Annotated in this window: 59 protein-coding genes, 1 tRNA gene and 1 other RNA gene (2 of these 61 cut by a window edge); 28 read left to right on the top strand and 33 right to left on the bottom strand. The window is 69.2% G+C overall.

What is annotated here, in order from left to right; genetic code table 11:
• Together leuC and AC1MGR_RS22765 are read left to right on the top strand one after the other, a co-directional pair.
• Positions 1 to 1,155 carry the 3' portion of a 3-isopropylmalate dehydratase large subunit gene (leuC, locus tag AC1MGR_RS22770; protein ID WP_480233043.1) on the top strand. It extends 261 nt beyond the left edge of the window, so the window shows 1,155 of its 1,416 coding nt (coding positions 262-1,416); its start codon lies off the left edge, out of view; it ends in the stop codon at positions 1,153 to 1,155.
• A gap of 106 nt (positions 1,156 to 1,261) precedes the next feature.
• Positions 1,262 to 1,346, top strand: a tRNA-Leu gene (locus AC1MGR_RS22765).
• Positions 1,347 to 1,985: 639 nt separating this feature from the next.
• Here the strand turns inward: AC1MGR_RS22765 and AC1MGR_RS22760 are convergent.
• The 3 genes from AC1MGR_RS22760 to AC1MGR_RS22750 form a co-directional block, all read right to left on the bottom strand.
• Complete coding sequence (locus AC1MGR_RS22760) at positions 1,986 to 2,465, bottom strand: NUDIX domain-containing protein (RefSeq protein ID WP_480233042.1); 480 nt, start codon at positions 2,463 to 2,465, stop codon at positions 1,986 to 1,988.
• A 250-nt stretch (positions 2,466 to 2,715) separates the two neighbouring features.
• Positions 2,716 to 3,498, bottom strand: a complete 783-nt coding sequence (locus tag AC1MGR_RS22755; RefSeq protein ID WP_480233041.1) for an Abi-alpha family protein — start codon at positions 3,496 to 3,498, stop codon at positions 2,716 to 2,718.
• 418 nt (positions 3,499 to 3,916) lie between these two features.
• On the bottom strand, positions 3,917 to 4,219 hold the full coding sequence (locus tag AC1MGR_RS22750) for a hypothetical protein (RefSeq protein WP_480233040.1): 303 nt from the start codon (positions 4,217 to 4,219) through the stop codon (positions 3,917 to 3,919).
• 52 nt (positions 4,220 to 4,271) lie between these two features.
• On the opposite strand from AC1MGR_RS22750, the gene AC1MGR_RS22745 reads away from it, so the two are divergent.
• Positions 4,272 to 4,403 (top strand): hypothetical protein, encoded by a 132-nt coding sequence (locus AC1MGR_RS22745; RefSeq protein ID WP_480233039.1) that lies wholly within the window; start codon positions 4,272 to 4,274, stop codon positions 4,401 to 4,403.
• 146 nt (positions 4,404 to 4,549) lie between these two features.
• On the opposite strand, the gene AC1MGR_RS22740 is transcribed toward AC1MGR_RS22745, so the two are convergent.
• On the bottom strand, positions 4,550 to 4,708 hold the full coding sequence (locus tag AC1MGR_RS22740) for a hypothetical protein (protein ID WP_480233038.1): 159 nt from the start codon (positions 4,706 to 4,708) through the stop codon (positions 4,550 to 4,552).
• A gap of 95 nt (positions 4,709 to 4,803) precedes the next feature.
• Here AC1MGR_RS22740 and AC1MGR_RS22735 point away from each other — a divergent pair.
• Positions 4,804 to 5,573 (top strand): IS5 family transposase gene (locus AC1MGR_RS22735; protein WP_480233037.1). Its coding sequence is split into 2 segments (ribosomal slippage): positions 4,804 to 5,119 and positions 5,119 to 5,573, totalling 771 coding nucleotides; the frame shifts between segments, so codons are not numbered across the junction.
• Positions 5,574 to 5,579: 6 nt separating this feature from the next.
• Here the strand turns inward: AC1MGR_RS22735 and AC1MGR_RS22730 are convergent.
• Genes AC1MGR_RS22730 through AC1MGR_RS22720 form a run of 3 tightly spaced genes read right to left on the bottom strand, consistent with a single transcriptional unit; the run spans position 5,580 to position 7,554 of the window.
• Entirely contained in the window at positions 5,580 to 6,656 is a 1,077-nt protein-coding gene (locus AC1MGR_RS22730) for an acetate and sugar kinases/Hsc70/actin family protein (protein ID WP_108038455.1), read from the bottom strand.
• 55 nt (positions 6,657 to 6,711) lie between these two features.
• On the bottom strand, positions 6,712 to 7,074 hold the full coding sequence (locus AC1MGR_RS22725; RefSeq protein ID WP_480233036.1) for a photosystem reaction center subunit H: 363 nt from the start codon (positions 7,072 to 7,074) through the stop codon (positions 6,712 to 6,714).
• 51 nt (positions 7,075 to 7,125) lie between these two features.
• Complete coding sequence (locus AC1MGR_RS22720; protein ID WP_108038459.1) at positions 7,126 to 7,554, bottom strand: response regulator; 429 nt, start codon at positions 7,552 to 7,554, stop codon at positions 7,126 to 7,128.
• A gap of 165 nt (positions 7,555 to 7,719) precedes the next feature.
• On the opposite strand from AC1MGR_RS22720, the gene AC1MGR_RS22715 reads away from it, so the two are divergent.
• The 5 genes from AC1MGR_RS22715 (at position 7,720) to AC1MGR_RS22695 (ending at position 11,664) form a co-directional block, all read left to right on the top strand.
• The gene (locus AC1MGR_RS22715; protein WP_108038461.1) at positions 7,720 to 8,391 is read left to right on the top strand and encodes a YoaK family protein; all 672 of its coding nucleotides are present in this window, start codon (positions 7,720 to 7,722) and stop codon (positions 8,389 to 8,391) included.
• 33 nt (positions 8,392 to 8,424) lie between these two features.
• Positions 8,425 to 9,426: a WD40 domain-containing protein gene (locus AC1MGR_RS22710; protein WP_108038462.1), complete on the top strand. Its 1,002-nt coding sequence runs from the start codon at positions 8,425 to 8,427 to the stop codon at positions 9,424 to 9,426.
• 5 nt (positions 9,427 to 9,431) lie between these two features.
• The gene (locus AC1MGR_RS22705) at positions 9,432 to 9,719 is read left to right on the top strand and encodes a hypothetical protein (protein WP_108038465.1); all 288 of its coding nucleotides are present in this window, start codon (positions 9,432 to 9,434) and stop codon (positions 9,717 to 9,719) included.
• Positions 9,720 to 9,786: 67 nt separating this feature from the next.
• Positions 9,787 to 10,314 carry a DUF2937 family protein gene (locus AC1MGR_RS22700; RefSeq protein ID WP_480233035.1) on the top strand — a complete coding sequence of 176 codons (528 nt, stop codon included), beginning with the start codon at positions 9,787 to 9,789 and terminating at the stop codon, positions 10,312 to 10,314.
• 111 nt (positions 10,315 to 10,425) lie between these two features.
• The gene (locus AC1MGR_RS22695; RefSeq protein ID WP_108038469.1) at positions 10,426 to 11,664 is read left to right on the top strand and encodes a peptide ABC transporter permease; all 1,239 of its coding nucleotides are present in this window, start codon (positions 10,426 to 10,428) and stop codon (positions 11,662 to 11,664) included.
• A 4-nt stretch (positions 11,665 to 11,668) separates the two neighbouring features.
• Here AC1MGR_RS22695 and AC1MGR_RS22690 read toward each other — a convergent pair whose 3' ends face one another.
• Positions 11,669 to 12,088: a metallopeptidase family protein gene (locus tag AC1MGR_RS22690; RefSeq protein ID WP_108038471.1), complete on the bottom strand. Its 420-nt coding sequence runs from the start codon at positions 12,086 to 12,088 to the stop codon at positions 11,669 to 11,671.
• Positions 12,085 to 12,813 (bottom strand): pyrimidine 5'-nucleotidase, encoded by a 729-nt coding sequence (locus tag AC1MGR_RS22685; RefSeq protein WP_108038473.1) that lies wholly within the window; start codon positions 12,811 to 12,813, stop codon positions 12,085 to 12,087. Before AC1MGR_RS22685 ends, AC1MGR_RS22690 begins: the two co-directional genes overlap by 4 nt.
• Positions 12,814 to 13,221: 408 nt before the next feature.
• Between AC1MGR_RS22685 and AC1MGR_RS22680 the strand changes: the two genes are divergently transcribed.
• The 4 genes from AC1MGR_RS22680 to AC1MGR_RS22665 are packed head-to-tail and all read left to right on the top strand — an operon-like array spanning position 13,222 to position 16,755.
• Positions 13,222 to 13,776 (top strand): SiaB family protein kinase, encoded by a 555-nt coding sequence (locus AC1MGR_RS22680; RefSeq protein ID WP_108038475.1) that lies wholly within the window; start codon positions 13,222 to 13,224, stop codon positions 13,774 to 13,776.
• A 14-nt stretch (positions 13,777 to 13,790) separates the two neighbouring features.
• Complete coding sequence (locus AC1MGR_RS22675) at positions 13,791 to 14,177, top strand: DUF1987 domain-containing protein (RefSeq protein ID WP_108038477.1); 387 nt, start codon at positions 13,791 to 13,793, stop codon at positions 14,175 to 14,177.
• Positions 14,174 to 15,037: a GGDEF domain-containing protein gene (locus tag AC1MGR_RS22670; RefSeq protein WP_480233034.1), complete on the top strand. Its 864-nt coding sequence runs from the start codon at positions 14,174 to 14,176 to the stop codon at positions 15,035 to 15,037. The genes AC1MGR_RS22675 and AC1MGR_RS22670 overlap by 4 nt, the downstream gene beginning before the upstream one ends.
• A complete protein-coding gene (locus AC1MGR_RS22665; protein ID WP_480233033.1) occupies positions 15,034 to 16,755 on the top strand; it encodes a SpoIIE family protein phosphatase in 1,722 nt (573 codons plus the stop codon). Before AC1MGR_RS22670 ends, AC1MGR_RS22665 begins: the two co-directional genes overlap by 4 nt.
• A gap of 22 nt (positions 16,756 to 16,777) precedes the next feature.
• Here AC1MGR_RS22665 and argB read toward each other — a convergent pair whose 3' ends face one another.
• Complete coding sequence (argB, locus tag AC1MGR_RS22660) at positions 16,778 to 17,674, bottom strand: acetylglutamate kinase (RefSeq protein ID WP_108038482.1); 897 nt, start codon at positions 17,672 to 17,674, stop codon at positions 16,778 to 16,780.
• A 260-nt stretch (positions 17,675 to 17,934) separates the two neighbouring features.
• Here argB and AC1MGR_RS22655 point away from each other — a divergent pair, with 260 nt between their 5' ends.
• Both AC1MGR_RS22655 and AC1MGR_RS22650 read left to right on the top strand, forming a co-directional pair.
• The gene (locus tag AC1MGR_RS22655) at positions 17,935 to 18,144 is read left to right on the top strand and encodes a hypothetical protein (RefSeq protein ID WP_108038484.1); all 210 of its coding nucleotides are present in this window, start codon (positions 17,935 to 17,937) and stop codon (positions 18,142 to 18,144) included.
• A gap of 198 nt (positions 18,145 to 18,342) precedes the next feature.
• The gene (locus AC1MGR_RS22650) at positions 18,343 to 18,618 is read left to right on the top strand and encodes a hypothetical protein (protein WP_108038486.1); all 276 of its coding nucleotides are present in this window, start codon (positions 18,343 to 18,345) and stop codon (positions 18,616 to 18,618) included.
• Here the strand turns inward: AC1MGR_RS22650 and AC1MGR_RS22645 are convergent.
• A complete protein-coding gene (locus tag AC1MGR_RS22645) occupies positions 18,615 to 19,391 on the bottom strand; it encodes an MOSC domain-containing protein (protein WP_480233032.1) in 777 nt (258 codons plus the stop codon). The genes AC1MGR_RS22650 and AC1MGR_RS22645 overlap by 4 nt on opposite strands.
• Positions 19,392 to 19,621: 230 nt before the next feature.
• On the opposite strand from AC1MGR_RS22645, the gene clpB reads away from it, so the two are divergent.
• Positions 19,622 to 22,252, top strand: coding sequence for an ATP-dependent chaperone ClpB (gene clpB / locus AC1MGR_RS22640; RefSeq protein ID WP_108038490.1), 2,631 nt, complete (start codon positions 19,622 to 19,624; stop codon positions 22,250 to 22,252).
• A gap of 72 nt (positions 22,253 to 22,324) precedes the next feature.
• Here the strand turns inward: clpB and AC1MGR_RS22635 are convergent, their stop codons facing one another.
• Positions 22,325 to 22,708 carry a hypothetical protein gene (locus AC1MGR_RS22635; protein WP_108038492.1) on the bottom strand — a complete coding sequence of 128 codons (384 nt, stop codon included), beginning with the start codon at positions 22,706 to 22,708 and terminating at the stop codon, positions 22,325 to 22,327.
• Positions 22,709 to 22,871: 163 nt separating this feature from the next.
• On the opposite strand from AC1MGR_RS22635, the gene AC1MGR_RS22630 reads away from it, so the two are divergent.
• On the top strand, positions 22,872 to 24,317 hold the full coding sequence (locus AC1MGR_RS22630; protein ID WP_108038494.1) for a TIGR00366 family protein: 1,446 nt from the start codon (positions 22,872 to 22,874) through the stop codon (positions 24,315 to 24,317).
• Positions 24,318 to 24,352: 35 nt separating this feature from the next.
• Positions 24,353 to 24,976 (top strand): carboxymuconolactone decarboxylase family protein, encoded by a 624-nt coding sequence (locus AC1MGR_RS22625; RefSeq protein ID WP_480233031.1) that lies wholly within the window; start codon positions 24,353 to 24,355, stop codon positions 24,974 to 24,976.
• 103 nt (positions 24,977 to 25,079) lie between these two features.
• Here the strand turns inward: AC1MGR_RS22625 and AC1MGR_RS22620 are convergent, their stop codons facing one another.
• The 5 genes from AC1MGR_RS22620 to rpmH form a co-directional block, all read right to left on the bottom strand.
• Positions 25,080 to 25,454: a DUF423 domain-containing protein gene (locus tag AC1MGR_RS22620; RefSeq protein WP_480233030.1), complete on the bottom strand. Its 375-nt coding sequence runs from the start codon at positions 25,452 to 25,454 to the stop codon at positions 25,080 to 25,082.
• Positions 25,451 to 26,101 carry a ribosome biogenesis GTP-binding protein YihA/YsxC gene (gene yihA, locus AC1MGR_RS22615; protein WP_108038500.1) on the bottom strand — a complete coding sequence of 217 codons (651 nt, stop codon included), beginning with the start codon at positions 26,099 to 26,101 and terminating at the stop codon, positions 25,451 to 25,453. The genes AC1MGR_RS22620 and yihA overlap by 4 nt, the downstream gene beginning before the upstream one ends.
• Before the next feature lie 158 nt (positions 26,102 to 26,259).
• Positions 26,260 to 28,113: a membrane protein insertase YidC gene (gene yidC / locus AC1MGR_RS22610; protein ID WP_480233029.1), complete on the bottom strand. Its 1,854-nt coding sequence runs from the start codon at positions 28,111 to 28,113 to the stop codon at positions 26,260 to 26,262.
• Positions 28,106 to 28,690: a ribonuclease P protein component gene (gene rnpA, locus AC1MGR_RS22605; RefSeq protein WP_480233028.1), complete on the bottom strand. Its 585-nt coding sequence runs from the start codon at positions 28,688 to 28,690 to the stop codon at positions 28,106 to 28,108. The genes yidC and rnpA overlap by 8 nt, the downstream gene beginning before the upstream one ends.
• Positions 28,691 to 28,790: 100 nt before the next feature.
• Entirely contained in the window at positions 28,791 to 28,925 is a 135-nt protein-coding gene (gene rpmH, locus AC1MGR_RS22600) for a 50S ribosomal protein L34 (RefSeq protein WP_055947927.1), read from the bottom strand.
• 643 nt (positions 28,926 to 29,568) lie between these two features.
• Here rpmH and rcdA point away from each other — a divergent pair.
• Positions 29,569 to 30,099: a protease adaptor protein RcdA gene (rcdA, locus tag AC1MGR_RS22595; RefSeq protein ID WP_108038504.1), complete on the top strand. Its 531-nt coding sequence runs from the start codon at positions 29,569 to 29,571 to the stop codon at positions 30,097 to 30,099.
• 139 nt (positions 30,100 to 30,238) lie between these two features.
• Here the strand turns inward: rcdA and rpmE are convergent, their stop codons facing one another.
• Positions 30,239 to 30,493 (bottom strand): 50S ribosomal protein L31, encoded by a 255-nt coding sequence (gene rpmE, locus AC1MGR_RS22590; protein WP_055948879.1) that lies wholly within the window; start codon positions 30,491 to 30,493, stop codon positions 30,239 to 30,241.
• Positions 30,494 to 30,671: 178 nt separating this feature from the next.
• On the opposite strand from rpmE, the gene AC1MGR_RS22585 reads away from it, so the two are divergent.
• Positions 30,672 to 32,519: an ABC transporter transmembrane domain-containing protein gene (locus AC1MGR_RS22585; protein WP_480233027.1), complete on the top strand. Its 1,848-nt coding sequence runs from the start codon at positions 30,672 to 30,674 to the stop codon at positions 32,517 to 32,519.
• Positions 32,520 to 32,550: 31 nt separating this feature from the next.
• Here the strand turns inward: AC1MGR_RS22585 and AC1MGR_RS22580 are convergent, their stop codons facing one another.
• Complete coding sequence (locus AC1MGR_RS22580; protein ID WP_480233026.1) at positions 32,551 to 33,333, bottom strand: HesA/MoeB/ThiF family protein; 783 nt, start codon at positions 33,331 to 33,333, stop codon at positions 32,551 to 32,553.
• A 112-nt stretch (positions 33,334 to 33,445) separates the two neighbouring features.
• On the opposite strand from AC1MGR_RS22580, the gene dapE reads away from it, so the two are divergent.
• Positions 33,446 to 34,639: a succinyl-diaminopimelate desuccinylase gene (dapE, locus tag AC1MGR_RS22575; RefSeq protein WP_480233025.1), complete on the top strand. Its 1,194-nt coding sequence runs from the start codon at positions 33,446 to 33,448 to the stop codon at positions 34,637 to 34,639.
• On the opposite strand, the gene truA is transcribed toward dapE, so the two are convergent.
• The 4 genes from truA to recR all read right to left on the bottom strand — a co-directional run bounded on the left by truA (position 34,636) and on the right by recR (position 37,652).
• The gene (gene truA / locus AC1MGR_RS22570) at positions 34,636 to 35,451 is read right to left on the bottom strand and encodes a tRNA pseudouridine(38-40) synthase TruA (RefSeq protein WP_480233024.1); all 816 of its coding nucleotides are present in this window, start codon (positions 35,449 to 35,451) and stop codon (positions 34,636 to 34,638) included. The genes dapE and truA overlap by 4 nt on opposite strands.
• 19 nt (positions 35,452 to 35,470) lie before the next feature.
• On the bottom strand, positions 35,471 to 36,400 hold the full coding sequence (gene fmt / locus AC1MGR_RS22565; RefSeq protein ID WP_480233023.1) for a methionyl-tRNA formyltransferase: 930 nt from the start codon (positions 36,398 to 36,400) through the stop codon (positions 35,471 to 35,473).
• 24 nt (positions 36,401 to 36,424) lie between these two features.
• Positions 36,425 to 36,940 carry a peptide deformylase gene (locus tag AC1MGR_RS22560; RefSeq protein WP_480233022.1) on the bottom strand — a complete coding sequence of 172 codons (516 nt, stop codon included), beginning with the start codon at positions 36,938 to 36,940 and terminating at the stop codon, positions 36,425 to 36,427.
• A 106-nt stretch (positions 36,941 to 37,046) separates the two neighbouring features.
• Positions 37,047 to 37,652 carry a recombination mediator RecR gene (gene recR, locus AC1MGR_RS22555; RefSeq protein WP_108038518.1) on the bottom strand — a complete coding sequence of 202 codons (606 nt, stop codon included), beginning with the start codon at positions 37,650 to 37,652 and terminating at the stop codon, positions 37,047 to 37,049.
• 416 nt (positions 37,653 to 38,068) lie between these two features.
• On the opposite strand from recR, the gene AC1MGR_RS22550 reads away from it, so the two are divergent.
• A complete protein-coding gene (locus tag AC1MGR_RS22550; RefSeq protein WP_108038576.1) occupies positions 38,069 to 39,685 on the top strand; it encodes a phosphoenolpyruvate carboxykinase in 1,617 nt (538 codons plus the stop codon).
• A 64-nt stretch (positions 39,686 to 39,749) separates the two neighbouring features.
• On the opposite strand, the gene AC1MGR_RS22545 is transcribed toward AC1MGR_RS22550, so the two are convergent.
• From AC1MGR_RS22545 to ffs, 5 genes are all read right to left on the bottom strand, one after another.
• Entirely contained in the window at positions 39,750 to 40,097 is a 348-nt protein-coding gene (locus tag AC1MGR_RS22545; protein WP_480233021.1) for a hypothetical protein, read from the bottom strand.
• 154 nt (positions 40,098 to 40,251) lie between these two features.
• Entirely contained in the window at positions 40,252 to 42,096 is a 1,845-nt protein-coding gene (locus AC1MGR_RS22540; protein WP_480233020.1) for a CHASE3 domain-containing protein, read from the bottom strand.
• A gap of 176 nt (positions 42,097 to 42,272) precedes the next feature.
• Complete coding sequence (locus AC1MGR_RS22535) at positions 42,273 to 42,593, bottom strand: YbaB/EbfC family nucleoid-associated protein (protein WP_480233019.1); 321 nt, start codon at positions 42,591 to 42,593, stop codon at positions 42,273 to 42,275.
• Positions 42,594 to 42,660: 67 nt separating this feature from the next.
• Entirely contained in the window at positions 42,661 to 44,541 is a 1,881-nt protein-coding gene (locus AC1MGR_RS22530; protein WP_480233018.1) for a DNA polymerase III subunit gamma/tau, read from the bottom strand.
• A gap of 68 nt (positions 44,542 to 44,609) precedes the next feature.
• An RNA gene (gene ffs / locus AC1MGR_RS22525) (signal recognition particle sRNA small type) lies at positions 44,610 to 44,706 on the bottom strand.
• Positions 44,707 to 44,947: 241 nt separating this feature from the next.
• Here ffs and AC1MGR_RS22520 point away from each other — a divergent pair.
• Entirely contained in the window at positions 44,948 to 45,415 is a 468-nt protein-coding gene (locus AC1MGR_RS22520; protein WP_480233017.1) for a DUF5991 domain-containing protein, read from the top strand.
• Between the two features lie 46 nt (positions 45,416 to 45,461).
• Here AC1MGR_RS22520 and AC1MGR_RS22515 read toward each other — a convergent pair whose 3' ends face one another.
• Positions 45,462 to 45,725, bottom strand: coding sequence for a PepSY domain-containing protein (locus tag AC1MGR_RS22515; RefSeq protein ID WP_108038528.1), 264 nt, complete (start codon positions 45,723 to 45,725; stop codon positions 45,462 to 45,464).
• A gap of 163 nt (positions 45,726 to 45,888) precedes the next feature.
• Between AC1MGR_RS22515 and AC1MGR_RS22510 the strand changes: the two genes are divergently transcribed.
• Positions 45,889 to 47,424, top strand: a complete 1,536-nt coding sequence (locus AC1MGR_RS22510; protein WP_480233016.1) for a YifB family Mg chelatase-like AAA ATPase — start codon at positions 45,889 to 45,891, stop codon at positions 47,422 to 47,424.
• A 91-nt stretch (positions 47,425 to 47,515) separates the two neighbouring features.
• Here AC1MGR_RS22510 and scpA read toward each other — a convergent pair whose 3' ends face one another.
• Both scpA and AC1MGR_RS22500 read right to left on the bottom strand, forming a co-directional pair.
• Positions 47,516 to 49,681, bottom strand: coding sequence for a methylmalonyl-CoA mutase (gene scpA, locus AC1MGR_RS22505; protein ID WP_480233015.1), 2,166 nt, complete (start codon positions 49,679 to 49,681; stop codon positions 47,516 to 47,518).
• Between the two features lie 167 nt (positions 49,682 to 49,848).
• Positions 49,849 to 50,757 (bottom strand): N-formylglutamate amidohydrolase, encoded by a 909-nt coding sequence (locus tag AC1MGR_RS22500; protein ID WP_108038534.1) that lies wholly within the window; start codon positions 50,755 to 50,757, stop codon positions 49,849 to 49,851.
• A 207-nt stretch (positions 50,758 to 50,964) separates the two neighbouring features.
• Here AC1MGR_RS22500 and cpdR point away from each other — a divergent pair, with 207 nt between their 5' ends.
• The 4 genes from cpdR (at position 50,965) to AC1MGR_RS22480 (ending at position 53,052) form a co-directional block, all read left to right on the top strand.
• On the top strand, positions 50,965 to 51,321 hold the full coding sequence (gene cpdR, locus AC1MGR_RS22495; protein ID WP_003603128.1) for a cell cycle two-component system response regulator CpdR: 357 nt from the start codon (positions 50,965 to 50,967) through the stop codon (positions 51,319 to 51,321).
• A gap of 94 nt (positions 51,322 to 51,415) precedes the next feature.
• Entirely contained in the window at positions 51,416 to 51,673 is a 258-nt protein-coding gene (grxC, locus tag AC1MGR_RS22490; protein WP_480233014.1) for a glutaredoxin 3, read from the top strand.
• On the top strand, positions 51,670 to 52,536 hold the full coding sequence (locus AC1MGR_RS22485; RefSeq protein ID WP_480233013.1) for a carbon-nitrogen hydrolase family protein: 867 nt from the start codon (positions 51,670 to 51,672) through the stop codon (positions 52,534 to 52,536). Before grxC ends, AC1MGR_RS22485 begins: the two co-directional genes overlap by 4 nt.
• A 36-nt stretch (positions 52,537 to 52,572) precedes the next feature.
• Positions 52,573 to 53,052, top strand: a complete 480-nt coding sequence (locus AC1MGR_RS22480; protein WP_480233012.1) for a DUF1178 family protein — start codon at positions 52,573 to 52,575, stop codon at positions 53,050 to 53,052.
• A 3-nt stretch (positions 53,053 to 53,055) separates the two neighbouring features.
• Here AC1MGR_RS22480 and AC1MGR_RS22475 read toward each other — a convergent pair whose 3' ends face one another.
• Together AC1MGR_RS22475 and AC1MGR_RS22470 are read right to left on the bottom strand one after the other, a co-directional pair.
• Positions 53,056 to 53,544, bottom strand: coding sequence for a disulfide bond formation protein B (locus tag AC1MGR_RS22475; protein WP_108038542.1), 489 nt, complete (start codon positions 53,542 to 53,544; stop codon positions 53,056 to 53,058).
• A gap of 18 nt (positions 53,545 to 53,562) precedes the next feature.
• Positions 53,563 to 53,673, bottom strand: partial view of a YqaA family protein gene (locus tag AC1MGR_RS22470; RefSeq protein WP_056215313.1) — the final stretch only. Its footprint extends 471 nt past the window's final position; 111 of the gene's 582 nt are visible here — the last part of the coding sequence; its start codon lies beyond the right edge, outside the window; it ends in the stop codon at positions 53,563 to 53,565.

The following is a 53,673-nucleotide window of genomic DNA, read 5'->3' as shown; positions in this document are numbered from 1 at the left end:
CTGGCCGAGAACGTGCGCGACTTCGGCATCGAGTTCTACGACGCCCTCGACCGGCGCCAGGGCATCGTCCACGTGATCGGACCGGAGCAGGGCTTCACCCTGCCGGGCCAGACCATCGTCTGCGGCGACAGCCACACCTCGACCCACGGCGCCTTCGGGGCGCTGGCCCACGGCATCGGCACCTCGGAGGTGGAGCACGTGCTCGCCACCCAGACGCTGCTGCAGAAGAAGGCCAAGAACATGCGCGTCAGCGTCGACGGCACCCTGCCGCCGGGCGTGACGGCCAAGGACATCATCCTGGCGATCATCGGCGAGATCGGCACCGCCGGCGGCACCGGCTACGTCATCGAGTATGCCGGCTCGGCGATCCGCGCCCTCTCGATGGAGGGCCGGATGACGATCTGCAACATGTCGATCGAGGGCGGCGCCCGCGCGGGCCTGGTGGCGCCGGACGCCACCACCTACGCCTATGTCGAGGGCCGGCCGAAGGCACCCCAGGGCGAGGCCTTCGCCCGCGCCAGGGCCTACTGGGAGAGCCTCGTCACCGACGAGGGCGCCCATTTCGACCGCGAGGTCCGCCTGGACGCCGCCAACCTGCCGCCCATCGTCAGCTGGGGCACCAGCCCCGAGGACGTGGTCTCGATCTCCGGCGCCGTGCCCGACCCGTCGCGGATCGCGGACGAGAACAAGCGCCAGTCGAAGGAGAAGGCCCTGAGCTACATGGGCCTGACCCCCGGCACCAAGATCACCGACATCACCCTCGACCGCGTCTTCATCGGCTCCTGCACCAACGGGCGCATCGAGGACCTGCGGGCGGTGGCCCAGATGGTCGAGGGCCGGAAGGTCCACGCCAACGTCTCCGCCATGGTGGTGCCGGGCTCCGGCCTGGTGAAGCAGCAGGCCGAGGCCGAGGGGCTCGACCGGATCCTCAAGGCGGCCGGCTTCGACTGGCGCGAGCCGGGCTGCTCCATGTGCCTCGGCATGAACGCCGACCGCCTCAGCCCGAACGAGCGCTGCGCCTCGACCTCGAACCGCAACTTCGAGGGCCGCCAGGGCCATCGCGGTCGCACCCACCTCGTCTCCCCCGCCATGGCGGCGGCGGCGGCCGTGGCCGGCCGCTTCGTCGACATCCGCGAGTGGCGCCGCGAGGCCTGAGCCACAATCGACGGGCCGGCCGAAAAATCCGCTGCGATCCGGATTGACGGCCGGCCCCACCCCGCCTAAACGAAACCCCGTCGGCGCCGCAAAGCGGCCCCGGCGAGCCCAGGTGGCGGAATTGGTAGACGCGCTGGTTTCAGGTACCAGTCTTGCAAGAGGTGAAGGTTCGAGTCCTTTCCTGGGCACCAATTTTCTGAGAAGCGTCTACCCCTCAGAAACATAAGCCGGATCAGGTAGTTGAGACAGGCAGGCCGTGCCACAACGGTGTGCCACATGCTCCTCAGGCTCCCTCGTCCGGCGAAGCGGTCAGACTCCTCCGTCCAGCAGTTCAAGCAACGCATTCCCGCTGACGTTCGGCCCGTCGCTGTCGGCCGCGTCCTCTCTGTGCGTTTGGGTTCTGATACCAGCCACATCACCATCACGCCGGGCATGGCGATGGTCCGCTTCTCGCTCAAGACCCGCGATCCCAGCGAGGCGAAAGTTCGGCACGGGCAGGCTGCCTCTGCCACCGAACAACTCTACGCCACCCTTCGCAACTCCCGTCCGGTCACGCTCAGTCACAAACAGGCCACAGTGCTGGCCCGAGACCTCTACCGGGCATGGGCGGACGGCGGCAGGGACTGCACTATCGCCGTAACCCATGCGCCTGCCGGCTGGGTCCGCGACCGAAGCATGCGTTGGCCGAGCCGGTGTCGAGGATTTTGATGAGTTTCCTAAGAAATCCTGCCGGGATTGCGTGACAGCCAATTTAATATCTCCGACCAGTCTCAAGGGACCTGAAAATACGGATTCATAAAAATTTTAGATCAACTTTGAATTATAGAAATTCATATATCAATTTTTGTAAGTATTATGTCTTCGAGATATGATGACAAGTGAGGAATGAGATTTAATTTATGGGTTTTGCTTGGCGAGAACCAGCTTGCTTCAATGATTTCGCGGTTGTCAATTTTTATATATGGCCTTGATTTCGGGTGCCATTCGAACAAGCTTACTCTGTCTTTGCGATACCGAAAGTTATACTCTATATCTCGAATGAATAATAGATCGGTCCGATCGATTTTAAGTTCGATTTCTTCCCTGCATTCTCTAATGGCTGCTTCAATCGAGCTTTCAGATGCTTCGATTGCCCCTCCTGGCGCCGACCAACACGGCTGGTAGGAGTTGCGCACTAACAAAACTTGACCTTGAAACCAAATCATCACGAGGACTCCATGATGATTTGGTCGACGGATAAACCACCAAATGCGCAGATTCAGAAAAACAAAACTTAGTGCGATTTGATAGCATCGATCCAGAAGGGTCATTAACAATTGGACTCTCATGTCTACATTATGTTTTTATAAATATTAAGACTTTGCAATTTGGCAGAACCAGCCTAGCTGTAATCAGCATGCAAAGGGGAGCAACCCACTTTGTGCGGGATCGCGCACTTCGCACGCCGATCTGCGTCTGATTCGCCTTCTGGATCATGTCCTCGGGCATGCAGATCCAGATCAACGTTCAGTTTGAAGCGGTCTCGGTTTCATCAAAACTATCGATCGTTGGGTCGGATATTTATTCCTGCGCCACGTCGAGGGTTTTGACGACCTGTGGCGCGCAGGCTTCCATGAGTTCGATGCCGAGTGCCGTGAGATGGCAAAACGATAGTTGGCCCTGGAACCGGTCGTCGTTGAGATCGAAGGACAACGGCACCCGAACGAGTTTCATCAGACCGAGACTCTCGCAGATCGCGATGTCCCGTTCGATGACGTCGAAGTCCGGAATGCGCAAGTCATACCGTTCCGTCTGGTAGCTGAACACGGAGCTGGCGAGAAACAGGGCGCCCGGACGCTCGAACGAAAAAACGAAGGCTTCGATCATGCTTTCGGGACTCGCATCATCGTCGCAGAGAACACTGTCGATGATCGCCTCAATCTGGATCGATCCAAGCTCGACGGCAGACTCCCGAAGCACCTGTCGGGGATCCTTGAACATTTCGAAACCGTTCAGGGTGGCGCGCTCAAGCAATGCCACCTGTTGGTTCTCTAGTTCAGAGATGATCTGTACGAGCCTCGGGGGAAGACCTCCGGGCGATGCCGCTCTGGCGAGGAGACTCGCCCATCGCTGGACCATCTCACCCTCCGGCACCTCGAGCGAGGCTTTCTCGATAAGGGGCACCAAGACCTTGGGCGCGACCGGCTGAATCGGGATCCGGTCCGCTTCGAGTTGCCTGCGCGCCGTTTCAGCAATCGTGATGGCCACATCTGCTTGATGTAGCCTGATCTGATCCCACCGGAGGCCGTGCGCTCCACTGAAGTGACGAAAGCTGTCCACAACGTAATCGACCAGGCGCCGCATTGGACTCGACGGTTTCGCAGGCTGGGGGCCCTTCGCTGCTTCGGTCTCTAAGTCACCTGCGACTGGAAGGGGGGCTTGTGTGTTGGATCGCTCATCGAGGGCCCGTGGGACTTGTTTCTAAATTGTATCTACCAATCTGCGCTCGCGCACTGAGACGGAAGTCTCTGTAATGCGATAGAACTTGCGTTGTATACAACGCAAACGATTGCCGATTTGTTACGGTCGTAGGCTGTGTCTTTCGTGCAATACAGCCATATTTACGTGTTGCTGTGCACAAAAATGAAAATATCATTTGGTAGGTTTGGTTCACAATATAAGGATGTCCGGCGTCGCGCGAGGTTGCGGCAGATGCGCCGCTTCTGGCGACGCGAAATCGCTCCCAGAAAGCACCCGATCCTCCTGACTACTCATGGTGCCGCTAGGCTGGAGCCGGACGGCCTAACTGGGGTTGGCCACCGACGGGCGCCTCGAGACGCTGATCGCCGCCCTTGAGAATGCGTTCCTGGCCTTCCAGGTCGTGCCGCGCGAGGTGCTTTAAGACAACGTGCGTACCGTCGTTGTGCAACGGAACGCCTACGGTCGCGGGCGTCACCGTTTCCAGGCCGGCTTCCTGAACTTTGCCCGCTATTCCGGCTTCCGGCCCCGGCTGTGCCAACTCAGTCGTGCCCCGATGAAGGGCAAGGTCGAGCACTTCATCCGTTCCCTGCGCGGCGGCTTCCATGTGCAACTGACCAACCGGCTGGGCCAAGAGGGGCTGGTGTTCGACGGGGGAGGTGGCCAACCTGGTGGTGGATCGCGACCTGCGCACGGTCACCAACCAGCAGGTACATGCAACGACGCGTGCGGTGCCGGCCGAGTGCCTGGAAGTGGATCAGGCGCACCTGCAGCCGGTGTCGCCACGCTAAGGTGGCCGTTCGGTCCGCCAGATCCAGGCCTGATCCATCACGTTACCAGCTTCGGCGCTCTACATGCCGAGCTTCGGCAACGTTGCCCGCGGGCGACGGCGCGCGGTGATCGATCGCCGCGGGGCGCGGAGTCGTCGCTCGACAAATCAGGAGATGGCGCCGCCATCCACGGGACAAGGCCGCGTGTCGGTGGCAACCAGGGGCCGCCATCCGGCGTGCGGCGCCTCCAGCCGGTCCTGGACCTGCTTGAGGACCGTCAGGATGAAGCCGTGGTGGAGTTCGATCCGGTAGGACGCGTCGCCCAACAGGCTCGCGGTCCTATGGACGAGGTCTAGGGCCTGTCGTCGCCTGAACGGATTGGGGTCGCTGGCGTTTTCCTCTCTCTGATGCAGGAGGGGTGATGCTGAGCGACGCGCAATGGTCTGAACTGGAGCCCCTGGTCGAGGCCTGCCGGCCCAAGGCCAAGACGCCCCCGCAGGATCTGCAGCGTACGCTCTCGGCGATCCTCTGGCGGCATCAGAACGGGGCCAAACGGCGGGCCATTCCGGAGGAGTTGGGTCCGTGGTGGCGGGCAGCGCAGATCTTCATCCGCTGGTCCCGTGCCGGCGTCTGGGAGCGGCTGCTCGGCCTCGTGCAGGACCGGGGCGTCCAACTCGGAATGGTGTTCCTCGACGGTACGAACATACGCGCGCACCAGAAGGCAGCCGGTGCCGCTCAAAGGGGGGATCTGGGGCCGAGCGAGACGCTCGTGAAGCTCTTGGCCGCTCGCGTGGCGGCTATGGCACCAAGGCGTGCGTGATCGCCGACGGGCAGGGCCGCGCCATCGCCTTCCAGCTGGCACCGGGGCAGGCCCATGAACTGCCCCATGCGGTTCCGCTCCTCGATCAGCTGCCCGGCGTGCCCAAGTGGGTCGTCGGGGACCGCGGCTACACCAGTCACGCCTTCCGCGAGCACATCTGGGACATGGGTGCGCGGCCCGCGATCCCGCCCCAACGTCACGAAGCGCCCGTCGCATGCCCGGACTGGATCTACAACAACCGCAATCAGGTCGAACGCCTCTGGGCCAGGCTCAAGGAATGGCGTGCCATCGCCACCCGATACGAGAAGACCGCCATCAGTTTCATGAACGTCCTCTGCCTCGCCGCCGCCATCGATTGGCTCAAGCGATGACACACCCTAGTCCTTCTCCTCCGTTCCGCGGTTGGTGAATCGTGCGTTGCCGAGGCCGGTGCCGATGGTGAGCACGCCCCATCGGGTCACGTCCGTCCGGTGCGGAACCTCGCTGAGGCCCTGCACCACGGCGTCGTTGTGCATGACAACCATGGTGGGATGATCCCCGATCCGGGGGATCGCGTCCGTCACCCGGTCTGCGAGGTTGAAGTCGCTGCCCTCCCAGTTGCCCGGCAGGTTCTGGCCCCCGCGGTCGATGGTGCCGTCGGCCTCGATCATGCCGGGGCAGCCGATGCCGATGAAGGGGGCCAGGGTGAGGTTGGCCCGGTCCGCCCGGCGGATCAGGTCGTTGAGCATGCCCACCAGACGCTCCACCGCTTCGTCGCGGCTCGGCATGGGATCCTCGTCGCAATGGCGCCAGATCTCCGAGCGCCAGACCTCGCTGCGCGAGAGGTCTGCGGCCTTCTTGAGATTCGTGACCACGACGCCCGCGCGCATGTTGCTGCCGCCGATGTCGACGGCGAGCAGGCTGTCGTAGCCGGAAAACATCCAGGACGGTGCCAGGTGGACCGCGCCGATCAGGCCGCCCTCGTCAGGGTGGTGACGGATCGGTTCGAGGGTGATGTCGAGGCCCCCGGCGCGGAGGAGGAAGCCGGCCCGCGCGACTGCGAGTCGGCCGGCCCGGCTGTCGCTGAAGCCGCCGCCGACCACGATCGCCTGCGTGCCCTCCCAGCCGTCCTGCCCGAGGAAGAGCCGCGCCACCCGGGCGAGCTCCTGCGCGAAGTCCTCGACGGCACTGAACACCACGCCCGCGGCAAGGGGATCGTCGCCGAGCAACATCTGGTCGATGCGGCGCTTCGAGAAATCGCAGCTCGCCTTGTCGCCCAGCGGATCGTCGCCCACGGCGCGCAGGCGTTCCCGGCACGCTTCCAGCATCTCGCGGAACGCCGACTTCGAAACCCGGTCGCCGATGAAGCCTTCGCCGTCCTTCAACTCGATGTTGTAGTCGTCGACCACCACCGACGGCAGCCGTTGCGCCGCGTGCGCGATGCCCGCCTCGCGGATCTGAGTGTCCTTCGCCATGTCGTTCCGCTTGCCCCCCGTCGTGTCGTTCTGCGCAGCTCAACGCACGGCGCGTTCATTTGGGCTTGGCGGTTTCGGTTGGGGCCGGCGCTTTCGGCTCGCGGGCCTCCATCAGGTCCTCGGCCTTGTCCTCGTCGGTATCGCCGCCGCGCTCGATGGTCTTCTCGGGGTTCGCGGCGAGGGCCCGCACGATCTCGACCAGGCGCTCGCACTCGGCGGCGTACTTGTAGGTCTCCAGCACGATGGCTGCGTCGCGCAGGGTGCGCAGATCGCGCACCGTCTGCTTGTTGGCCGTCTCGCGCAGCTCGGCCTTGGCCGCGATGGCCTCCTCCAGCTTGGCGCCCTTCACGTCGCAAGCGGCCGAGGCCGTCGCGGTGCCGGCCAGGAGGACGAGGAGGGGGAGGAACAGATTGCGCATTGGAAGGCTCTGGGCTCCGGCTTCCGAACCCGCGCCGCGCGCGGTCCGGTCTCAGCCGTGATGGGGGTGGGAACGCAGGATCTCGTTGGCGAGGGCCACGAGATGGCTCAGGCGGTAGGGCTTCGGAACGAAGACGGACTGGGTGACGGCGTCGGCCTGCGAGAGGTGGCCGCGTCCACCCGAGGTGTAGACCACCGGCAGGTTCGGCAAGTGCCGGCGCGCGCGATGCGCGAGGGCGATCCCGTTCGTGTTGCGGGCCAGATCGATATCGGTGAAGAGCAGGTCAACGCGCTCCCGCGCCAGGATGTCCTCTGCCGCGTCGGCATCGGCAGCGGTGAGCACGCGGTAGCCCTCGTCGAGCAGCGCTTCGGCGGCGAGCTCGCAGACCATGGCCTCATCCTCGACCACCAGGACGGTCTCGGCGGCGGCGCGCGGGCTGAAGGCGGGATGGGCGGGAAAGGCGCAGGCGAAGGAAATCATGACGCAACTCCTACTCACCCGGCGTGAGCCCCTGGGGGCCGGGCCGGATCGCAAGACAAACGGGTCGCCGAGGCGCATCGTTCGCCGCCGATCACTCCAATTGCGCGGACTTGGTAAGCGAAGCTTTAACCCTGCGGCGGCGGTGAACGAGTGCGCCCCCCGTCGATGACCCGTCCCTGGCATCTCGGCTTCGGCCTCGTCCTCACGGCCCTGGCCGGCTACGTGGACGCCCTCGGGTTCATCCGGCTCGGCGGCCTCTACACCTCGTTCATGAGCGGGAACACGACCCAGTTCGCGGTCTCCCTCGGGCATGGTGACCCGCACCATGCCATCCTGCCGGCGCTGCTGATCGCCGCCTTCCTCACCGGTGGCATCTGCGGCGGGGGCCTCTCGGCCCTGACGCCCGCGCGTTGGGTCACCCCGGTCATCCTCGGCTTCGAGACCGCGATCGTCGGGGCCGCCTTCGAAGCCGCCACGGCCGCGCCGGATTCCGGCATCGCGTCGCTGATGCTGGCCCTAGCGATGGGCGCGCAGAACGCCGTCCTGTCCCATGTCCAGGGCTTCCGGGCCGGGACCACCTTCGTGACCGGCGCCCTGTTCGGCTTCGGCCAGAAGCTCGCACTGGCGCTCGCCCGGCGCGGCGCACGCACCGCCTGGGTCGGCGACGGCGTCGTCTGGTTCGCGCTCCTCGTCGGATCGGTGGCGGGAACGGTCGCCTACGGGAAGCTGGCGTTGTATGCCCTCGCCATTCCCGCCGGCATCGCCGGCCTTCTCGCGCTCGTCGCGACGGTCCTGACGGCGCGCACGGCGCCGGCGAAGGCCGCCGTCGCGAAGTGAGCCCGCGAGCCCCTGGCTGAGAGACCTCTTGCGATGAGTGCCCCCTCCCTCCTCGACCACGTCACGCCGCTGGCGGCCGGTGCCCACGTCACCGCCACGGTCTGGCTGAAGGACACCCTGGCCCTCGCCCTCGGGGACGGCGGCGTGCTCCTGGCTGCCGGCGCCGACCTGCGCCGGGTCGAGGCACATCCGGAGGCCGGGATCCTCGTGGCAGCCGGCGACGGGCGCCGCCTCGTCACCGGCGGCGACGACGGCCGGGTGGTGGCGACCGCCGACACGGGCGACGTCATCGAGGTGGCCCGCGCGAAGAACGGCGCCTGGATCGACGCCCTCGCCCTGCATCCCGAGGGCGGCCTCGCCTATTCGGCCGGACGCAACGTCGTCGCCCGCGATGCGAAGGGACGTGAGAAGACCTTCGCGGCACCGTCCACCGCCCGTGGCCTCGCCTTCGCGCCCAAGGGCTACCGCCTCGCGGTGGCGCACTACAACGGCGCCACCCTCTGGTACCCGAACCTCGAGACCGCCCCCGACTTCATCGAGTGGAAGGGCTCGCACATTGACGTGACCTGGTCGCCGGACGGCCGGTTCGTCGTGACCACCATGCAGGAGAACTCCCTGCACGGCTGGCGCCTGCAGCCCGACCGCGGCCACATGCGGATGTCGGGCTATCCTGCGAAGGTACGCTCGGTCTCGTGGTCCGGCGATGGACACTGGCTCGCCACCAGCGGCGCTGAAGCCGCCATCGTCTGGCCCTTCGATTCGAAGGAAGGCCCCACCGGCAAGGCGCCCCGCGAGTGCGGCGTCCGGCCCGCGCGGGTCTCGCGGGTGGCGTTCCACCCGAAGGCCCTGGTGCTGGCGATCGGCTACGAGGACGGCTGCATCCTGCTCGTGCGCTTCGCCGACGCCTCGGAACTGCTGGTGCGGCCGGCGGTGAAGGGCAGCGCCATCTCGGCCCTGGCCTGGGACGGACGCGGCAGCCGACTGGCCTTCGGCTGTGCCGATGGGCAGGCCGGTCTCCTGACCCTTCCGGCCTGACGCCGATGGCCCTGTTCGGCTTCGGCAACCGCCGCCCGCCGGCGGATCAGGGCGCCCGCGCGGCGATCGTCGACTGGGTCCGCCGCTGCGGTGGCCTCGAGGCGACCGTCACCGTCAAGGCGAGCGAGATCGTCTGCGCCGACCCGGCCTGCCCCGGCATCGAGACCGTCATCCTGATCCTCGCCCCCGGGCGCCCGACCCGCGCCCTGAAGGTGCCCCGGTCCCTGCCCGAGGTCACGGAATCGGATATCGTCGCGGCGTTCGCGGGGGAGGGGGCCGTGCCCGAGGGCTGAACGGGGCGCCGGAACCCGCCGTGCCGTCTCGCCCTTGTCCCCCATCGCCACCCACGTGGAGAGGCCGGTGTTTCGCGTCCTACGCACCCTGGGGCTCGCCCTCGGACTCCTCGGCGGCGCGCTGGCGGCGCAGGCCCCGGAATTCGCCCAGCAATACGCCCAGCGCCTCGGCGGCACCCTGGACGAACTGCGCCGCGTCGTCTCCGGCTTCGAGGCCGATGCCGCCGCCACCGGCCGCAGCCGCGACGACGCGGTGGCGCGCCTGCGGGGCGACGGCGATCCCCTCGTCGCCCGGCGCGGCGAGGCGGCGCACCAGGATATCGTGCGCCTCGCCGCCCTCGATCGCCAGCGTCGGGACCTCGCGGAGGCCGGCGGCCCCCTCGGCCGCGTCGTGGCCCTGATGCGCGATCCCGACCTCGCCCTGGCGCGGGCCACCTATCAGGACTACACGCCCGCGATCCCGACGACCGCCGATGGTCTGACCGCCGGCCTGCTCGGCTTCCTCGCCACCTGGGCGGGCTGGCGCCTCCTCGCCGATCTCGGTCGGCGGCTCCTGGCCGGCCGCAGCCGGCGGTCCGTGACCCGGCCGGCGTGAGGACGCGACTGTTGCCCGGCGTCTACAGCGTGGCCCCCGCGGCTGCACTAGGGTCTGACCGTTAGCGCGCGGGCCTCATCCTGGCGCCGTTTCACGGCCTCCTTCGAACCCATGGCGCGCGTTCCTTCCCCCTCGGTCGACCCTGCCATCGATGCCGCGGCCCTGCTGCGCCGGATCGGCTTCATCGGCCTGTTCGTGATCATGCCGGTGGCGGCCCAGGTCGCCCGCCGCGCGGTGGTCATCCTTGCGCCGATCTCCATCGCGCTGCTGCTCCTGGCCAGCGCCATCGACGGCCGCGCGCGGCCGGTCCGCCCGGCCTCCACGCGCCTGCTGCGCTCGCCCGCCTTCCTGGCCGGCTGCCTGGTGATCCTCTGGTCGACCCTGTCGCTGGTCTGGACGCCGTTCCTGAGCCTCGCCACCGAACGGCTGCTCAACGTGGTGGCGACGCTCCTGATGACGATGGCGGCCTATCTCGCCCTGCCGGACCGCATGCGCTCGGCCAACCTCTACCTCCTGCCGGTGGGCGTGGCGGCTGCGGCCCTCTTCGCCATCGGTCTGGGGCTCACGGGGCAGGGGCCGTTCGGGCAGGGCCTGCTCGGACCCGACGAGGATGCGATCCTCGACCGAGGCCTGATCCTGCTGATCCTGTTCGTCTGGCCGGCCGTGTCGTGGCTCCGCTCCCGCGGGCGCAACGGCGAGGCTCTTGGGCTCGCCCTCCTCGTCTCGGTCGCGCTCCTGGTCTCGCCCGGCCCGACCACCCTGGTCGCCCTGGCGGTGGGCGCCGTCGCCTTCGCACTGACGGCCTTCCGGCCCATGCTGGCGCCGCGCCTCCTCGGCATCACGGCGGCCACCCTGCTGGTGCTGGGACCGGTCCTGCCCTTCGTCGCCAGGCCGATCGGCGCGACGCTGTTCGGCGGGCGTGCCCCCGGCGTCCTGAGCCTGAAGGCCTGGCAGACCATCGTCACCAGCGAGCCGCTGCGTCTCGTCACCGGCCACGGCCTCGAGACAGCCCTGCGGGGGCGCTACGTCAACCTGCTGCCCATGAACGCCCCGCGGACCCTGCTGTTCGAACTCTGGTACGAACTCGGCCTCGTCGGGGCCTTCGCGGCCGCCTTCGCCCTGCACGCCGCGATCCGCCGGGCGGGGCGCGAGGCCTCGGTGCTGGTGCCCGGTGCCATGGCGGCCTTCGCCTCGGCCTTCCTCATCGCCTGCATCGGCGTCGGGATGACGGTGATGTGGTGGCTCACCACCCTGGCGCTCGCGGTCCTGGTCTTCGTCGCGGTGGAGCGCGGGCAGTTCCGCACCCGCCGCCCGAAAGCGAGCCTGCTGCCCTCGGCGCAGAAGGCCTGACGCCTCACGCGTCCGCGGCGGCCTCGATCGCCTCCATGTCGGCGTCCGAGAGGCCGAAATGGTGGCCGATCTCGTGGACGAGGACGTGCGTGACGAGATGGCCGAGGGTCTCGTCATGCTCGGCCCAATCGTCGAGCAGGGGGCGACGGTAGAGCCAGACCTGATTCGGCATCTGCCCCGTCGCCGCCTCGCCGCTCTGGGCCAGACCGATCCCGCGAAACAGGCCGAGGAGATCGAAAGGGCTCTCGCAATCCATCTCCCGCAGGGTCTCGTCGTCGGGGAAATCCTCGACGTGGATCACGAGGCCGGCACAGAGATTCCGGAATGCCAGAGGCAGGTTGGCGAAGGCCGCATGCGCCAGATCCTCGATCGCACCGAGGTCCGGTGCCCGGGCCGACGTCCAATCCGGTTCGCCGCCGCTCACGCGAGTTCCGGCAGCACGCGCTGCGCCAGGAAGCCGGCGAGATCGCTGGTGATGTGGTCGATATGCGGTTCGCGCACGGCTTCCTGCTCGAAGGCTTCCCGGAAGGGGTCGATCGTCGGGGGCACCACGAGCACCGTGGACATGCCGATATCGTGCGGCACGATCAGGTTGCGGGCGATGTCCTCGAACAGGGCCGCCCGGCGCGGCTCGACGCCGTGGCGTTTCAGGAACCGCTCGTAGGTGGAGCGCTCGGGCTTCGGAATGAAATCGGCATCGGCGATGTCGAACACGTCCTCGAAGTGATCGAGGATGCCGAGCTTGGCTGCCACGTTCTCGGCATGCCGGCGCGATCCGTTGGTGAGGATGAGCTTGCGGCCGGGCAGGCGCTCGATGGCGTCGCCCAGCGCCGGGTCGAGGCGGATCGACGAATGGTCGATGTCGTGCGCGAAGTCGAGGAAGTCGTGCGGATCGATGGCCGACTCCACCATCAGCGCCTTCAGGGTCGTCCCGTAGCGATGGTAGAAGTACTTCTGCAGGGCCCGGGCGGAGAGGCCATCCAGTCCGTAGAGGCGCATGACGTAGAGCGTGATGCGCTCGTCCACCTGCGGCCAGACGCGGGCGTCGCTCGGATAGAGCGTATTGTCGAGATCGAACACCCAGGTGTCGACGTGGCGAAAGCCGCGGGATTGGGCGGTGGTGAAGTGGGTCTCGCCGGGCAGGAACACGATCGGTCGATGTGGTTCTCGGGTGGGCCGCGAAGCCCGGCCGTTCGAGATGGGGGCCGGACACCGCGAAGGGAAGCGGGGCACCAGCTTTTCAGAGCATGGCCGTTGGCATCCCGCAAGCATCCCAACAGGCCGGAACCCCGGTCCGCCGCGTCCGATCGGTGCGCCGGTGCCGGCCCTACCGCATCGGCTCCAGGTGAATTGACCAGAGATTAGGCAAAAGCGGTCTTATCTGAATTCGGAATAGGCACTCTATTCATCCTTGTCGCGCTATTTTGCTTAGCTCCGGAAAGACCTGATGAGGAGACCGGATTAACTCCACATACACGAACGACCGGTTATTCGATCGGAGCGGTATTGCGCGACATCGACGTCTGCTGCCGGCCCCGTGAGGCGGGAGAAATTGCATTGCTCGCACGCGATTTCATGAACTTCTTCGATGCGTCCCGGCGCCAGGGCGTGATCCTCTCCTTCGGCGGCGACATCTCCGAGAATGTCCTGTTCTCGCTGGGCGAAGTGCTCAAGTTGCGCATGAGCCAGGGCGAGACCGATGCATCGGTGGCCAAGCGCGTCTTCGCGATCTTCGTCGAGCAGGCGCAGAACGTGATCCGCTACTCGGCCGACAAGGTCGTGAAGCCGTCCGGCCCGCAGACGGGCCTGATCAGCAACGGCGTCATCGTCGTCGGGATGGAAGGCGCACGTTTCTACGTCGTCTGCGGAAACGAGTTGCCCGATCCCGACGTACCACCCCTGCGCGCCCGCCTCGACCACATCGCGAGCCTGAACAGCGACGAACTCAAGGCGTATTACCGCGAGAAGCTTCGCCAACCGCCGGACGAGGGCAGTCTCGGCGGCAGCATCGGCCTGATCGAGATCGCCCGGCGCTCCAGTGCGCCGGTCGAGTACGACTTCCAGACGCTCGGCGCCGGGCGCAGCTTCTTCTGCCTCAAAGCCTATATCTGACGGGCCGACCACCGATGGACCGAATCCAGCTTGCCGCCACGGACCGCTCGCCGCGGGTCGATTTCGACTTCGCGACCGGGCACTTGTCCCTGCAGGGCGAATCCTACCCCGAGGATGCGGCCGCCTTCTTCGGCCCCCTGCTCCAGGCCCTGCGCACCTACCTGGCGGACACCTCCGCGACCCCGATCGTGTTCGAGGTCGGCCTGGCCTACTTCAACTCGTCGAGCGCCAAGGCGCTGATGAACCTGTTCATGCCCCTCGAGGACGCCGCCGAGGGTGGGCGCTCGGTCACGGTGCGCTGGCGCTTCGCCGATGGCGACGAGACCATTGAGGAGGCAGGCGAGGACTTCGCGGCCGACTTCTCCTACGCGCGCTTCGAGATGGTGAGGGAGGCCGCATGACCCGCGCGATCAGGGCCGTCGGTGGCCCCGACTCCGAACCCGCTGCCGATTCCTTCAGTCTCTACGATGCCGAGGAGGCGGTGCTGACCCGCACCGAGGCGATGCTCTCGGGGCTCTCGGACGTCGCCGGCGGCGTCCAGGCGCTGGCGGATGCCTATCGCCGGGGCTTTCGCGAGCAGCAGCGGCTGGTCCGGATGAGCGACCGCATGCAACTCGACTTGCAGAAGGCGAACCAGCGCCTCGCCGATCAGCGCCGGGATCTCCAGGCCCTGAACGCCGCCCTGTCCGGCGAAATCGAGCACCGCACCCGTCTCGAGGCCGAGCTGCGCCGCCTGGCCGATACGGACGACCTGACCGGCGCCCTAGCGCGCCGCCGTTTCATGGAGATCGCGGCGCGCGAATGGCTGCGCCACGCCCGCAGCGGCGCCCCGGTCTGCATCCTCGTGCTCGACCTCGACCGGTTCAAGCTCCTCAACGACAGCTTCGGTCACGCGGCCGGCGACGCCGCGCTGGTCTCCTTCGTGGCGATCTGCCGAGCCCACCTGCGCACCCTGGACTTCATCGGCCGCACCGGCGGTGAGGAGTTCGCCATCGTCCTCTCCGATACCGCCCTCGAAGGCGGTGCGGCCTTCGCGGAGCGCCTGCGCGAGGCGGTTGCCGCCACGCCGGTACCGATGATGGATGACGCCATGCGGATCACGGTGAGCATCGGCGTCGCCCAGTCCGGGCCGGGGGAAACCCTGGAGAGCGCCATGCAGCGGGCCGACGCGGCCCTCTATACGGCCAAGGATTGCGGTCGCAATCGCGTCGCGCTCAGGCCCGCCGCGCCGGACGTCTCCAGCGCCGCGATCCAGCCATGACTGCCGAGACCCCAACCCTCGGAGTCGCTCCCGGCACGTCCTCCGGCGACCGGCCTGCCTCCGGCCACCGGCGCGGCGGGTCCCTGCGTGGAGCCGGCCCCCGGCGGAGCAGCGATTTCCTCAGCGCGGCGGGCTTCGTCGATGTCCCGACCGGCGAGCCGGGCGCAATGCGTCCGGGCGCCCTGCGCGGCGCGGCGCAGGGGCGCGACCTCGACAGCCTCGCCCACACCCTCTTCCTGCGAATCTACCCCGTGATCGCGGTGGTCGTGCTGGTGACGCAGATGGGCATCGCCTGGGTCAATTATCGCGACCAGCTCCATCTCTACACCGAGCGCGCCGACCTGATGGCGTCCCTGACCGCCAAGGCCATCGCCGGCCCCGGCTGGAGCGGCAGTCCGGAGGTCTATCGTCGTCCGATGGAGGCTCTGACCCTCGACCCGGCTTTCCGCGCGGCGACCCTGCGTGACGCTGCCGGCACCGTGGTGATGGCGTTGGGCGAGCCGAAGCGCGGACGCTCCTTCGAGCAGATCACCGCGCAGGCGGACCTCGTCACCGGCCCGACCGGCGCCCCAGCGGGGCACCTGACCCTGTCGATCTCGGCCGAGGCCCTGCGCGGCAACGCCGAGAAGCAGGCGATCCTCGCCGTCGTCACCAGCCTGATCCTGATGCTCGCCTTCGTGGTGACCCTGCACGCCAACGTGCGGCGGCACGTGCTGTCGCCACTGAAGCGCCTGCTGCTCGCCATGCGGGAGGTCGAACACAAGCGCTGGGTGCCGGTGGAACTCGATGGGGCGTTCCGCGCCAGCAACGAGATCGACGTCATCTCCCAGGCCTTCAACCGCATGGTCGACGGGCTGCGCTCCGGCGACGAGGCCAAGCAGTTGCTGCAGCAACTGGAGCAGGCGCACCACAAGCTGGCGCAGGCCAACCATCTGGTGATGGAGAGCATCGGCTACGCGCGCCGCATCCAGAGCTCGGTGCTGCCCGACCGCTCGGCCCTGGACGGCACCGGCCTTGAGGTGGCGGTGCTCTGGGAGCCGCTGCATCTGGTGGGGGGCGATTACTTCTGGCTCGAAGAGATCGACGGCCTCGGCATCCTGCTGGTGGCCGACTGCACCGGGCACGGCGTTCCGGGCGCGTTCCTGACGCTCATCGTCGCCACCGCCCTCGACCGCCTGATCCACGAGCGCGGCCTGCGCGATCCGGCCGCCATCCTGGAGGCCCTCGACGGCATGGTGCGGACCCAGCTGCGCCAGGACGGACGGGGATCGGAATCCGACGACGGCCTCGATTGCGGCCTCTGCATCTGGGACCCGGCCGCGGCCGAACTCCGCTTCGCCGGTGCCGGCTCGGCCCTGACCCTGATCGACGGTGCAGCGGTCACCCGCATCCGCGGCGCCAAGCGCGGTCTCGGTTATCCGCAGCGGCCGGGCGAGCGCTTCGCCGTCGAGGAGACGCGCCTGCCCGTCGCCCCCGGCACGACCTTCTACCTGATGACGGACGGCATCACCGACCAGATGGGCGGTGCCGGCTCGGCCCGACGCCTCCTCGGCCATCGCGGCGTGACCGAGATCCTGGGCACCCATCAGGCGGCGCCCCTCACTGAGCAGGTCGCGATCCTCGACGCGGCGCTGACCGCCTATCGCGGCGAGGAGACGCGCCGGGACGACATGACCCTGGTGGCCTTTCGGCCGAAGGCGCTGCCCCGCGCGGCCTGAGCGCGGGGCAGGGCAGGGGGGGTCAGCCCCGGCGGATCAGGGTGCCGGCACCGTAATCGGTGAACAGCTCCAGCAGCACCGCGTGGCTGACCTTGCCGTCGAGGATGACCACCGCTTCGACGCCCTGCTCCAGGGCGTAGATGCAGGTCTCCACCTTCGGGATCATGCCGCCTGTGATGGTGCCGTCGGCGATGAGCCGGCGGCAATCGTCGATCGACAGCTCGGGGATGAGCTTCTTGTCCTTGTCGAGCACCCCCGGCACGTCGGTGAGCAGCAGCAGGCGCTTGGCCCGCAGCGCCCCCGCGATCGCGCCCGCGAAGGTGTCGGCGTTCACGTTGTAGGTCTGGCCGTCCGCCCCGAAGGCCACGGGAGCCAGGACCGGGATCAGCTCGGCCTTCAGCACCGCGTCGAGAACGCCGCGCTCGACGTGCTCGGGCTCGCCCACGAGGCCGAGATCGACCTCCTGCTCGGTCTTGCTCTCGGGATCGATGATGGTGCGGGTGGCCTTGCGGGCCCGGACCATGTTCCCGTCCTTGCCGCAGAGGCCGATGGCGCGGCCGCCCTCGGCCGAGATCCAGCCGACGATCTGCTTGTTGATCGAACCGGCAAGGACCATCTCGACCACCTCGACGGTGGCTTCGTCGGTGACGCGCAGGCCGCCGCGGAATTCCGATTCGATGCCGAGCCGGCCGAGCATCCGCCCGATCTGGGGGCCGCCGCCATGGACCACGATCGGCTTCAGGCCGGACTGCTCCAGGAGCACGATGTCCTCGGCGAAATCCTCCGCCGCCGCCCGGTCTCCCATGGCGTGGCCGCCATACTTGATGACCACGATCTCCTGGTCGTAGCGCTGCATGTGCGGCAGGGCCTGGACCAGGACCTCGGCGCGCACATGGACGTTGGGCAGCGGTTCTTTCATCGTGGGGCTCGTCCTCGATGGCGCGTCGGGCACCGCGCGCGACGCCGGGCTTCTAGCGCAGCAACGCGACGGTGCGAAGCAGCCGGGAAATGAATTTCGCGCGGCGCCGGGTTTCGCCGGCGTCCATCGCCCACGGTCGCTCCCGCAGCCCGCGCGTGGCTCTACGTGGACGCCTCAAGAAAACGATTGCAACCGATCCCTGGTAAGTGTTCCTTAAGGTTGACAAACCATGATTGGTCGGTCGCCGGGGATCCTGCACCATGCTGAATGTCGATCCGTTCGTACCGCGTCCGACCCTGCTCAGCCCGCACCACATCGCGAGCGCGGTCCATCAGATCAACCCTCAGGCGGCTTCTCCCACCGAGGTCTGGCGCCTCCTGACCGAGCGCTTCACCGTCGATCTCGACGCCGTCGCGGCCGTCCTGCCGCGTTCCGAGCCCGAGCCGCACTGGTTGCAGGCCCGCCGCTGAGCCACGGGACGCCAAGTGCGGCCTCCGTCCACGCCGGACGGTGATCCGCGCTTCCGGGGACACGCGGCTGGCACACGCCGTGCTTAGCTCTCTTCAACAACGACGACACGGGGAACACCAAGGCAACGATCACGCGGCCGCTCGCACGCCGGAGCCACACCGCGGACCTTATTCGCCATCTCGAACAAGGGGTCCGTCATGTCCGAACTGCTCTCCGTCGCCCTCGTCTGCGCCGCGACGCTCCTCGCCAAGGATTGCTCGCGCGACACCGCCCTCGACGTCATCGTTGCCCCTGCCCGGACGCCCATGGAGTGCCTGATGCACGGGCAGGTCGCCGCGGCCTCCACGGGCCTGGCCGCCGGCGAGAGCCGCTACCTCAAGGTCACCTGCGAGCGCCGTCACGCCGACCTGCGCCATCTGCGCCGGGCGGGCTACGCCGCCGCCATCGTCCTCGTGCACCGCGACGCGATCTAGACCAGGGCGAGCGCCTCGCCCACCGTCAGCACGCCGCCCTCCAGCACCTCCGCGTAGACGCCGCAATCCGTATGGCCGAGATGCTGCGCGAGCGTGCGGGGAATCGCGAGGTCGCGCTGGCCCGTGACCGGATCGACATTGGTCGCCGCGCAGCGCTGGGTCCGTTTGTGGATGCGCAGGTGCACGCCCCCCGGCGTCGTCAGCGTTCGGTCGACGAGGTCGAGCTCGGCCCAGGCGTCGAGGCCGGAGACGTGGAGGTTCGCCCGGAAGCGGAGGGGATCCACCGCCGCGCCGGTCATGGTCTCCAGGGCCGCGACGCTGGCGAGGTTGAGGAGCGAGACGAAGCCGCGCGGGGAATCGGTGAAGCGATAGTCGGTCGGTGCCGACAGCATCCGGGCGGGCCCCCGCAGGGATCCGGGCATGTACCGGGTCAGGAAGTCCTCGATCACGGCCCGCCCTTCCGGCTCGGCGAGGTCGCCACGGGCCGCGATCGCGCCGCCCTGGCGGATCGTCAGCGTCCCGTCCTCGGGCTCGTAGCGCGTGTCGAGCTGCGCCAGAGCCTCGTCGCGCATCAGCATCAGGAACTTGATCTTGGGCTGATGCACCGGGGCGGCCGGGTCGAAGCCCGACGGGCCATTCTCCACCGCGAACAGGCGGTCGTCCGGGAAGTAGTCTCCGGCCGTCAGGGTGGCGCGGTTCATCGGCTCCGGCGAGAGCCCCTTCACGGGGTAGCGATAGAGGGCGTCGAGGCGCAGGCGTGGCGTGTCGGTCATGCACCGAGCGTGGCCCTGAAATGCGTCCGGGCGCAAGCCTGACCGGCGGCCTTCACCCATCGCGCCGCGGACCCTTGTGGTGCCGATTTACAACACCACATCCACAGGACCGGCGGCCAGGTGGCGCCGGGGTCTCCAGCGGCATCGCCCGTGGGGACGACGTCTCGGCGATCGGTCGTGCCGCGCGGAGCGGGCGGCGGGTCGAGCCGACACGGGGAGGTGAGACACAGATGAATTTCGAGATCTATACCGAGCGCGCCCGCGGCTTCGTCCAGGCAGCGCAGAGCCTCGCGATGCGCGAGGGCCACCCGCAATTCCAGCCGGGCCATATCCTCAAGGTCCTGCTCGACGATCCCGAGGGCCTCTGCGCCGGTCTGATCGACCGGGCGGGCGGTCAGTCGCGGGTCGCGCTCGCGCAGACCGAGGCCTGGCTCGCCAAGCAGCCGAAGGTATCCGGCAACGCCTCCCAGCCGCAGGCGACGCGCGAACTCGTGCGCCTGTTCGACACCGCCGAGAAGGCGGCCGAGAAGGCGGGCGACAGCTACGTCACGGTCGAGCGCCTGCTGCTCGCCCTCGCGGTCGAGAAGGACACCGAGGCCGGCCGCGCGCTGGCGGCGGCCGGCGTCACCCCGGCCTCGCTCAACGGCGCCATCAACGCCCTGCGCAAGGGCCGGACCGCCGACAACGCCACGGCCGAGAACGCCTACGATGCGTTGAAGAAGTACGCCCGCGACCTGACCGAGGCGGCGCGCGAGGGCAAGCTCGATCCGGTGATCGGCCGCGACGAGGAGATCCGTCGCACGATTCAGGTCCTGTCCCGGCGCACCAAGAACAACCCCGTCCTCATCGGTGAGCCCGGCGTCGGCAAGACCGCCATCGTCGAGGGTCTGGCGCTGCGCATCGTCGATGGTGACGTGCCGGAATCGCTGCGCGACAAGAGCCTGCTCGCCCTCGACATGGGATCACTCATCGCCGGTGCCAAATACCGTGGCGAGTTCGAAGAGCGGCTGAAGGGCGTGCTCTCCGAGGTCACGGCGGCCGAGGGCGGGATCATCCTGTTCATCGACGAGATGCACACCCTGGTCGGGGCCGGCAAGGCGGATGGGGCAATGGACGCCTCGAACCTGCTGAAACCCGCACTCGCCCGCGGCGAGCTCCACTGCGTCGGGGCCACGACCCTCGACGAATACCGCAAGCACGTGGAGAAGGACGCGGCCCTCGCGCGGCGCTTCCAGCCTGTCTTCGTGTCCGAGCCCACCGTCGAGGACACGGTCTCGATCCTGCGCGGGATCAAAGAGAAGTACGAGCAGCACCACGGGGTCCGCATCCAGGATGCGGCGCTGGTGGCGGCCGCGACCCTGTCGAACCGCTACATCACCGACCGCTTCCTGCCGGACAAGGCCATCGACCTGATGGACGAGGCCGGGTCGCGCCTGCGCATGCAGGTCGATTCCAAGCCCGAGGAGCTCGACAATCTCGACCGCGAGATCGTGCGCCTGAAGATCGAGGGCGAGGCCCTGAAGAAGGAGAGCGATTCCGCTTCCCGCGACCGCCTCGTGCGGCTGGAGAAGGAACTGGCCGATCTCGAGGAGCAGTCCGCCGCGATCACCTCGCGCTGGAAGGCCGAGAAGGACAAGCTCGGGGCCGCCGCCGAACTCAAGCGCAAGCTCGACGAGGCGCGCAACGAACTGGCCTCGGCCCAGCGCCAGGGCCAGTACCAGCGCGCGGGCGAGCTCGCCTACGGCGTGATCCCGGGGCTGGAGCGCCAGCTCGCCGAGATCGAGGCCCAGGCCGAGAGCGCCGTGGTCCGCGACGGCATGGTCGAGGAGGCGGTGACGCCGGCACACATCGCGGGCGTCGTCTCGCGCTGGACCGGGGTTCCCGTCGACAAGATGCTGGAGGGCGAGCGCGACAAGCTCCTGGCCATGGAGAAGGTGCTGGGCGAGCGCGTCGTCGGGCAGCGCGAGGCGGTGGAGGCGGTGGCGACCGCCGTGCGCCGGGCGCGCGCCGGACTCCAGGATCCGAACCGGCCGATCGGCTCGTTCATCTTCCTGGGGCCCACCGGCGTCGGCAAGACCGAGCTGACCAAGGCCCTGGCCGGCTTCCTGTTCGACGACGACACCGCCCTCGTGCGCCTCGACATGTCGGAATACATGGAGAAGCACTCCGTGGCCCGGCTGATCGGCGCGCCTCCGGGCTATGTCGGCTACGAGGAGGGGGGCGCGCTCACCGAGGCGGTGCGGCGCCGGCCCTACCAGGTCGTGCTGTTCGACGAGATCGAGAAGGCGCATCCGGACGTGTTCAACGTCCTGCTGCAGGTGCTCGACGACGGCCGGCTGACCGACGGACAGGGGCGGACGGTGGATTTCCGCAACACGCTCCTGATCATGACCTCAAACCTCGGTTCGGAATACCTCGTCAACCAGGGGGAGGGGGACGACACCGACGCCGTGCGCGAGGAAGTGATGGGTGTGGTGCGCAGCCACTTCCGGCCGGAATTCCTCAACCGGATCGACGAGATCATCCTGTTCCACCGCCTCAAGCGGTCGGAGATGGGCGCGATCGTCGATATCCAGCTGAAGCGCCTGCAGAAGCTCCTCGACGAGCGCAAGATCACCCTCGACGTCGATTCGGACGCCCGCGACTGGCTGGCCGACAAGGGCTACGACGCGGCCTACGGGGCGCGCCCCTTGAAGCGGGTGATCCAGAAGGCTGTGCAGGATCGGCTGGCGGAGCAGCTCCTGTCTGGGCTGATCCACGACGGGGAGGTGGTGCCGGTTGAGGTCGGCCCCCTCGGGTTGAAGGTCGGCAAGTCCGGCCTCAGCACCGAGCGTCGGCCGGAGAGCGTCACCCTCAACTGAGGCCGGGAGTCATTCCGACACCGCGAGGCCCGCGACGGCAGCCGCCGTCGCGGGCCTCGTCATGCCGGTGGCTCATTGTCCCGAGCGCAGGACGAGGCGGCGGATGCGGCGGTCGAAATCCTGGAAGCTGGCCGAGATGCCCCGGCCGGCACAGGCCGTGAAGGAATCGCCGGCGAAGAAACCCCGCGCGCTCTGTTCGCGGCAGGCCATCAGGGGCGGGACCAGAACGGTGCCGAGTCCCACGACCAGGACCAGCGCAATGTTGAGGATGACCGCGATCAACCAGCCGAGCGGCGACAGGAACGGCTTCTCGAACTCGGTCCTGCCCCGGTCCGGACGGGTCAGGTCGCGCACCTTCGCGCCGGCCTGACGCCGTTCGGCCATCCGCGTATCGAGGTCCCGCACCTTCGAGATTTCGGCCACGAACAGGGTCTCCCACGCGAGAACTGCGCGCATCGTAGCGGTCGAACCCTCAAGGAAGCCTGAAGCGCCGACCCTGACATTCAGGCGCAATCCTCGCCGCCAAGCCTGTGTACCGGGCGGATTTCGTCTTGAGCCGGATCGGCAATTGCGGACAATGCGCCCCCCAAGGCCATTTCCTCGTTCCCAGGACTTCCCGATGTCGACACCCACGCCGGAGCGTCGAGCCGACTCCGCCGCGCTGGACAGCCCCCTGTCGCGGGCCGGCATCCGCTTCACCGCCTGGGCCGAGAAGTGGTTTCCCGATGCCTTCATCTTCGTCGCCATCGCGGTGGTCATCGTCGCCCTCGGCGCGCTGGCCAACGGCGCCCCGGCGCCGGCCATCGCCAAGAGCTTCGGCGACGGCTTCTGGAGCCTGATCCCCTTCACCATGCAGATGGCCTTCGTGACGATCGGCGGCTACGTCGTGGCGACGGCGCCCCCGGTCCAGGCGCTGATCGATCGCCTCGCCGCCATCCCGAAGACCGGACGCGGCGCCGTCGGCTTCGTCGCCGCCGCGACCATGCTGTCCTCGTTCCTGAGCTGGGGCCTGAGCCTGATCTTCGGCGGCCTTCTCGCCCGCGCGCTCGCCCGTCGGACCGAACTGCGCATGGATTACCGCGCCGCCGGGGCCGCCGCCTATCTCGGGCTCGGAGCCACCTGGGCGATGGGCCTCAGCTCCTCGGCCGCCCAGCTCCAGGCGAACCCGGCGAGCCTGCCGAAGGCGCTCCTCCCGATCACCGGCGTGATCCCATTCAGCGAGACCATCTTCCTCTGGCAGTCGATGCTGATCGCCGCGATCCTGTTCGTGATGTCGGTGATCATCGCCTACGCCTCCGCGCCGCGCCCGACCACGGCGGTGACGGCCGAGGATCTCGGCGTGAACGTCGCGCGCGAGAAGGCCGATCTCGGCCGGCCCGAGCAGCCCGGCGAATGGCTCGAGCACTCTCCGATCCTGACGATCCTCTTGGTGCTGATCGCCGGCGCCTGGATCTACCAGGAGTTCGCGCGGCAATCCTGGATCACCGCGATCTCGAACCTGAACACCTACAACCTCCTCTTCATCACCCTCGGCCTGCTGCTGCACTGGCGCCCGAAGCGCTTCCTCGTGGCGGTGGCCAAGGCCGTCCCGGCGACCGCCGGCATCCTGATCCAGTTCCCGCTCTACGCCGCCATCAGCGCGATGCTGACCGGACCGAAGAATGCGGCCGGTATCTCGGTCTCCGAGGTGATCACCCACGCCTTCGTCAGCCTGAACACCACGGGCAGCTTCCCGATCTCGATGGGCGTCTACTCGGCGGTACTCGGCTTCTTCGTGCCGTCCGGCGGCGGCAAGTGGCTGCTCGAGGCACCCTACGTGATGCAGGCGGCCAACGAGCTGCAGGTCCATCTCGGCTGGGCGGTGATGGTCTACAACGCGGCCGAGGCGCTGCCGAACCTGATCAACCCGTTCTGGATGCTGCCGCTCCTCGGCATCCTCGGCCTGAAGGCGCGCGACATCGTCGGGTTCAGCTTCCTGCAGCTCCTCATCCACCTGCCGGTGGTGCTGTTCCTGCTCTGGGCCTTGGCCTTCACGCTGACCTACCACCCGCCGGTGATGCCGTAGGCGGCGAACGGACGTCGGACTGGAAGAAGAACCCCATGCGTGTCGCGATCCTGCCGGCCCTGTCGATCCTTCTGTTCGGGAGCCTCTCCGCCTTGTCCCAAGACCGCCTGCCGCCGATCCCGGCCGATGCCCTGAGCCCGGAGCAGAAGGCGGCCTCCGAGTCGTTCCTCGCGGCGCGGAAGACGCCGGTCTTCGGACCGTTCGTGCCGCTCCTGCGCAGTCCCGAGCTGATGACCAACGCCAGCAACATGGGGCTGCACCTGCGCTACCGCAGCGTGCTGCCCCTGCGGCTGAGCGAGTTCATCATCCTGATCACCGCCCGGGAATGGACGCAGCAGCTGGAGTGGCACATCCATGCGCCGATCGCCCTGAAGGCCGGTCTCGACCCAGCGATCGTCGCCGCGATCCAGGAAGGCCGGCGGCCGGACGCGATGGGGCCGGAGGAGACCCTAGTCTACGCGTTCTCGACGGAGCTCCACCACAACAAGGCGGTGAGCGACACGACCTATGCGCGGGCGGTCCAGACCTTCGGCGAGCAGGGCGCCATCGAGATGGCGGGGATCAACGGTTACTACACGCTGCTGGCGATGAGCATGAACATGGCCCGGACCGCGCTGCCGGACGGCGCGGCACCGCAATTGCCGCCCCTGATCCGCTGAGGGGCAGGGTTCGGCGCCGCCGCGGGGTTGCCGAAGCCGCGCCGCGGGGCCGCCCGTCGGGGCAACACAACGTTCGTCGGAGGGGCGGCCGCAGGCTCGGGTCTCAAGACCGCCGTGTCGGAACGAACGCCGCCACGGCCGCGAGCAGCCAGCCGGCCATGAGGGCGAAGCCGCCGGTCGGGGCCGCCATGGGAAACAGCGGCGTGCCGTGCAGCGCCCGGAGCGCGAGATCCCCCGAGAACAGCGCGAGGCCGACCACGAGAGCCGCCGCCGCGAGGCGGGTCACCGGCCGGTGCGTCGTACCGGTGGCGGCCAGGGCCACGAGCCCGAGGATCGCGGGGGCATGGAACAGCAGGAATTGCGCGGCAGTCTTCAGGCTGTCAGCCCCGCTGAGATGGGCGGCCGCCGCGCTGGCGGCGACGCCCAAGAGACCCGCGAGGGCGCCGAGCGCCAGGAGGGCGCGATCGAAGCCGTTCACGCGCCGCGCTCCCGCAGCAGGCGGGCGACGCTGGCGCGCAGCTCGGGGACGCCCCGATCGTCGCGGCTCGAGGTGAGCAGGATCTCGGGGTAGGCGGCCGGCCGCCGCGCGATGGCGGCCTGCACCCCGGCGATGCGCGCGTCCATCTCGGATTTCTTCAGGGCATCGCCCTTTGTCAGGACGATCTGGTAGCTCACGGCGGCCTTGTCGAGGCCGTCGAGGACGTCCGTGTCGATGCTCTTCAGGCCGTGGCGCGAGTCGATCAGCATGAACACCCGGGCCAGGTTCGAGCGGCCCTTCAGGTAGTCGTGGATCAGGTCGGTCCAGGCCTCGACCTTGGTCTTCTCCACCGCCGCGTAGCCGTAGCCCGGCATGTCGACCAGGGTCAGGCGGCCACCGATGTCGAAGAAGTTCAGCTGCTGCGTCCGCCCGGGCGTGTGCGAGGTCCGCGCCAGGGTGTTGCGCCCGGTGAGCGCGTTGACGAGGCTCGACTTACCCACGTTGGAGCGGCCCGCGAAGGCGATCTCGACGCCCTTCATCGGTGGCAGGGCAGGCACGTTCGGGGCCGAGGCGATGAAGTCTGCCGCGCCCGCGAACAGCAGGCGGCCGGCCTCGAGCAAGGCGGCATCGTCTTCGGCTTGGGACATCGGGCGGCTCCGGGCGAGGGGCGCATCCGCCGCCCTCGCGAGCCGACACGCCGGAAACAGGACGGTCCTCCCCGTCGCGAAACGGAGAGGACCGGTTGGAAGGTCGCGCGCCATGCCGGGCGTCGGGGCCCGGCTCGGTCCGGCTTTCAGCGCTGCGATCAGCTCTTGGCGACGGCGTTCTTGTCGGCGGGTTTGCGCCGGAACATCCCTCGCAGGTTGTCCCACAGCTCCACCTTCACGCCGTTGCGCCGCATGATGACGTATTGCTGGATCACCGACAGGGTGTTGTTCCAGGCCCAGTAGATCACCAGGCCGGCCGGGAACGAGCCAAGCATGAAGGTGAACACGATCGGCATGAAGGTGAAGATCTGCGCCTGGACCGGGTCCGGCGGCGCGGGGTTCATCTTCATCTGGATGAACATCGTGATGCCCATGATGATGGGCCAGATGCCGAGGTGGATGAAGTCGGGCGCCGCGAAGGGCAGCAGGCCGAACAGGTTGAGGATGTTCGTCGGGTCCGGCGCCGCCAGATCCTGAATCCAGCCGAAGAACGGCGCGTGCCGCATCTCGATGGTGATGAACAGGACCTTGTACAGCGCGAAGAAGACCGGGATCTGGATCAGCACCGGCCAGCAGCCGGCGACCGGGTTGATCTTCTCCTTCTTGTACAGCTCCATCATCGCCTGCTGCTGCTTCATCTTGTCGTCGGCATAGCGCTCGCGGATCGACGCCATCTCCGGCTGCACGGCCTTCATCTTGGCCATGGACTGGTACGACTTGTTCGCGATCGGCAGGAAGAGCAGCTTCAGGCAGAAGGTCACCACCAGGATCGACACGCCGAAGTTGCCGAACAGGTGGAAGAAGAAGTCCAGGGCCCGGAACATCGGCTTGGTGATGAAGTGGAACCAGCCCCAGTCGATCAGCAGGTCGAACTGCTTGATGTTCTGGTTCGCCTGGTAGGCGTTGACCGTGTTCACTTCCTTGGCGCCGGCGAAGAGCTGCTGGGTCGCGGCCGCCGAGGCGCCGGGCTGGATCACCTGCACGTTGCCGAGGACGTTGGCCTGATAGACCTTGGTGGCGCCGTCGGTCCGCTCGGTGAAGCTGCCGGTATAGGGAGTCGCCTGATCCGGGATGGCGGCGGCGGCCCAGTACTTGTCGGTGATGCCGACGAAGCCGCCGGTCACGCCCGCCCAGGTCTTGCCCTTGGTGCTGGCATTGCCGAGCGCCGGCTCCTTGGCGAGGTGGTCGTAGGTGTATTCCTGCAGGCCGTCGGCGCCGAGGACGCCGATCAGGCCCTCGTGCAGCACGTAGTAGCCCTGGGTGTGCGGCTTACCCCAGCGCGAGACGAGGCTGTAGGGATAGAGGGAGACCGCGTTGCCGCCCTTGTTCTCGACCTCGTCGCGAACGGTGAACATGAACTTGTCGTCGACGGCGATGACCCGCTTGAACAGCAGGCCGGCGCCGTTGTCGTAGCTCAGCGTCACGGGCTTGCCCGGCGCCAGGGTGGTGGCGTCGGCGGTCCAGAGGGTGTCGCCGTTGGGCAGCGGTCCGGCGTTCTGGCCGACCCAGCCGAACTCGGCGTAGTAGGGATTCTCGGTGCCGGTGGGCGAGAGCAGCACGATGCGCGGGCTCTTGTCGTCCACGGTCTCGTGGTAGTTCTTCAGCGAGACGTCGTCGATGCGACCGCCCTTCAGGGCGATGGAGCCAGCGAGCGCCGGGGTGTCGATGGTCACGCGCGGGGAGCGCGCGATCGCCGTCTCGCGGGGGACGACGCCGCCGCCGGCGCCCGTGGCGCCCGGCAGGGTTCCGGGGACGGGATTGGCCGGGCCGCCCTCCTTCGGGCTGGCACTCGGCACGCCGTCGGGGCCGGCCGGCTGGGTGGCGGCCTTGTTCTGCAGGGCGGCCTGGCGCTGCTGCTCCACGCGGGGGGCGGCGATGAAATAGTTCCAGCCGAGCAGGACCGCCAGCGACAAGGCGATCGCGACGATCATGTTCGTCTTGTCATTACCCATCGGTCGGTCCGTCGCATGCGTTGGGAGAAGGGGAGGGCGCATTCGCGCGGGCCGGTCCATGACCGGCCCGCGCGGCGGAGCCCGTCGCGCCCGAGGCCAATACCGGAGCCGCCGCCGATGCGCCAGACGCGGGCGCGCCTTTGCCGCGTCCCCGCCGGGCGGGCCGCGGATCGGAGGCCTCGGATTTCGGACCTTGCGGCTTCGTCACCACGGCGACGGCACGACGCAGGTCGTCGAGGAGGGTCTCGAAAGGGGCGTGCAGGGCCGGGCGCCGGGCCACCAGCACCACGTCGGCCGGGCGCACCGGAAGATCGCCGGCCGCCTGGGCCACGGCCGCGCGCAGGCGCCGCCGGATGCGATTGCGCTCCGTCGCGTGGCCGACCCGCTTGGTGATGGTGAAGCCGATCCGGAGGCCGTCGCCCGCCGGGTCGCCGGGAGCGACGTCCGAGGACGCCTCCATCGCGCGGACGAGGCCCTGCGCCGACAGGCGTTCGTTGTGGAAGCGACGTCCGCCGGCCGCGGCCAGGAACTCGGAGCGTCGCGTCAGCCGCCCGATCGTCGGTGGGGCCGATGACATGGCCAATCCGATCCCGGCCGGTCCGATCTCGCAGCGGGTCCTGTGGCCGTTGGCCAGACTCATGATGTGGCGCGCCGCCCGTGACGGCGCCGCCGATCTCTTAGGCCGAGAGCTTCTTGCGGCCGTGCGCGCGACGGGCCGCGATGACCTTGCGGCCGCCGGCGGTGGCCATGCGGGCGCGGAAGCCGTGGCGACGCTTACGCACGAGCTTGCTGGGCTGGTAGGTTCTCTTCATGGCGCGATCTCCGAATGGCCGAGGATCGATCCGGGCCGCACCGAAGGCCGCGCCGGATATTCACTCGCCCTGAAATGTGTCTGCAAGCGCGAACAGCGCCGCTCAAGGGCGCCGCGTCGCGATGGCGCGGCTTATGGGGCAAGGTCCCGCCCAAGTCAATTCCGGAGCGTGCCGAAACGGCAGGATCCGGACCCGGATCCGGGAGGCTCGGTACAGAAAAGGACGGCATTCCGTATACCATCCGTTAACCCATCCGCGCCATCCTGTGATCCTGTCCGGTTCTCCCGGACGACGCGCGGGTCTCCTGATTCGCTCGCTTGAACTGCTCCCGAAACTCGCGTTTCAGGCCGCCCGGAAGGGCGGCCTTTTTTTCGTTCCAGGGGCGTCTACTCCCGGGATTTCCTGCGCGCTCCAGGCCTTCGCACGCGCGAAGATTCCAAGCCTTCGCACGCGCGAAGATTTGAGCCCGATGGCCCGCCGGCGGCCGCATCGGGCCTGGCACCGAACGTCTCCGTTAACGTTAACATTGGGTAAAGCCCGCGGGCCGTCGCGTTCGGCGCTAGAGTTGCGCAGACAGCTGCAAACGCGCCGCCGTCGTCCCATCTCGGGACGCCATCGGTCCGGTCGCGGCACAGGAGGCACCATGAGCGGGTTCGACGTCATGTTCCGGGACGAGCGCGACTGGGTGAATTTCGGTGACACCTATGTCACCTCGGAGGCCTTCAAGGTTCTCTTCCGCGAGGGCATGACCCTGGTCGAGGAGGCCGCGGCCTATCTCGACGGGACCGGCCGCGAGGAATCCCGCCTGATGTCCCGCGATGGCACGCTGAGCTACGCCAGCGAAAGCATGCGCCTCACCACCCGGCTCATGCAGATCGCCTCCTGGCTCCTCGTCCAGCGCGCGGTGTCGGAAGGCGAGCTGACCCCCGCCGAGGCGATGCAGGAGAAGACCCGCGTCCGCCTGACCACGCCCGAGACCTTCCGGAGCGACGTGTTCGGCGTTCTGCCGCCGACCCTGCAGGACCTCATCGTGCGGTCGCGCCGCTTGCACAGCCGGATCCTGCATCTCGACGGCCTGATCGCCGACGAGCGTCCCACCCCGCAGCCGCAGGAGAGCCCCGTCGTCGCCCAGCTGAGCCTGCTGCGCTCGGCCTTCGGTGCCGCCTCCGCCTGACTCCGGCGTCACCGCCCGGCCTCGGGCCGGGCGGCGGGACGAGGACCCGAAACGTAGAACGGGCGGCTCCGGGGGAGCCGCCCGTTCTGCGTTGTCCGAGATCGCCGCCGCGTCGTCGCGACGACGATCGACGGTGGCCTTACTTCTTGCCGAAGGAGAGGGCGCCGAAGCGCGAGTTGAAGCGCGAGACGCGACCACCGCGATCGAGCATCTTCTGCTCGCCACCGGTCCAGGCCGGATGGGTGTTCGGGTCGATGTCGAGGTTGAGGGTGTCGCCCTCCTTGCCGTAGGTCGACCGGGTCATGTACTCGGACCCGTCGGTCATCACGACCTTGATGAAGTGATAGTCGGGATGCTCGGTACCCTTGGCCTTGTCGGCCGCGCTCTTTGCCATGACGAAATCCTTGAATAGCCAAGCCGACCGGCCCGTCTGGCGGCCCGCGGCCATAGATCACGCGCAATCGGATGAAGGCGCGCCTATACCTCACGCACCTTCGCCCGACAAGCGTGCGCCGCTCGAAGAGACCGCCGGACGGTCGCTTTTCCTGGAAGACCAACGATGACGAGGCACCATGGCTCGCGGCCGTGACAAGAAAATTCCCGGGGAGGCCCGGCCGAAGGCACCGCTCGGTTCGCTCCGCCCGCTGATCCCGTTCGCGATGGTCTATCGCGGCCGGATGCTCGCGGCGTTCCTGGCGCTCCTCGCCGCTTCGGGCGCGACCCTCGTGGTCCCGATCGCCCTGCGCCGGGTCATCGACCACGGCTTCTCGCCCGAGGGCCAGGGCGTGATCGACACCTATTTCGCCGCCCTGATCGGCGTCGTGGCGGTGCTCGCCCTCTCCAGCGGGGCGCGCTACTACACGGTCGCGACGCTGGGCGAGCGCGTGGTGGCGGATCTCCGCACCGCGGTGTTCCGGCGCCTGACCCAGCTCGACCCCGCCTTCTTCGACCGCTCGCTCTCGGGCGAGATCATCTCGCGCCTCACCGCCGATGCCACGCAGGTGAAGGCCGTCTTCGGCGTCTCGATCTCGATCCTGCTGCGCAACGCCTTCCTGTTCACGGGCGCCGTGGTGATGATGGTCATCACGAGCCCGAAGCTGTCCGTGCTCGTCCTCGCGGCGATTCCCCTGATCGTCTTCCCGCTGATCCTCTCCGGGCGCGGCGTGCGGCGCCGCTCCCGGGCGGCGCAGGATCGCCTCGCCGACGCCTCGGCCTATGCCGCCGAGGCCGTGAACGCGATCCGCACCATGCAGGCCTTCGGCATGGGCCAAACGACGGCGAGCCGCTTCGCCGCGGCCGCTGAGAACGCCTATGCGGCGGCGCGCGATTCGATCCAGGCGCGGGCGCTCCTGACGGGCGTCGCCATCTTCCTCATCTCCGCCAGCGTCGTGGGCGTGATGTGGTACGGCGCGCAAGGGGTCCTGGCCGGTACCATGACGGCGGGCCAGCTCTCGCAGTTCGTGCTCTACGCGGTGTTCGGCGCGAGCGCCCTCGGGCAGCTCTCGGAGGTCTACGGCGAGCTCGCCCAGGCGGCCGGCGCCGCCGAGCGCCTCGGCGAGATCCTGGCGGCCGAATCGACGATCCGCATCCCGGCCGATCCGCTGTCCCTGCCGGTGCCTCCGAAGGGGGCGGTGGCCTTCGAGACCGTGCGCTTCCAATACCCGACCCGGCCCGACCATCCCTCCCTCGACGGCATCAGCTTCACCATCGCGCCGGGCGAGCGGGTGGCCCTCGTCGGGCCCTCCGGCGCGGGCAAGACCACGGTGCTGCAACTGCTGCTGCGCTTCTACGACCCACAATCCGGTCTCATCCGGGTCGACGGCGTCGACATCGCCCGCGTGGATCCGGACAGCCTGCGCGAGCGCCTCGCCCTGGTGCCGCAGGACCCGACGGTGTTCTCCGGCTCCGTCCTTGAGAACATCCGCTACGGCCGGCCCGAGGCGACCGAGGCGCAGGTCCAGCGCGCGGCCGAGCTCGCCCATGCGGACGGCTTCATCCGGGCCCTGCCGCAGGGCTACGCCACCACGGTGGGCGAGCGGGGCGTCACCCTCTCCGGCGGCCAGCGCCAGCGGGTGGCGATCGCCCGCGCGATCCTCAAGGATGCGCCGATCCTCCTCCTCGACGAGGCGACCTCGGCCCTCGACGCCGAGAGCGAGCGCGCGGTGCAGACCGCCCTCGACACCCTGATGCGCGGGCGCACCACCCTGGTCATCGCGCACCGCCTCGCCACGATCCGCAAGGCCGACCGCATCCTCGTCCTCGACGACGGGCGGATCGTCGAGAGCGGCACGCACGAGAGCCTGCTGGCCCAGGGCGCCCTGTATGCGCAGCTGGCGGCACTCCAGTTCACCGATGCCCACGACGACGGCCCGCGTGCCCGGGACTCCCGGCCGCTCGTGGATGCGCTGCCGGCGGAGTAGGCCGGAGAGGCGCGACCGCGCGCGGGGGGGATCAGCCCTCCGCGCCGGTCCCGTTAAGTGGATTGGCCTCGTCCCAGGCGTAGCCGAGGGTCTCGAACCGCATCGCGCGGGTATCAACCATCAGGAGCCGGCCGACGAGAGGCTCGCCGAACTCCGTCACCGTGCGGATCACCTCCAGGGCCATCAGCGAGCCCATGATGCCCGCGAGGGCCCCGAGCACGCCGGCCTCGGCGCAGGGAGCGACGCTTCCGGGCGGGGGCGGGTTCGGGAACAGGCAGCGATAGGTCGGGTTCGGACGGCCGCGCGCGTCGGCCTCGTAGGGGCGCAGCGTCGTGAGCGAGCCGTCGAAGCGCCCGAGGGCCGCCGTCACCAGCGGACGCTCGGCGTGGAAGCAGGCATCCGAGACCGCGTAGCGCGTGGCGAAGTTGTCGGACCCGTCCGCGACCACGTCGTAGGCGCGGATCAGCGCCTGGGCGTTTTCCGGCGTCAGCCGGGTCGGATGCGCCTCCACCGCGACGTGCGGATTGAGGCGCGATACCGCCTCGGCTGCGCTCTCGACCTTGAGCCGGCCGATATCCGGGGTCCCGTGGATGACCTGCCGCTGCAGGTTCGACAGGGAGACGGTGTCGTCGTCGACGATGCCGACCGTCCCGATCCCGGCGGCGGCGAGGTACTGGATCAGGGGCGCGCCGAGACCGCCGGCCCCGATGACCAGGACGCGGGCGGCCTTCAGCCGGGCCTGGCCCGGGCCGCCGACCTCCGGCAGGACGAGGTGGCGGGCATAGCGTTCGACTTCGTCGGGGGAGAGGGCCATGCTCCGCAGATAAGCCCCGCCGCCGCGCGGCGAAAGCCCGGCCGCGAATTGCACCCCCGCGCGCCCGCGCCTATGGCCCTCCGCACCCGGACATCACGCGAGAGTCCCGCCCGTGCCGAACGCGCCCCATGACCGCTCTCCCTTCGACCGCTCTCCCCTCGCCCTCGCCCAGGGCCTGATCCGCTGCCCCTCCGTCACCCCGGAGGAGGGGGGCGCGCTCGCTTGGCTCGCCGGCATCCTCGAAGGGGCGGGGTTCACCGTGGAGCGCCCGCGCTTCTCGGAACCCGGCACCCCCGACATCGACAATCTCTACGCCCGCATCGGCACGCGTGCGCCCTACCTGCTGTTCGCCGGCCATACGGACGTGGTGCCCCCCGGCGATGTTTCCCGCTGGCGCCACGGTCCCTTCGCCGGGACGGTGGAGAACGGGGTGCTGTATGGACGCGGGGCCGTGGACATGAAAGGCGGCATCGCCTGCATGCTCGCCGCCGTCCTCGACTACCTCGACGTGGCCGGCCCGGACGTTCCGGGCTCGATCGGCTTCCTCATCACCGGCGACGAGGAGGGGCCGGCGATCAACGGCACGGTGAAGCTCCTCGAATGGGCCCGTGCCCGGGGCGAGCGCTTCGACCATTGCCTCCTCGGCGAGCCGACCAACCCGGATTCCCTCGGCGACATGATCAAGATCGGCCGGCGCGGCTCGCTCACGGGACGCCTGAGCGTGCACGGCCGCCAGGGCCACGTCGCCTATCCGGATCTCGCCGAGAACCCGATTCCCGGCCTGCTGCGCCTCGCCTCGGCGCTCCTCGCCGCGCCGCTCGACGGCGGCACCCAGCATTTCGGCGCCTCGAACCTCGAATTCACCACCCTCGATGTCGGCAACACGGCCACCAATGTCATCCCGGCCGAGGCACGCGGCACCTTCAACGTCCGCTTCAACGACCGCTGGACCGCCGAGACCCTCGAAGCCGAGATCCGCGCCCGCCTCGACGCTGCGGCGGGCCGCAGCGTGCGCTACAGCCTCGACCTGCTGCCCTCGAACTCCCCCGCCTTCCTCACCGAGCCCGACGCCTTCACCGAGCTCGTCGCCGGCGCCATCACGACGGAGACCGGCCGCCGCCCGGTGCTCTCGACCACGGGCGGCACGTCGGATGCGCGCTTCATCAAGGAGGCCTGCCCGGTCATCGAGTTCGGCCTCGTCGGCCAGACCATGCACCAGACCGACGAGTGCGTGCCGGTGGCCGACCTGAACCGGCTGACGGCGATCTACACGCGCGTGCTGGCGGCGTATTTTGCGCCGCGTTAGGCCGTCCGCTCCACGTCACCATCCGGGTTATCGTCGTCGCGCTGACCCGGGGGTGCGTGAGCGCCGTAATCCACGCCGACCAGGGTCAGCCCGCAGGCCGGGGCCAACGGCCCGCAGCGGCTGCGGTCCCGACTCGCCAGGATGTCGCCGACGTCGTCGGCGCTCAGACGCCCGCTGCCGGCCAGCATCAGGGTGCCGACCATCGAGCGGACTTGGTGATGCAGGAAGGCGCGGGCCGAGGTCGCCACGACGATCTCGTCGTGCAGGGCCATCGGCCTGCACGCGACGTCGAGCTGGTCGAGGGTTCGGATCGGACTCTTCGCCTGGCACTCGGCAGCCCGGAAGGCGGTGAAGTCGTGCAGGCCGAGGAGGCGCGTGGCCGCGGCGCGCATCCGGTCCACATCGAGGGGCCAGGGTACCTGCCAGACATGGGCGCGGTTGAGCACCGGGGGGCTGCGCCGGTTGAGGATGCGGTAGCGATAGTGCCGGCGGGTGGCGGAGTGGCGCGCGTTGAAATCGGCGCCGACGATCTCGGCGCTGAGGATCGCCACCGGGTTCGGCCGCAGGTGCGCGTTGAGCGCGTCGCGCACCACGTCGGTGCGCCAGTCCCGGTCCAGGTCGAGATGCGCCACCTGATGGGTGGCGTGGACGCCCGTATCCGTGCGTCCGGCGCAGGTGAGGCCGGCTGCCTCACCGGAGAAGCGCTTGACCGCCGACTCGATCGCCCCCTGCACCGAGGGCTGCGCGGTCTGCCGCTGCCAGCCACAGAACGGGCTGCCGTCGTACTCGATGACGAGCTTGTAGCGCGGCATCAGGCGTGGCCCGGCGCGGTCATGCCAGCCGCGTCCCCGGACTCGCGTGGGTGCCGCGCACGAATTCCGCCCCGCTGCTGACGCCGCCCTTGCCGGCGCGGCGCAGGGCGGTGAGGCGCACGGCCCCTTCGCCGCAGGCGACCGTCCCCTCCGTGTCGAGGAGCGTGCCGGGGACGCCGGCACCCGGGACGGCCTCGGCCGAGAGCACCTTCACGCGCTCCGGCCCCTTGCCGAAATCCGCCTCGAAGAAGGCGCCGGGGAAGGGCGACAGGCCGTTGACGTGGTCGGCGACCGCGCGCGCCGCCCGGCTCCAATCGATGCGGGCCTCGTCGTTGGTGATCTTGTGGGCGTAGACCACGCCGTCCTGCGGCTGGGGCGTGAAGGCGAGGGTGCCCCCCTCCAGGTCCCGGAGCGCCCGCGCCATCAGGTCGGCGCCGAGCGGCATCAGCGCGTCGTGCAGCTGTCCCGCCGTCATGCCGGGGGTGATGGGAATTCGAGCCTCCAGCGCCACGGGGCCGGTGTCGAGGCCGGCCTCCATCCGCATGATGCCGACGCCGCTCTCCGCGTCGCCGGCCATCACGGCGCGCTGGATCGGGGCCGCACCGCGCCAGCGGGGCAGGAGCGAGCCGTGCAGGTTGAGGCAGCCGTGGCGCGGCAGGTCGAGGATCGCCTGCGGCAGGAGCAGCCCGTAGGCGACCACCACGGCGACGTCGGCGTCATGGCCCGCGAAGGTCCCGGCGGCGTCCGGACCCTTCAGGCTCGCGGGCGTCAGGACCGGTGCGCCGAGGCTCTCGGCCATGACCTGCACGGGCGAGGGCTTGAGCGCCATGCCGCGTCCGGCCTTGGCCGGCGCACGGGTGTAGACCGCCGCGATGGCGTGGCCGTCGGCGGCGAGGCGCGCCAGGGTCGGCACGGCGAAATCCGGCGTGCCCATGAAGACGACGCGCATGGCTCCTGACCTCCGCCGCCGGCCTCAGACGTCGCCGCGCTTGGCCGCCTTGGCGAATTTCTTCACCACCCGGTCGCGCTTCAGCTTCGACAGGTGGTCGATGAACAGGACGCCGTCGAGGTGGTCGATCTCGTGCTGGATGCAGGTGGCCAGCAGCCCGTCGGCCTCGATCTCCTGCTCCCGCCCGTCGAGGTCGCGGAAGCGGACCCGCACGCGGTCGGGCCGCTCGACCTCCCCGTAGAATTCGGGGATCGACAGGCAGCCCTCGTCGTAGATCCGCTTCTCCTCGGAGGCCCAGACGATCTCCGGGTCGAGGAAGACCTGCGGCTGGCGGTCGTTCTCGTCCTTCGACGTGTCGATGGTGACGACGCGCTTCGGCACGCCGATCTGGATCGCCGCGAGGCCGACGCCGGGCGCGTCGTACATGGTCTCCAGCATGTCGGCGGCCAGCGTCCGGATCTCGTCGGTCACGGGGCCGACCGGCTCGGAGGCAAGGCGCAGGCGCGCATCGGGCAGGATCACGAGGGGACGGATGGTCATGGGGCGATCGGACTTGAAACGGGTGCGGGGCGGGCGGCGGCCTTGAGCCCCCGCAGATACGGGGGCGCCGGAGGCCGGTCAAATACCGGTTCCGCGCGGTGCGGCCTCAGAACGGTGTGCGGCTGCGGATCGCGGCGGTGAGGGTGCCCTCGTCGAGGTAGTCGAGTTCGCCGCCGACCGGGACGCCGTGGGCGAGGCGGGTCACCTTGAGCCCGTGCGCCTTCAGGGATTCCGTGACGTAGTGGGCGGTCGTCTGCCCGTCGACGGTGGCGTTCAGGGCCAGGATGATCTCCCGCATGGCGGGGTCGGCGGCGCGGGCCACGAGGCTGTCGAGGTTCAGGTGCTCGGGCCGCACGCCGTCGAGGGCCGAGAGCACGCCGCCGAGGACGTGGTAGCGGGCCGTCACCGCGCCCGAGCGTTCCAGGGCCCAGAGGTCCGAGACGTCCTCCACCACGACCAGGGTGGCTGGGTCGCGGCTCTCGTCGCAGCAGATCGTGCAGGGATCGCGCGTATCGACGTTGCCGCAGGTCTGGCACACGACGATGCGCTCCGAGGCCACCCGCATCGCATCCGCCAGCGGTGCCAGCAGCGTCTCCCGCTTCTTGATGAGCTGCAGGGCGGCGCGGCGGGCGGAACGAGGCCCCAGGCCCGGCATGCGGGCCAGAAGCTGGATCAGGCGCTCGATCTCGGGACCGGCGACGGCTTGTGCCATGGACGCAAATTCTCGTGACGGTTGGGACACCCGAGCGGCGGAGGGCGCAGCAGGCGGGCGGAAGAGACGGTGCGGCGGTGCGGGTCGGGCTGTGCCGCAAGTTCTGACATAGGGTTTTCGGCCCGGAATTTCGCCCCCGCCGCCGCCGAAAGGCGCCGAAAAGCGCCCTGCGCGAGCCTGCTTCAAAGGACACTTGGGCGGTAATCCTGTTCATGTAAGTTTTTTTGTTGGCCAACAGGCGGATTGACGGCAAATCCTCCGTCTCTATGCAGGAGGGGCGCGGATTTCGAGCGGTGAACCTGCGCGCGGTGGACCTGACCAACCACGCGGACGCTCGAGATCCGAACGAATACGGAGAGCCGACAGGGCTCCCGTGATGGGTGGCGACGCGATCAGGTGCCCGAGGAGAGATGAGCGTGACCAATATTGGCGAGTTCAATGCAGCGCACGGTTCCGAAGCCATCGGGCTGCGCAACCTGAAGGCGGTTCACTGGAACCTCGAGGTTCCCCGCCTCTACGAGGAAGCCCTGGCCCGCGGCGAGGGACAGCTGGCCCGCGGCGGCGCCTTCGTGGCCACCACCGGGTCCCACACCGGTCGCTCCCCCAAGGACAAGTTCGTGGTGCGCGACGCCGCCACGGAGAACGAGATCTGGTGGGACAACAACGGCGCGATCACGCCCGAGCAGTTCGAGACCCTGTACGCCGATTTCCTCGCCCATGCCGAGGGCCGCGAGCTCTTCGCGCAGGATCTGCGCGGCGGGGCCGACCCGGCGCACGGGGTCAACGCGCGGGTGTACACGGAGCTCGCCTGGCACTCGCTGTTCATCCGCAACCTGCTGATCCGGCCGGATCGCGCGTCCCTCGCGGGCTACGTGCCCGAGCTGACGATCATCGACCTGCCGAGCTTCCAGGCCGAGCCGCACCGCCACGGCTGCCGCTCGAAGACCGTCATCGCCATCGACTTCGCGCGCAAGCTCGTCCTCATCGGCGGCTCGGCCTATGCCGGCGAGATGAAGAAGTCGGTCTTCACGTACCTCAATTATGTGCTCCCCGGCGCTGGCGTGATGCCGATGCACTGCTCGGCCAACGCGGCCCTCGACGAGGCCGGCGACTCGGCCCTGTTCTTCGGCCTCTCCGGCACCGGCAAGACCACCCTCTCCAACGATTCCTCGCGCCAGCTCCTGGGCGACGACGAGCACGGCTGGAGCCGGGACGGCATCTTCAACTTCGAGGGCGGCTGCTACGCCAAGACCATCCGCCTCTCGCGCAATGCCGAGCCGGAGATCTACGCCACCACCGAGCGCTTCGGTACGGTGATGGAGAACGTGGTGATCGACCCCGAGACCCGGATCCCGGATTTCGACGACGCCTCGCTTACCGAGAACACTCGCTGCGCCTACCCGCTCGACTTCATCGCCAATGCGAGCGCCACGGGGCGCGCCGCGCACCCGAAGAACATCGTGATGCTCACCTGCGATGCCTTCGGCGTGATGCCGCCGATCGCCAAGCTGACCGGCGCCGAGGCGATGTACCACTTCCTCTCGGGCTACACCGCCAAGGTCGCCGGCACCGAGCGCGGGCTGACCGCACCCGAGGCGACGTTCTCGACCTGCTTCGGTGCGCCGTTCATGCCGCGCCACCCCAGCGTCTACGGCAACCTGCTGCGGGACCTGATCGCCCATCACGCGGTCGATTGCTGGCTCGTGAACACCGGCTGGACCGGAGGCGGCGTCGGCACCGGGCGGCGCATGCCGATCCGGGTCACCCGCCGGCTGCTCACGGCCGCCCTGGACGGCTCGCTGGCGAATGTCGAGTTCCGCCGCGACCCCTATTTCGGTTTCCAGGTGCCCGTCGCGGTGCCGGGCGTCGAGACGGAGGTGCTGTCCCCGATCGAGACCTGGACCAACAAGGCGGCCTTCCACGAGACCGCGACGCGCCTCGTCACGATGTTCCAGGAGAACTTCAAGCGCTTCGCCGCCCACGTGGACGCCGATGTGCGCGCGGCCGAGCCGGTGCTCTCCGCGGCCGCCTGACCGCGCGCCGTCCGAGGCGCGGGCGCAGGGCATCCGCGTTCCGGCACGGGGTTCGACGCGGGTGCTACGGTTTCGGGATCGCGCCGCCCGCGAACGCGTCGCCGGGCAGGACATCGTCGCTCATGACATCGTCGCACAGGACCTCGGGGGCATTCTCCCGCGCCTCGCGGAAGAGGACGCCGACCTCGGTCCCGCTCGACCAGATCGTCTGTGCCCGATAGGCGGTATCGCCCGGATCGAGGAAGAGGTCGAAGCTGTCCGGAACCTCGACCTCCGTGCAGAAGGCGACGCGGGCCCCGATGGGCGACAGGTTTCGCACGAGGCAGGGCGTCGTCTCGGCCGATGTCCCGTCGAGGGCGACACGACCGGACAGATGCGTCAGGGCCCGAACGGCGTTGCGATGCTCATCCATGCCCCCAGCAGACACGGGCATCCGTTAAGACACACCGACTCCGATCGGTGAAAAGCGGGGCTATCGGCCACAAACAGGTTGATCCCGGTGCGGATCTTGTCTCTGCCCCTGGATCCGGCATGCCGGCCCGCCGACAGGACCCCCGCGGGCTGGCTCAGGCGGCCTCGCGCACCATCGCCTGGCGTACCTTCAGGGCCAATTGCTCCAGGGTGTAGGGCTTGGCCAGCAACTGCACGTCGGCGTCGACGAGCCCGTTATGCACGATGGCGTTGCGGGTATAGCCGGTCGTGAAGAGGACCGGCAGGTCGGGCCGGCGCTCGTGGACGGCCTCCGCGAGTTCACGGCCGTTGACCTCCGGCATGACCACGTCGGTGAACAGCAGCGCGATCTCGGGATGCGTGTCGAGCATCTGCAGGGCGTCCTTCGCGCCCTCCGCGTGGATCACGGTATAACGCAGGTCGCGCAGGGCCTCGACGGCGAGGTCCCGTACCCCGTCCTCGTCCTCGACCACCAGGATCACCTCCCGGGCCGAGCCCTCCGGAAGCATCGTCGGCGTCACGCGCTCCATCTCGGCGGCGTCGCCGAAATGGCGCGGCAGGTAGAGTCGGACCGTCGTTCCGCGGTCGGGCTCGGAATAGATTGCCACGTGGCCGCCGGACTGGCGAACGAAGCCGTAGACCTGACTGAGACCGAGTCCGGTACCCTGTCCGACGGGTTTCGTCGTGAAGAACGGATCGAAAGCCTTGGCGGCGACGTCGGGCGGCATGCCGCTGCCGGTGTCCGTCAGGGCCACGAGGACGTAGGGACCGGCGGGAACGCCGGGATTCTGCGCGGCATAGGCCTCGTCGAGATGGACGTTGTCGGTCTCGATGATGAGGCGGCCTCCCTTCGGCATCGCGTCGCGGGCGTTCACCGCGAGGTTGAGGATCGCGTTCTCCAGCTGGTTCGCATCGGCCTGCGTGGTCCAGAGCGCCGGTGCCGCCACGGTCTCGATCCGGATGGACTCGCCGAGGCTGCGGCGCAGCAGGTCGGACATCGCCGCGATGAGGCGGTTGCAGGCGATGGCCTCCGGGGCCAGGGGCTGCTTGCGGGCGAAGGCGAGCAGCCGGTGCGTGAGGGTCGCCGCCCGGTCGGCGCCCTTCAGGGCCTGCTCGGCGTAGCGCTCCACCGCGCGCTCACCGCGTTCCAGCCGCCGCTTGAGGAGGCTGAGATTGCCGATGATGATCGCCAGCATGTTGTTGAAGTCGTGCGCGAGGCCGCCGGTGAGCTGCCCGAGGGCCTCCATCTTCTGGGATTGCCGCAGGCGGTCCTCCAGCATGTCGCGGGTGGCGGCGGCCTCGATCAGGGAGGCGTTCGCCTCCTGCAGGGCCGCGTGGGCGCGCAGGGTCCGCTGGTGGCGCCGGCTCGCGTCGACCACCGCGTAGGCGCCCAGGAGGACGATCAGGACCACGGCCGCCGCGACGGCGAGCTGCACCTGGCGCGCAGCCTCGCCCGCCTGTTCCTGTCGACTGATCAGGCGGCTGTAATTGTCGGCCTGCGCCTCCCCGAAGAGCGAGCGGACCTCGTCCATGAGGTGCTTGCCCTCGCCGGAGCGCATGCGAGCCAGGGCCGCTTCGACCTGGTCGGCGCGGCGCAGGGCGACGGTCTCCCGCATTTCCGCGAGCTTGGTCTCGGCGGCGCGGCTGAGCCGGGCGATGATCGCCGCCATGCCGGGATTGCGCGCCACGGCTTCGGCGATCGTGGACAGGCGGCCCGGCGTACGCGCGACGGCGTCCTCGTAGAGCTTGAGGTAGGTCTCGTCGCCCGAGAGGAGATACCCGCGCTGTCCCGACTCGGCATCCTGGATGCCGGAATACAGGGTGAAGATGGCGTCCCGGATTCGAACGCTGCGGCGGAGCTCGGCACGATTCGCATCCTGCTCCGCAACCAGACTGGCCGTCGCCGCAACCGTTGCGATCAGAAGCAGAAATCCGATGACCAGGGGCGCGATGTCCCTCAATCGTCCGGGTACAGCCTTGGGCTGTATCGATGAAGCCCGAAGACGAGGCGCATCAAAGTTCATGATCCGGCCGGCGGGAGGACGTTAGATCCCCAACGTTCCACTCCGTCGGCCTTATGGCAACGCTTCGACGACCAAATTGTGATCGATGTTGCTGAATTGCCGGATTGACGGCGTCAGAACAACTTCATGCCCGGGGGGATCGGCAGGCCCTTCGTGAGCTCGGCCATCCGTTCGGCTGCAACCTGTTCGGCCTTGCCGCGGGCGTCATTGACGGCCGCCACGATGAGGTCCTCGAGGATCTCGCGCTCGTCGGCCACGAGCATGGCGGGGTCGAGCTGCACGCCCTTCACCAGGCCCTTGGCCGTCATCGTCACCCGGACGGCGCCCCCGCCCGACGCACCGGACACCTCGATAGTGTCCAGTTCGTCCTGCAGGGAGGCCATCTTCTCCTGCATGGCCTGAGCCTGCTTCATGATGCCCATGAGGTCGCGCATCGGGTCTGCCCTCTCTGTCGTTCCGGAACCGTGATGGACCCCATCTGGGGCGCCGCGGCCCCGGAGGCTATGCCTCGTCGTCGGGCTCGTCGGTTTCGGCCTCGCCGGTGGGCGCGGCTTCGATCGCCGGCGACCCTTCCGGAGCCAAGTCGCGCACGTCGACGATCTGCGCGCCGGGGAACCGGGCCAGGACCTCGCGGACCAGGGGATGGGCGGCGGCGTTCTGGTGGCGGGTCTCGGTGGCGGCGCGCGCGGTGGCGTCGAGGGTCGGGTCGCCGGCCTCCTTCGACAGGGCGACGATCCAGCGCCGGCCGGTCCAGGCGTCGAGGGCGCGGGCGAGATCGTTGGCGATGCTCTGGCGCCCGCCCTCGGCGAGGCGGAACTCGATGCGGCCCTCCTCGAAGCGCACGAGGTGGACCTCACGCTCCAGGGCCATCTTGAGGCCGATGTCGCGCTTGGTATCGGCCAGGGCGACGACGTCGGTGAAGCGGAGAAGGCGTGGCCCTTCGGGCTGCGGCGCGGGCGCCGGGCTCGCCAGGGCCGGGCGCGCGCCGCCACCATTGGCCGCCATGGTCAGGGCAGGGCGCGGCGGCGGCGCCTCCGCGGAGAAGGTCGGGATCGGCGGCAGGGCCGGGCGGGCCTCGGCCATGGCGGGCCCCGGGGACGGCGACGGGGCGAGGGCCTGGGCCGCGGCACCGGAGGCCGCCGCGGGGGCCGTCAGCGCCTGGGCCTTCATCTGGCGCAGGGCCTCGTCCGGAGTCGGCAGGTCGGCCGCGTAGGCGAGGCGCACCAGGGCCATCTCGGCCGCCGCCAGGGGGCGGGTGGCCGTCTGCACCTCGGGAATCGCCTTGAGGAGGATCTGCCAGGCCCGCGACAGCACCCGGATCGAGAGCGTTTTCGCGAAGTCGCCTCCGCGCGACCGCTCCGCCTCGCTCAGGGTCGGGTCGGCGGCGGCCTCCTCCGGCACCAGCTTCAGCCGGGTGACGAGGTGGGTGAAGCTCGCGAGATCGGAGAGGATCACGGCCGGGTCGGCGCCGGCCTCGTACTGCCCGCGCACCTCCGCGAAGGAGGCCGGGATGTCGCCGCGCATCACCGCCTCGAACAGGTCGACGATGCGGCCGCGATCGGCCAGCCCCAGCATGTCGCGCACGCTCTGGGCGCTGACGAGCCCGGCCCCGTGGGCGATCGCCTGGTCGAGGAGCGAGAGCGCGTCGCGCACGGAGCCCTCGGCCGCCCGGGTGATCGCCGCCAGCGCCTCCGCGTCGGCCTCGACGGATTCGGCGGCGCAGATGCGCGCGAGATGCCCGACCAGGGTCTCGGCCTCGACGCGGCGCAGGTCGAAGCGCTGGCACCGGGACAGGATGGTCACCGGCACCTTGCGGATCTCGGTGGTGGCGAAGACGAACTTGGCGTGCGGCGGCGGCTCCTCCAGGGTCTTCAGGAAGGCGTTGAACGCCTTCTCCGATAGCATGTGGACCTCGTCGACGATGTAGACCTTGTAGCGGGCGGAGACCGGCGAATAGCGGATGCCGTCGATGATGCCGCGCACGTCGTCGATGCCGGTATGGGAGGCGGCGTCCATCTCCAGCACGTCCATGTGCCGGGATTCCATGATGGCCTGGCAGTGGCGGCCGAGCTCCGGCATCGCGATGGTGGGGCCGGTATCGGGATGGCCGTCGCGGACGTAGTTCAGGCCGCGGGCCAGGATCCGGGCGGTGGTGGTCTTGCCGACGCCGCGCACGCCAGTGAGCATCCAGGCCTGGGGGATGCGGTTGGCCGCGAAGGCATTGGCCAGCGTCCGCACCATGGCGCCCTGGCCGATCAGGTCGTCGAAGTTCTGCGGCCGGTACTTGCGCGCCAGCACCCGATAGGGTGTGGCGGCCGGGGTCGGCTCGGGAAGGCCGGGCAGGAGCCCGGCATCGCTCAGGGGACCGGAGGTCGCGTCCATGCCGCCTTGCTGGGTTGGTGCGGCTCCGGTCGGAGGGTGCCGCCACGCGAGCCCGAGGCATCGATCGAGGTGGGAGGCTGGACGAAGACCCGCTCGGTCTCGTTAGGGCTGCTTCCTTCCGGACCTGACCCGGTTGGCGAGTGAAACGTCCCTCGCCAACCTCCCGAGGGCTATATGGCCGCCGCGCGCGACGGATGCAAGCGGACTCCGGGTATTCCAGCCGGTCTCGGGGTATTCCAACCGAACTCCAGGTATCCAACGGCACTTGGGCTTCCGCGGGCAGCCCGCGACAGGCCGTGGCCGGCGGGCCGGCGGGCCGGGGAGGCGGTCGCGGCGTGCCCGCAAATCGCCCGATCCCTGCGCCAGCATCTTGGTCCTGCCTGTATCGATGAAGAGGGAGACGCCGATGACGCGGCGGTTCGGCTTGAGCCTGTTGGTGTCCACCTGCCTCGCGGCGGGCCTGATGGCGGCATCCGCCGCGCCCGAAGCGCCGGGAGCCTGGGCCGGGCGCTACCTCTACGAGCACGATGGCGGGCGTACCGTCGGCGGATCGCCGATCGTCGTCACCTACGAGCTCGAGATCGCTCCGGGACGCGGCAACCGGGACTGCCTGCTGCGGATCGAGGGCTTCCAGACCGACGAGACCATCGTCTGCAAGGCGAGCGGTACGGCCGAGAGCGTGTCCGTCGCCTTCCACACCTTCGGCGATGGACGCACGGTGAACGCCTACGGCACGCGACTCTACGATGTCGGGACGAACCTGTTCGAGATGCGCCGGGGCGGCGATGCCGTCCTGACGCAGTGGCGGGCGCTCAATCCGAGTGGTGCCGGCTCGGCCGCGCCGGCCAGCACCTATTTCACCCGCAAGGGCTGAAGGCCGGAGCAATGATCCGGCAAACGGATCCCTGCGGAGCGTAGACCTACTCGGCCTTGCGCTTCACGATGGCGAAGGTCTTCGGGTCGAGCTCCAAATCGAACTGCTTGCCGTTGGCGTCGATGGCGTCGTCGACCTCGATCTCGTCGTCCTCGACCTCGATCTTCTTCCACTTGGTGAAGCCTTCCTGCTTCAGCACAGCCTCGATCTTGGTCTGCTCCTCCGGGGTCGGCTTCCGGTCGGCAAAGGCGGAGCCGGTGAAGGCGACGCCGAGGGCGAGGGCGGCGAGGCCCGTGAGCTTGATCGACATAATGTCTCCCTGTCGTGTTGAGAAATGTTTCTGACCCCCATCGAACCACTCAACCCGGTCGAGGTTCCTGTCGATCTCGCGTGGCGACTACGCCCAGAGGTTGTGTCCGGGGGCGGTGCCGCCTAGGGTCGCCGGATCTTTCCGCCCCCGGGGTCGGTCCAGCATGGTCACGCGCGTCGCCACCGTGGCGTTCGAGGGCATCGAGGCGCGGGCCGTCGATGTCCAGGTTCAGATCGCCCCGGGCATCGTCGCCTTCACGGTGGTGGGCCTCGCCGACAAGGCGGTGGCCGAATCCCGGGAGCGGGTGCGGTCGGCCCTGATCGCCTCCGGCCTCGCCCTGCCGGCCAAGCGCATCACCGTGAACCTCGCCCCGGCTGACCTGCCCAAGGAGGGCTCGCACTACGACCTGCCCATTGCCCTGGCGGTGATGGGCGCCATCGGCGCCCTGCCGGCGGACGCACTCGCGGGCTACTGCGTTCTCGGCGAACTCGCCCTCGACGGCACGATCACGGCCGTGTCCGGCGTGCTGCCCGCCGCCATGGCCGCCAGCGCCCTCGGCCTGGGCCTGATCTGCCCGGCCGCGACGGGGCCGGAGGCCGCCTGGGCCGGCGGCGATCTCGACGTGCTGGCGCCCCGCTCGCTCATCCAGCTCGCCAACCACTTCAAGGGCACCCAGGTCATGGCCCGGCCCGAGCCGGCGGTGGCCGCGCTGGGCGCCGCCCTGCCGGACCTGCGCGACATCAAGGGCCAGGAGGGCGCCAAGCGCGCCCTGGAGATCGCGGCGGCCGGCGGCCACAACCTCCTGATGAACGGACCGCCCGGGGCGGGCAAGTCGATGCTCGCCGCCCGGCTGCCCTCGATCCTGCCGCCGCTGGCGCCGCGGGAGCTCCTCGAAGTCTCGATGATCCAGTCGGTGGCGGGCGAACTCAAGGGCGGAGCCCTCTCGAACCGGCGCCCGTTCCGGCAGCCGCACCATTCCGCCTCCATGGCGGCCCTGGTCGGCGGCGGCATCAACGCCCGTCCGGGCGAGGCCTCGCTGGCCCATGGCGGCGTGCTGTTCCTGGACGAATTGCCGGAATTCACGCCGCAGGTACTCGATTCCCTGCGGCAGCCGATGGAGACCGGGACGATCATGATCGCGCGGGCCAACCATCGGGTGACGTACCCGGCCCGCTTCCAGCTCGTCGCCGCGATGAATCCCTGTCGCTGCGGGCAGGCGCTGGAGCCGGGCTATGCCTGTCGCCGGGGGCCGAACGAGCGCTGCGTCGCCCAGTACGGCGCCCGCATCTCCGGGCCGCTCCTCGACCGGATCGACCTGCGCATCGAGGTCGGGGCGGTCACGGCCGCCGACCTGATCCTGCCGCCGCCCCTGGAGGGCTCGGCCGAGATGGCGGCGCGGGTGGCGGCCGCCCGCGCGCTGCAATCCGCGCGCTACGCAGCCTACGATCCGGACGCCACCTTCACCAACGCCACCTGCCCGCCGCCGGTGATCGAGGCGGTGGCGGCGCCGGACCCGGAGGGAGCCGCTCTGATCCGCTCGGCCGCCGAGACCATGCGGCTCTCGGCGCGCGGTTTCCACCGCACCCTGCGGGTCGCCCGCACCCTGGCCGACCTCGACGGTGAGGCCCAGGTCCGCCGCATCCACCTCGCCGAAGCGCTGTCCTATCGCGGACGATCGGACCAGCCTGCGGCGGCATGACGGTGCGCAAGGCTCTCAATCCGGTGGCGGTCGATCCCCCGGGATCCCCGGTGCGGACACCCGGGACCGGCCACGCGCTCGACCCGACGCGCTATTCGGCGGCCTGGCGGGCGGCGTAGCCGAGGCGCCCGTTCAACTCCTCGATCAGCTTCACCGCGGCCTCCGCGATGACGGTGCCGGGCGGGAAGATCGCCGAGGCGCCGGCGGCGTAGAGGGCGTCGTAGTCGCCGGGCGGGATCACGCCGCCGATGACGATCATCACGTCGCCGCGGCCCTGCTCGGTGAGCGCGGCCTTCAACTCCGGCACCAGGGTCAGGTGGCCGGCGGCCAGCGACGACACGCCGACGATGTGGACGTCGTTCTCCACCGCCTGCCGGGCGGCCTCGGCCGGGGTCGCGAAGAGCGGTCCGATATCCACGTCGAACCCGAGGTCGGCGAAGGCGGAGGCGATGACCTTCTGGCCGCGGTCGTGCCCGTCCTGGCCCATCTTGGCGACGAGGATGCGCGGGCGGCGCCCGTCATTCTCCTCGAAGGTCTCCACGAGTTTGCGAACGGTCTCGACCACCGGCGACATGCCACCCACCTCCCGCTTGTAGACGCCCGAGATCGAACGGATCTCGGCCCGGTGACGGCCCCAGGCCTTCTCCAGGGCGTCCGAGATCTCGCCCACCGTGGCCTTGGCCCGCGCCGCGTTCACGGCGAGTTCGAGGAGGTTGCCCGTCCCCTGCGCCGCGGCCGTCAGCGCTGCAAGGGCGGCGTCGACATCGGACTGGCTGCGCTCGGCGCGCAGGCGCTTGAGCTTGTCGATCTGCAGGGTGCGGACATTGCCGTTGTCGACGCGCATCAGCTCGATGGCGCGGTCGTCGTCGGGCTTGAACTTGTTCACGCCCACGATGGTCTGGCGGCCGGAATCGATCCGGGCCTGGGCCCGGGCGGCCGCCTCCTCGATGCGCAGCTTCGGGATGCCGGCCTCGATGGCCTTGGCCATGCCGCCCAGTTCGTCGACCTCGCGCAGGTGCTCCCAGGCGCGGGCGACGATGTCCTGGGTCAGCTTCTCGACGTAGTAGGAGCCGCCCCACGGATCGACGATGCGCGTCGTGCCACTCTCCTGCTGCAGGAAGAGCTGGGTGTTGCGGGCGATGCGGGCCGAGAAGTCGGTGGGCAGGGCCAGCGCCTCGTCGAGGGCGTTGGTGTGCAGGGACTGGGTGCCGCCCTGCGTCGCCGCCATCGCCTCGATGCAGGTGCGGGTGACGTTGTTGAACACGTCCTGCGCCGTCAGCGACCAGCCCGAGGTCTGGCTGTGGGTCCGCAGCGGCAGCGACTTGTCGCTCTTCGGCTCGAACTCCTTGACGAGTTTGGCCCAGATCAGGCGCGCAGCCCGCATCTTGGCGATCTCCATGAAGAAGTTCGTCGAGATCGCCCAGAAGAACGACAGGCGCGGGGCGAACTGGTCGATGGTCAGGCCGGCCGCCAGGCCCGCCTTGATGTACTCGACCCCGTCGGCCAGCGTGTAGGCCAGCTCGAGGTCGTTCGTCGCCCCGGCTTCCTGCATGTGGTAGCCGGAGATCGAGATGGAGTTGAACTTCGGCATGTTCTTCGAGGTGTAGGCGAAGATGTCGCCGATGATCCGCATCGAACCCGCCGGCGGGTAGATGTAGGTGTTGCGGACCATGAACTCCTTGAGAATGTCGTTCTGGATCGTGCCGGCAAGCTTCTCCGGCGGCACGCCCTGCTCCTCGGCAGCGACGATGTAGAGGGCGAGGATCGGCAGCACCGCGCCGTTCATCGTCATCGAGACGGTCATCTCGTCCAGCGGGATGCCGGAGAACAGGGTCCGCATGTCGTAGATCGAATCGATCGCCACGCCGGCCATGCCGACGTCGCCCGAGACCCGCGGGTGGTCGGAATCGTAGCCGCGGTGGGTGGCGAGGTCGAAGGCGACCGACAGGCCCTTCTGCCCGGCGGCGAGGTTGCGCCGGTAGAACGCGTTCGAATCCTCCGCCGTGGAGAAGCCGGCATATTGCCGGATCGTCCAGGGCTGGGTCACGTACATCGTCGGGTAGGGACCGCGCAGGTAGGGCGCCACGCCCGGATAGGTGTCGAGGAACTCGATGCCTTCGCGATCCTCGGGGCCGTAGACGCCCTTCACCGGAATGCCCTCGGGCGTCATCCAGGGCTCGCCCGTGGGCGGCACCGGGGCCGGGATGGCATCGGCCGCGTAGGGAACGGTCGCGAAATCGGGGATGCGAGACGTCATGGGTTCTGGCTCGTGCGGCGGCGGCGTTCCGGCATTATAGGTACGCGCGCAATCTGGGCTACTCCTAACCGGACTTCGCCCGGATGGGGCCGGCAAAACCGTCACTTTCGCGCAAGCGGCTGGCAAATCTTTTCGGGCCGCTGCCAAATCTTTCTTGTCGGAGGCACCTATTCGGCGGCCATCCGGGAAGGTGCGAGGCCCTGGACCTCGGCGGCCACGGCCGCCACCACGCTGCGCAGGTGCCAGACGAGTTCCGAGAAGCCCGGCGTGATCGCGAGGCTCGCCTCGTTCATGTAGAGGCTGCGGTTGATCTCGATCTGCAGGGCATGGCGCTCGACGTTCGGCTCGCCGTAATGCTCGGTGATGAAGCCGCCGGCGTAGGGCTTGTTGCGCAGGACGCGATAGCCGCGGGCGCGCAGGTGGTGCTCGAAGGCGTCGATCAGGATCGGCGCGCAGGCGGTGCCGAAGCGGTCGCCCAGGATGATGTCGGCCCGCGCCGCCTCGTCGCGCCCGAGGCTCGACGACGGCATCGAGTGGCAGTCGATCAGGATGGCGTGGCCGAACTGGCGCGCCGTGCGCTGGATCAGGCTGCGCAGCGTGCGGTGATAGGGCTTGTAGAGGGTCTCGATCCGCTCGACAGCGGCCTCCACCGGCAGGCGTCCGCGATAGATCTCCTGCCCGTCGGCCACCAGCCGCGGGATGGTGCCGAGTCCGCCCGCCACCCGCATGGAGCGGGTGTTGGCGAAGGCCGGCAGGCGTCCGTCGAACATGCGCGGGTCGAGTTCGTAGGGTTCGCGGTTCACGTCGAGGAACGCCCGCGGGAAATGCGCCCGCATCAGCGGGGCCCCGAGATCGACCACCGGGGCGAACAGCCGGTCCACGTGCGCGTCTTCCGAGCGCCGCAGCGCGAGCCCGTCGAGGCGCGAGGCGGCCAGGAAGGCGGACGGATAGACGGCACCGGAATGCGGGGTGTTGAAGACGAAGGGGAGGGTGTGCGCCGTCGGCTCGTCCACCGTGAAGGGCGGATCAAAGGCAGCCGCTCCGGACGCTTCGGGGGTCTGGAACGGTTCTGTCATCGCGGCGCGGGCGCCTCGGTGCGGACGGGACAACGCATCGACTCACTCTGCGGTTTGCCGGTTCGCCTGTCCAGCAGGACGGAGCCTTCGCGCGGCCGTCGCGGGTGCCGTTGGACACCCCGCCCCGACGGGTCGGCAACGTTCTGTTTACCAAGCCGGTGCTTTGTGGAAAGAACACGTCGAATCAAAGGTACGGGACGCTGCTCGATGAAGATCCTCCTGGCGGAAGACGACAACGACATGCGCCGCTTCCTGGCCAAGGCGCTGCAGAACGCCGGCTACGACGTGCTGTCGTTCGACAACGGGCTGTCCGCCTATAACCGCCTGCGCGAGGAGCCCTTCGAGCTGCTCCTCACCGACATCGTGATGCCCGAGATGGACGGGATCGAGCTGGCGCGCCGCGCCACCGAACTCGACCCCGACATCAAGGTGATGTTCATCACGGGCTTCGCCGCCGTGGCCCTGAACCCGGATTCGAAGGCCCCGAAGGACGCCAAGGTGCTGTCGAAGCCCTTCCACCTGCGCGATCTCGTCAACGAGGTCGAGAAGCTGCTGGCCGCCTGAGAACAAGCGCCGACGCCGCCACCGGATCGAGGCAGTAGGAAGAGCCCGCGCGCTCGCCTATATGCTGTTCGGATTGGGGTGGGGCGTTTCGACGATGAAGCCGGTCACGATCTATACAACCGCGTGGTGCCCGTACTGCTCGGCGGCCAAGAGCCTGCTGCGCGACAAGGGCATCGCGTTCACCGAGATCGACGTCGAGCGGACGGCGGGCTCGCGCACCACCATGGTCCAGCGCGCCGGCGGCCGCACGAGCGTGCCGCAGATCTTCGTCGGCGACACCCATTTGGGTGGCTGCGACGACCTCTATGCCCTGAACGGCGCCGGCAAGCTCGACGCCCTGGTGGCCGCATGAGCGACGCCCCCGGCATGAGCGACGCCCCCAAATTCACGGCCGCCTGCGTACAGATGCGCTCGGGCCGCGATCCCCTCGCCAACCGCGACGCCGCCGTGGCCCTGGTCCGCGAGGCCGCGGATGCCGGCGCGCACTACGTCCAGACGCCCGAGATGACCTCCCTCGTGGAGCGCAGCAAGGCGAGCCTGTTCGAGAAGGTCACGGCCCAGGACGACGACCCGACCCTGGCGGCCCTGCGCGACGTCGCCCGGGCGCGCGGCCTCGTGATCCAGATCGGATCGCTCGCCGTGCGCAACGGCGACAAGGTCGCCAACCGCGCCTTCCTGATCGACGCGGACGGCGCGATCACCGCCTCCTACGACAAGCTGCATCTCTACGACGTCGACCTGCCCAACGGTGAGCGCTGGCGCGAATCCGCGACCTATACCGGCGGTGCCTGCGCCGTCGTCGCCGAGACGCCCTGGGCGGCGATCGGCCTCGCCATCTGCTACGACATCCGCTTCCCGGCCCTGTACCGGGCCCTGGCGGAGGCGGGCGCCACCGTCCTGACCGCGCCGGCCTGCTTCACCAAGCAGACGGGCGAGGCGCACTGGCACGTGCTGCATCGGGCCCGCGCCATCGAGACGGGCTCGTTCATGATCTCGGCCGCGCAGGGAGGGCACCACGAGGACGGGCGCGACACCTACGGCCACTCGCTCATCGTCGATCCCTGGGGCCGGGTCCTGGCCGACGCCGATGGGGCCGAGCCGGGGGTGATCCTGGCCGAGATCGACCTCGCCCGCGTGGCCGATGCCCGCGCCCGCATCCCGACCCTGCAGCACGCCCGGCCCTTCACGATCGAGCGGGTGGGGCGCCCCTCCTGACGCCGCGCAGACACCCGGCCCGAAAACCCTGACCCCATGATCCGCTACACCCTCGTCTGCGAGGCCGAGCACGGTTTCGAGAGCTGGTTCCCTTCGAGCGAGTCCTTCGATGCGCAGGCGGCGCGCGGGCTCGTCTCCTGCCCGGTCTGCGGCTCATTCCGAGTTGGCAAGAGCATGATGGCGCCCTCGGTCGCCCGGACGGATCGCGGGCCCCGCACCCTCCCGGCCCCAGCTGGCCCGCCAGTAGACGCGGCCTTGCCCCCGGCCGCGCCGCAGCTGGCGCCGACCGAGCCCGAGCAGCGCCTCCGCGCCCTGATGCGGTCCCTGCGCGCGGAGGTGACGCGGAACGCCGACGATGTCGGGACGCGCTTCCCGGAGGAAGCCCGGCGGATCCACTACGGTGAGACCGAGACCCGCGCGATCTACGGCGAGGCCAGCCTGGAGGAAGCCCGTGCCCTCGCCGACGAGGGCATCGCGGTGGCGCCCCTGCCGCCGGACGTGGACGACCGGCACTGAGCCTCAGCGCTTCAGCGCGGCGGTCCCGGCGATCGAGGCCAGCACGAAGGCGATGAGCGCGTTCCAGCCCGCCAGGGAGATCCCCGCCAGCCGCCAGGCCGCCGTGGAGCAATCGGCCACGCGCGTGGTTTGCAGCGCGTTCAGGAAATCGCCGACCTCCGCCGGGTTGGCGCCCGCGCCGCCGCCGCAATCGGTCGGCCCGGCCCAGAGACTCCATTCCGCTCCGGCGTGATAGACGCTGAGCCCGGCCCCGTAGAGCAGGCCGAGGGCCGCGAGGCCGAGGACGAGCCGCGTGGCCCAGGCGGGCAGGAACAGGCCCAGGAGCGCCAGCGGGACGGCGGCGTAGTAGGGAATCCGCTCCTGCAGGCAGAGCTTGCACGGCACGTAGCCGAGCCACCACTGGAAATACCAGGCGCCGGCGAGCGTCAGCACGGACCCGACGAGGACGAGGAGGGCAGCGCGGCGCAGGCGCAGGAGCGAGGCGTAGTCCATTCTACAACACCACCTTGTCTACAGGAGCACCTTGAACAGGACGAAGCCCAGGATGATCACCGCGACGGAGATCGCCGCCACCACGTTGAGGTGCCGGTCGAGCACGCCCCGGATCTGAACGCCGTACCG

This window comes from Methylobacterium sp. BI1, from assembly GCF_056680125.1.
This window is presented reverse-complemented; position numbering and strand designations above follow the sequence as displayed.

Bases quoted from the DNA above. Each gene is read 5' to 3' on its own strand.
- AC1MGR_RS22760 (WP_480233042.1), bottom strand. From the start codon at position 2,465: ATGACCCTTCTGGATCGATGCTATCAAATCGCACTAAGTTTTGTTTTT.
- AC1MGR_RS22755 (WP_480233041.1), bottom strand. From the start codon at position 3,498: ATGCGGCGCCTGGTCGATTACGTTGTGGACAGCTTTCGTCACTTCAGT.
- AC1MGR_RS22750 (WP_480233040.1), bottom strand. From the start codon at position 4,219: ATGGAAGCCGCCGCGCAGGGAACGGATGAAGTGCTCGACCTTGCCCTT.
- AC1MGR_RS22730 (WP_108038455.1), bottom strand. From the start codon at position 6,656: ATGGCGAAGGACACTCAGATCCGCGAGGCGGGCATCGCGCACGCGGCG.
- AC1MGR_RS22725 (WP_480233036.1), bottom strand. From the start codon at position 7,074: ATGCGCAATCTGTTCCTCCCCCTCCTCGTCCTCCTGGCCGGCACCGCG.
- AC1MGR_RS22720 (WP_108038459.1), bottom strand. From the start codon at position 7,554: ATGATTTCCTTCGCCTGCGCCTTTCCCGCCCATCCCGCCTTCAGCCCG.
- AC1MGR_RS22715 (WP_108038461.1), top strand. From the start codon at position 7,720: ATGACCCGTCCCTGGCATCTCGGCTTCGGCCTCGTCCTCACGGCCCTG.
- AC1MGR_RS22710 (WP_108038462.1), top strand. From the start codon at position 8,425: ATGAGTGCCCCCTCCCTCCTCGACCACGTCACGCCGCTGGCGGCCGGT.
- AC1MGR_RS22705 (WP_108038465.1), top strand. From the start codon at position 9,432: ATGGCCCTGTTCGGCTTCGGCAACCGCCGCCCGCCGGCGGATCAGGGC.
- AC1MGR_RS22695 (WP_108038469.1), top strand. From the start codon at position 10,426: ATGGCGCGCGTTCCTTCCCCCTCGGTCGACCCTGCCATCGATGCCGCG.
- AC1MGR_RS22675 (WP_108038477.1), top strand. From the start codon at position 13,791: ATGGACCGAATCCAGCTTGCCGCCACGGACCGCTCGCCGCGGGTCGAT.
- AC1MGR_RS22670 (WP_480233034.1), top strand. From the start codon at position 14,174: ATGACCCGCGCGATCAGGGCCGTCGGTGGCCCCGACTCCGAACCCGCT.
- AC1MGR_RS22665 (WP_480233033.1), top strand. From the start codon at position 15,034: ATGACTGCCGAGACCCCAACCCTCGGAGTCGCTCCCGGCACGTCCTCC.
- argB (WP_108038482.1), bottom strand. From the start codon at position 17,674: ATGAAAGAACCGCTGCCCAACGTCCATGTGCGCGCCGAGGTCCTGGTC.
- AC1MGR_RS22655 (WP_108038484.1), top strand. From the start codon at position 17,935: ATGCTGAATGTCGATCCGTTCGTACCGCGTCCGACCCTGCTCAGCCCG.
- AC1MGR_RS22650 (WP_108038486.1), top strand. From the start codon at position 18,343: ATGTCCGAACTGCTCTCCGTCGCCCTCGTCTGCGCCGCGACGCTCCTC.
- AC1MGR_RS22645 (WP_480233032.1), bottom strand. From the start codon at position 19,391: ATGACCGACACGCCACGCCTGCGCCTCGACGCCCTCTATCGCTACCCC.
- clpB (WP_108038490.1), top strand. From the start codon at position 19,622: ATGAATTTCGAGATCTATACCGAGCGCGCCCGCGGCTTCGTCCAGGCA.
- AC1MGR_RS22635 (WP_108038492.1), bottom strand. From the start codon at position 22,708: ATGCGCGCAGTTCTCGCGTGGGAGACCCTGTTCGTGGCCGAAATCTCG.
- AC1MGR_RS22630 (WP_108038494.1), top strand. From the start codon at position 22,872: ATGTCGACACCCACGCCGGAGCGTCGAGCCGACTCCGCCGCGCTGGAC.
- AC1MGR_RS22625 (WP_480233031.1), top strand. From the start codon at position 24,353: ATGCGTGTCGCGATCCTGCCGGCCCTGTCGATCCTTCTGTTCGGGAGC.
- yihA (WP_108038500.1), bottom strand. From the start codon at position 26,101: ATGTCCCAAGCCGAAGACGATGCCGCCTTGCTCGAGGCCGGCCGCCTG.
- yidC (WP_480233029.1), bottom strand. From the start codon at position 28,113: ATGGGTAATGACAAGACGAACATGATCGTCGCGATCGCCTTGTCGCTG.
- rnpA (WP_480233028.1), bottom strand. From the start codon at position 28,690: ATGTCATCGGCCCCACCGACGATCGGGCGGCTGACGCGACGCTCCGAG.
- rpmH (WP_055947927.1), bottom strand. From the start codon at position 28,925: ATGAAGAGAACCTACCAGCCCAGCAAGCTCGTGCGTAAGCGTCGCCAC.
- rcdA (WP_108038504.1), top strand. From the start codon at position 29,569: ATGAGCGGGTTCGACGTCATGTTCCGGGACGAGCGCGACTGGGTGAAT.
- rpmE (WP_055948879.1), bottom strand. From the start codon at position 30,493: ATGGCAAAGAGCGCGGCCGACAAGGCCAAGGGTACCGAGCATCCCGAC.
- AC1MGR_RS22585 (WP_480233027.1), top strand. From the start codon at position 30,672: ATGGCTCGCGGCCGTGACAAGAAAATTCCCGGGGAGGCCCGGCCGAAG.
- AC1MGR_RS22580 (WP_480233026.1), bottom strand. From the start codon at position 33,333: ATGGCCCTCTCCCCCGACGAAGTCGAACGCTATGCCCGCCACCTCGTC.
- truA (WP_480233024.1), bottom strand. From the start codon at position 35,451: ATGCCGCGCTACAAGCTCGTCATCGAGTACGACGGCAGCCCGTTCTGT.
- fmt (WP_480233023.1), bottom strand. From the start codon at position 36,400: ATGCGCGTCGTCTTCATGGGCACGCCGGATTTCGCCGTGCCGACCCTG.
- AC1MGR_RS22560 (WP_480233022.1), bottom strand. From the start codon at position 36,940: ATGACCATCCGTCCCCTCGTGATCCTGCCCGATGCGCGCCTGCGCCTT.
- recR (WP_108038518.1), bottom strand. From the start codon at position 37,652: ATGGCACAAGCCGTCGCCGGTCCCGAGATCGAGCGCCTGATCCAGCTT.
- AC1MGR_RS22545 (WP_480233021.1), bottom strand. From the start codon at position 40,097: ATGGATGAGCATCGCAACGCCGTTCGGGCCCTGACGCATCTGTCCGGT.
- AC1MGR_RS22535 (WP_480233019.1), bottom strand. From the start codon at position 42,593: ATGCGCGACCTCATGGGCATCATGAAGCAGGCTCAGGCCATGCAGGAG.
- AC1MGR_RS22530 (WP_480233018.1), bottom strand. From the start codon at position 44,541: ATGGACGCGACCTCCGGTCCCCTGAGCGATGCCGGGCTCCTGCCCGGC.
- AC1MGR_RS22520 (WP_480233017.1), top strand. From the start codon at position 44,948: ATGACGCGGCGGTTCGGCTTGAGCCTGTTGGTGTCCACCTGCCTCGCG.
- AC1MGR_RS22515 (WP_108038528.1), bottom strand. From the start codon at position 45,725: ATGTCGATCAAGCTCACGGGCCTCGCCGCCCTCGCCCTCGGCGTCGCC.
- AC1MGR_RS22510 (WP_480233016.1), top strand. From the start codon at position 45,889: ATGGTCACGCGCGTCGCCACCGTGGCGTTCGAGGGCATCGAGGCGCGG.
- scpA (WP_480233015.1), bottom strand. From the start codon at position 49,681: ATGACGTCTCGCATCCCCGATTTCGCGACCGTTCCCTACGCGGCCGAT.
- AC1MGR_RS22500 (WP_108038534.1), bottom strand. From the start codon at position 50,757: ATGACAGAACCGTTCCAGACCCCCGAAGCGTCCGGAGCGGCTGCCTTT.
- cpdR (WP_003603128.1), top strand. From the start codon at position 50,965: ATGAAGATCCTCCTGGCGGAAGACGACAACGACATGCGCCGCTTCCTG.
- grxC (WP_480233014.1), top strand. From the start codon at position 51,416: ATGAAGCCGGTCACGATCTATACAACCGCGTGGTGCCCGTACTGCTCG.
- AC1MGR_RS22485 (WP_480233013.1), top strand. From the start codon at position 51,670: ATGAGCGACGCCCCCGGCATGAGCGACGCCCCCAAATTCACGGCCGCC.
- AC1MGR_RS22480 (WP_480233012.1), top strand. From the start codon at position 52,573: ATGATCCGCTACACCCTCGTCTGCGAGGCCGAGCACGGTTTCGAGAGC.
- AC1MGR_RS22475 (WP_108038542.1), bottom strand. From the start codon at position 53,544: ATGGACTACGCCTCGCTCCTGCGCCTGCGCCGCGCTGCCCTCCTCGTC.